Here is a 57,671-nt window from a genome sequence, read left to right on the forward strand (position 1 = left end):
ATCCGATGCCTTCATCCATGCCTTCCGTCTTTCCTTCCCGCACGCCTGTCCGACTCGCCGCATTGGCCGCGGCCCTGACCGCCGCCTGGGCCGCCCAGGCCCAGAACGCCCCGGCCAGCGCCGCTCCCATGCTGGCCCCGATCACCGTCATCGACCGCTCCAACCAGGCCTCGACGCGGCCCGGCGCGCTGCGCGACGAACTCGTCAAGACCGAATCCATCAGCGAACGCGCCATCGAGAAAGCGGGCGCCACCAACGTCAACGAAGCGCTCGACAAGAATCCCGGCATCGCCGTCCAGGTCGAATGCTCGATCTGCAACGTCCGCAACATCCTGCTCAACAACCTGCCCGGCCGCTACACCACATTGATGATCGACGGCGTGCCGATCTTTTCCTCGGTTTCCTCGGCCTACGGGCTGGACAGCGTCAGCGTCTACGGGGTCGAGCGCATTGACGTGGCGCGCGGCGCCGGCGCCAGCCTGATCGCGCCCGAAGCCCTGTCCGGCTCGGTCAACATCGTCACCAAGCGCCCCACCGAGGCCGAGAACCGCGCCCGGCTGCAGATCGGCAGCTATGGCTCGCGCCAGGGCGATGCCTACCTGGCGCGGCCATTCGCGGGCGGCGCCATCACCGCGACGCTCAACTACAACACGCACGATTCCGTCGATGCCGACCACAACGGCATCTCCGAGTACACCGGCTACGACCGCCGCCTGGGCGGCATCGGCTTCTTCCTGGACGACGCCGGCGGCTTCAAGGTGCGCGGCCGGCTCGACGTGGTCAACGAAAAGCGCGGCGGCGGCGCCCTCGGCACGGATTATTCGGCCATCAAGCACAGCACCACGGGCAATCCCTTCGACTGGCGCGGCGGGGTGCATGGCTCGCCCGACCGCGACGGCTGGGTCAATCCCGCCGACGGCAGCATCCAGGCCTACGACAAAGGTCCCGGCGGCGATCGCGGCGGCCGTGGCGGCATGTCCGAGATCATTTTCACCGACCGCGTGCAGTTCCTCTCCACCGGTGAAAAGCGCTTCGGCGACAGCCTGCTGCGGCTGGCCGTGGGCGCGGCCGAGCACAAGCAGGACAGCTTCTACGAGCTGGCCACCTACATCGCCCGCCAGAAGCAGTACTATGCCGAGGCCAGCTGGCAGACGCCGATCGCGGGCTGGCTGACCACCCTGGGCGCCAACTTCCGCTATGAAGACCTGCGCAGCCACGGCAGCATGGAAGACGGCACCCCAGTAAGCGGCGTCGACGACTACACCTACCGCACCCCGGCCCTGTTCTTGCAGGCCTACCGCGCGCTGCTGGACGACGCGCTCGAGATCAACGGGTCCGTGCGCTACGACCGCCACAACGTCTTCGGCGGCATCACCTCGCCGCGCCTGAACGCGCTCTACCACCATAGCGACCGGCTCTCGAGCCGCTTGAGCGTCGGCAAGGGGTTCCGCGCGCCCACCAGCTTCTTCGAGCAGGAACACGGCATCCTCAACACCATCCGCATCGACCGCCAGATCACCAAGCCCGAAGAATCGCTCAACGCCAGCTACGCGCTCAACTACGCCGACGACCGCCTCGCGGTGACCGGCTCGTACAACTACAACCGCATCAAGAACTTCGCCATGCTCGACCCCGACCAGCACGACGCGGACGGCAACGACATCACGCTGTTCTCCAGCTCCGGCCAGCCGGTCATCGTGCAGGGCGTGGACCTGACGATGTCCTACCTGCTGACGCCGGCCCTGAGCGTGATGGCGGCGGCCGAGGCGTTCAACTACCGCTTCCCCGCCAAGACGCTGACCTTCGCGCGTCCCAACGCCAAGGCCTACCTGGGCCTGGACTACGATCGCGGCAACTTCGACTTCAACGCCAAGCTGGTCTGGACCGGCCCGATGAACCTGCGCAAGTTCCACGACGACGGCTCGGGCCAGCAGAACCGCTACAACCTGGACGGCACGCCCAAGCGCGAGAAAAGCCCCGGCTTCTTCACCCTCGACCTGCGGGGCGAGTACGCCGTCAACAAGCACTTCACGCTCTACGCCGGGGTCGACAACCTGTTCGACTACAAGCAGTCCGACAAGGAAAGCGCCCTGTTCGTCAACGGTGACGGCGACCTCGACGTCATCCAGTTGTGGGGTCCCAGCCGCGGACGCTACCTGTACGCCGGCACCAAGCTGAGCTTCTGATGCGCCGCATTCTCCCGAGGGCCTGCCTGGCGCTGTGCGCGGCGCCCCTGATCGCCGGCGCCGAGTCCTGGCCGGCGGGGCCGGCGTGGGACTTTTCGCTGCCCGCGCTGGACGGCGGCCGCTTCGTGCGGCTGGCAGCCCTGCCCGGGCCGGTGCTGGTCAACTTCTGGAGCCGCGATTGCCCGCCGTGCGTCACCGAACTGCCGCGGCTGCAACGCTTCGCCGACGCCCATCCGGCGTGGACGGTGCTGCTCGTCAGCACCGACAGCCCGGCCGCCGCCACCGAATTCGTGCAACGCCAAGGCGTGCGCCTGCCGGTGCTGCGCCCAGGCGCCAACGTCGCGGCCCTGATGCGCGCCGCCGGCAACCGCGGCGGCGCCCTGCCCTTCACCGTGGCAACCCGGATCGGGCGCATCTGCGCGGGGCAACTCGGCGCCCTGTCCGGCGCGGACCTGCAACGCATCGCCCGCGGCTGTGAGGCGGCGCCGGCCAAGCCGGCCGCGACAACGCGCTGAACCGCCCCGGCGCGCCGCGCACTCACGCGTCGCGCGTCACCCGCAGGATCTCTTCCGGCGACGTTTCCCCGCTTTGCACCCAGCGCGCACCATCCTCGCGCATGCTCAGCATGCCCGCGGCGCTGGCAGCGCGGCGTAGCTCGCGTTCGTCGCTGCCCTCGTGGATCAGGCGGCGCGCCGCGTCATCGACCGTGAACAGTTCATGGATGCCGGAACGGCCCGCATAGCCCGTATGGTTGCAGGCCTCGCAGCCAACCGGCTGGAATACCCGCGCGCCATCCTGCATCGCCGGCCTCTTGCAGGCCGGGCACAGCTTTCGCACCAGGCGCTGGGCCAGCACGCCCAGCAGCGACGACGACAACAGAAAGGGCTCCACGCCCATGTCGGTCAGGCGCGTCACCGCCGACACCGCGTCGTTGGTGTGCAGCGTGGCCAGCACCAGGTGGCCGGTGAGCGAGGCCTGCACAGCGATCTGGGCGGTCTCCAGGTCGCGGATTTCACCGATCATGATGACGTCCGGGTCCTGCCGCAGGATGGCCCGCAGCGCCAGCGCGAAACTCATGTCGATCTTGGCGTTGACCTGGGTCTGGCTGATGCCGGGCAGGTCGTACTCGATCGGATCTTCCACGGTCAGAATATTGCTGGTGGAGGCATCCAGCCGGCTCAACGCCGCATACAGCGTGGTGGTCTTGCCGCTGCCGGTGGGCCCGGTCACCAGCACAATGCCGTGCGGCTGGCGGATCAGGCGGTCGAGCTGGCGCAGCACGCCGGGCGCCATGCCCAGCTTCTCCAGCTGCAGCCGGCCGGCTTCCTTGTCCAGCAGGCGCAGCACCGCGCGCTCGCCGTGGCCGGTGGGCAGAGTCGATACGCGCACGTCGATCGGCCTGCCGCCCACCCGCAGCGCGATGCGGCCATCCTGCGGCAGGCGCTTTTCGGCGATGTCCAGGTGCGCCATGATCTTGATGCGCGAGATCAGCGCCGCGTGCAGCGCCTTGCGCGGCGAGACCACGTCGCGCAGCGTGCCGTCGACGCGATAGCGCACCACCGAGTGGGTCTCGAACGGCTCGATGTGGATATCGCTGGCGCCATCGCGCGCCGCCTGCGCGAACAGCGCGTTGATCATGCGGATCACCGGCGCGTCGTCCTGCGCATCCAGCAGGTCGGCCACCTCGGGCATATCCTGCAACAGGCGGTCCAGGTCGATCTCGTTTTCGGCCACGCCCATCACCGAGGCAGCGTCCTCGGCGTGGCTGTAGGCCGCCGCCAGCAGGGTTTCCAGCGCCTCGTCGTCGACCTGCGCGACGGCGATATCGCCATGGCAGCGGCGGATCTCGCGCACCGCCCAGTCCGGGGTGCGCGGGCTGACGGTCAACTGCGCGTGGCCGGCGCGCAGCGACAGTACCGCCCGCTGCGTCCGCGCCCACGCATAGGGCAAGGGATGCGCGCTCATAGATGCGAGACCAGTTCGCCCTTGAAGCCCAGTTCCTTGAGCAGCGCGGTGGCGGTCGAAATGGTGCCGGGGTCGCGCGACACCTGGCTGCGCACCACGTAGCCCATGCCGCCGGGCCCGGGCTGCACGTAGGCCTGCAGGCCGCTGGCCTGGACCCGCCGGGCGATGCCGTCGGCCTCGCCGCGCGTCTTGACCGAAGCGAACTGCAAGGTCGCGCTGCTGGTATCGACCTCGCCATACAGCGAAGCGGGATCGCGCGCCACGCTCACGCCCAGCGGCAGATTGGCGCGGATCGGCAGCGACGGATCGCTGGTCTGGCGCGCGGCCGGATACTGGCGCACCGCGAACGACTCGACCGTGACCGGCGGCGGCCGCCGCATGGTCTCGGCCAGGTGCTCGGGCCGCATGTCATAAGCATTGTTCGACACCGACGGCGCCGCCCCCGGCGGCGGCAGCATCGGCGCCTGCATGTCCGGCAACAGCCAGTGCCCGCCCGGCTGCGCAATGCCCTGGGCACGGCGCATGTAGTCGTAGCGGTCCATCGTCACGCCCGCGCTCTGGCGCGCATCGCGCACCACGTATGGCCGCAGGAACACCATCAGGTTGGTCTTGGTGCGCTTGCGGCTGTCGTACTTGAACAGCGAGCCCAATACCGGAATCGAACTCAGGCCCGGCACATTGTTGGAGGTCAGCGTCACGTTGTCTTCCAGCAGGCCGCCCAGCACGATGATCTGGCCGTCGTCGATCAGCACGCTGGTGTCGATGGCGCGCTTGTTGGTGACGATGCCGGTAGTGGCCGTCGAACGGCTCTCGTCGATGCTGCTGACTTCCTGGTAGATGTCCAGCTTGACCGCGCCACCTTCGGAAATCTGCGGCCGGATGTTCAGCTTCAGGCCGACGTCCTCGCGCTGGATGGTCTGGAACGGGTTGTTGTTGTTGCCGCCGCTGGTGACATACTGCCCGGTCACGAACGGCACCGTCTTGCCCACCAGGATGCTGGCTGACTGGTTGTCCAGCGTCAACAGGTTCGGCGTGGACAGGATGTTGGCCTCGCCGCTGTTCTGCATGGCGCGGGCCAGCACGCCCAGGTTGATGACCTTGTTGCCCAGTACGTCGACCGTGCCCTTGACCAGGCCCAGGCTCAGCCCGCTGCCCAGCGCGTCGATCGAGGTCGGGCCGCTGCCCGACAGGCCGCTGCCGCCCAGGTTGGTGCCGCCGATGAAGCTGGTGCCGCCGCTGTTGATGTTGCCGGCGCCCGTCATCCACTGGATGCCGAACTCGGCCGCCGCCTGTTCGCTGACCTCGACGATCAGGCTCTCGACCAGCACCTGCGCGCGGCGCTGGTCGAGCTGGTCGATCACTTCGCGCAGGCTGCGGTACAGCGGTTCGGGCGCCGCGATGATCAACGAATTGGTGGCCGGATCCGCCTGGATCGTCGCGCCACCGGCGGAATACGACACCGCCTGGTTGCCGGAATCGTCGCGCGCGATGCGGTCCTGATCGCCCGACAGGCCGCCCTTGGCGCTGCCGGATGCGTTCGAGTTGGAAGACATGCCCAACCCGGAACTGGCGTTGCCGCCGGACCCTTGCGCCGGCCGGTTGCCGCCGCCCTGGCCGACGGCGCCGCCGCTGCCGCCCGCCGGGTTCGCGCCCGGCGCCGAGTTGGCCTGCCCGGTCAACAGCCCGCCCAGCACTTCGGCGATGCGCGTGGCCTGGGCATTGCGCATGTAGACCACGTGCAGATTGCCGGAGCGGTTCTGCTGCGCGTCCAGCTTCATGATCAGGTCGCGCGCCAGGCGCGTGCGCGCCGGGCTGCCCGCGCGGATCAGCACGCTATTGCTGCGCGGATCGGCCACCACGGCGATGCGCTGCGTCGGGTCGCTGCTCTGCGTATCCAGCAATTGCGACGCCAGGATGGCGATGTCCGACGCAATGCCCGAGCGCACCGGCACCACATCGGTGTCGATCGAACTGGGCACGTCGATGCGCGCGATCACGGCCGCGATACGCTCGAGGTTGTCGGCATAATCGGTCACCACCAGCGTGTTGTTGCCGGGGTATGCATTGATGGGATTGTTGGGCGGCACCATCGGGCGCAGCACCGGCACCAGGTTGGCCGCGTTCTCGTACTTCAACGGGAATACGCGCGTCAGCATCTCGCCGCTATTGCCGGAACCGCCACGCGCGAAGGCCGCGACCGGCACCGGTCCCTTGGCCGCGCCGCCCGAGGCGGGCGCGGGCCGCGTATCGCCCACCACCGCGCTGCCCTGCAGCTTGGCATCGGCCTCGGGCACCACGCGCGTCACGCCATCCACATCGACAATGGCGAAACCCTGCAGCCGCAGCGCGCCGGTCAGCATCGACAGCGCCTGGGCGCTGTCGACCGGCCGGTCCGACACCAGCGTGAGCTTGCCCTTCACCCGGGGATCCACCAGGAAATTGCGCTTGGTGAACAGCGACAGCGCACGCAACACGGCGGGGATATCCGTGTCGACGAAGTTCAGGCTGACGCGATTGTCCGCCTGTTGAGCATGGGCCTTGCCGGCCATGGGTCCGAGTTGGCTTGCCGCGAGCAAGACCGCAAGGCTGAGTTGCGCGATGTGACGCATGACGAGATGTGCCTGAGACGTGAAGTCGTGTGAAAAAACGTGAAAGCGCGTCGGAGTATACGGGGTGACACTGCAACACTACGGTCATAATCGAAAGGCAAGGTGACGGGCTGCAAAGCCTTTATTTATGCGCCTTTGCGCCAACCGGCGCAGGCCCGCCGACCCCTCTCACCATGCCATCCTTTCGTTACGAAGCGACTGACGCGCTCGGCAAAATCGTGCAAGGCACGATCGATGCCGACAGCGAGCGCGGCGCCCGCAACCAGCTGCGCGGCCGCGGCCTGCTGCCGCTTTCCACCTCGCCCGCGGCGCGCGCCGAGGGGCTCGGCGCGGCGTTGCGCACGCGCCTGTCGGACGCCGACCTGGCCTGGCTCACGCGCCAGCTCGCCAGCCTGCTTGCCGCGCGCCTGCCACTGGACGCGGCCCTCGGCGCCACGCTGGAACAAGCGGAAAAAAAACACATCGCCACCACGCTCGAAGGCGTGCGCGACGATGTACGCGCGGGCCATCGCCTGTCCGCCGCGCTGGCCTCGCGTCCGCGCGACTTCCCCGAGATCTACCGCGCCTTGATCGGCGCCGGCGAAGAATCCGGCGATCTGGCGCAGGTGATGGAAAAACTGGCGGACTACATCGAAGAGCGCAACACCCTGCGCAGCAAGGTCATGACGGCATTCATCTACCCCGCCGTGGTCGCCTGCGTCTCGGTCATCATCGTGATCTTCCTGCTGGGCTACGTGGTGCCGCAGGTGGTGTCCGCCTTCAACCACGCCAAGCAGCAGCTGCCGCTGCTGACCCGCATCATGCTGGCCCTGTCGGACTACGTGCGCGACTGGGGCCTGGCCACCGGCGCCGCCATCGCGCTGGCCATCATGTTGTGGCGCTACTCCCTGCGCGTGCCCGCCGCGCGCCGCGCCTGGCATGCCCGCGTGCTGCGCCTGCCGCTGGCCGGCCGCTTCGTGCTCGGCGTCAACGCCGCCCGCTTCGCTTCGACCCTGGCCATCCTCTGCGGCAGCGGCGTCGCCCTGCTCACCGCCCTGGACGCCGCCCGCCGCACCCTCGGCAACGACGTGCTGCGCGGCGCCGTCGACGAGGCGGCGGCGCGCGTGCGCGAAGGCGCCTCGCTGTCGGCCTCGCTGGCGGCGCAGAAAGCCTTCCCGTCGCTGCTGATCCACCTGATCGCCAGCGGCGAAAAAACCGGCCAGTTGCCCGAACTGCTGGAGCGGGGCGCCCAGAACCTGTCACGCGACCTGGAACGCCGCGCCATGGCCATGACCGCCCTGCTCGAACCCGCGCTGATCCTGCTGATGGGCGGCTTCGTGCTGTTGATCGTGCTGGCCGTGATGATGCCGATCCTGGAGATGAACCAGTTGATCCGGTAGGCGCGCAAAGAAGGCGCCAACGCGACTGTCCCGGGCGCGCGCCGCGCGCGGCCAAACGCAGGCGGCCACCGCGGCAACGCGTCAATTCTCAAAGGTGGCTGCCCGGCGGGCGGCCCAGGAACGCACCGGCCAACGCAAAAAAACTTCGGGGGGCCATTGCAGCCCCCCGAACGTCAAGCAAGCGATTTCAGGCGCGGATCAAAGCGCCTCTTCGTCGCTCTCCCCGGTCCGAATCCGGATGGCCTGCTCGACCGGCGTCACGAAGATCTTGCCGTCGCCAATCTTGCCGGTGCGGGCGGCCTTCACCACCGCCTCGATCGCCGCCTCGACCTGGTCATCCGGCAGCACCACCTCGACACGGATCTTCGGCAGGAAATCCACCACATACTCCGCCCCGCGGTACAGCTCGGTATGCCCTTTCTGGCGCCCGAACCCCTTCACTTCGGTCACGGTCAGGCCGCTGACGCCGACCTCGGCCAGCGCCTCGCGGACTTCGTCGAGCTTGAAGGGTTTGATGATGGCGGTGACTTGTTTCACGTTGGTCGTCCTGATTGTTCGATCTGTTGCGGCGCCCGGGATGAATTGTCGGACCAGGGCGCGATGATTGAGAGAATACCACCGGCGCCCGGCCCGCCAAGCCCGGCCTTGCCCGTGCCGGGAAAACCCGCAGGCCCGCCGCGCCGTTCAGCCTGGCGGCGCTTGGTCCGGAATCCGGTCGGCATCGCGCATCCACACCACCGACTCGGAATCGCTCGGGGCGCGCCAGTCGCCGCGCGGCGACAGCGACCCGCCCGACCCCACCTTGGGCGCGTTCGGCACGCAGGTACGCTTGAACTGGCTGAGGCGGAAGAACCGGTCCAGAAATATCTTGAGATTGCGCTTGATCGCTGCCAGGTCGTATTGGTTGCGCGCCACATGGCCGCCTTCCGGCCAGGCGCCGGCATCACGGTCGCGCCAGGCCGCCAGCGCCAGGAACGCCACCTTGGTCGGCGCGAAGCCGTAGCGCAGCGTGTAGTACAGGTTGAAATCCTGCAACTCGTAGGGGCCGATGGTGTCTTCGCTTTTCTGGGTCGGCTTGCCGTCGTCGCCGCCCGGCACCAGTTCGGGGCTGACATCCGTGCCCAGCACGTCCAGCAGCACGGCCGCGCCGGCCTCGCCCAGACGGCCGGATTCGGCCACCCAGCGCACCAGATGCGTGATCAGCGTCTTGGGCACGCTGGCGTTGACGCTGTAGTGCGACATGTGGTCGCCCACGCCGTAGGTGCACCAGCCCAGCGCCAGCTCGCTCAGGTCGCCCGTGCCGATGACGATGGCGTTGTTGAAATTGGCGATACGGAACAGGTGGTTGGTACGCTCGCCGGCCTGCACGTTCTCGAAGGTGATGTCGTACACCGGCTTGCCGTCGGCATAGGGATGGCCGAGATCCTTGAGCATCTGCAGGCAACTGGGGCGGATGTCGACCTCGGAGGCCGTGCAACCCACCACCGCCATCAGCTGGCGCGCCTGATGCAGCGTGCGCGTGCTGGTGGCAAAACCCGGCATGGTCACGGCCAGGATATTGGCGCGCGGCAGCCCCAGCGTATCCATGGCCTGGGCGCAGACCAGCAGCGCATGGGTCGAGTCCAGCCCGCCCGAGATGCCGATGACCACCTTGGACATGCCACTGGCCGACAGCCGCTGCGCCAGCGCCTGCACCTGGATGTTGTAGACCTCCTTGCAGCGCGCGTCCCGGCGCCGGGCGTCGGCCGGCACGTAGGGAAAGCGCGCCACGCGCCGCTCCAGCGGCAGCTCGGTGTCCTCCAGCGGCGCCGCCACCGGCACCCGCACCGGGCGGAACTTGCGCACTTCGTCGCGATGGCGCCGCGCCGAGTGACCGAAGGTGGTCTGGTGCATGCGCTCGCGCGACAGGCGCTCCAGGTCCACATCGGAGAACAACAGGTGCGATTCGTTCAGGAAGCGTTCGGACTCGCCCAGCAGCTCGCCGTTTTCGTAGATCAGGGCCTGGCCGTCCCAGGCCAGGTCGGTGGACGATTCGCCCCGGCCGGCTGAGGTATACATGTAGGCCGCCAGGCAGCGCGCCGACTGCTGCGCCACCAGTTGGTGGCGGTAGGCCGACTTGCCGACCACGATGTTCGAGGCCGACAGGTTCACCAGCACCGTGGCGCCGGCCAGCGCCGCGAACGAGGACGGCGGGATCGGGACCCAGACGTCTTCGCAGATTTCGACGTGGAACTGGAACAACGGCAGCTTTTCCATCTGGAACAGCAGCTCGGCGCCGAACGGCACGGTCTGCTCCAGCAGGCGGATCTCGGTGGCGACGGCGCAATCGGCCGCGCTGAACTGGCGCGCTTCGTAGAACTCGCTGTAGTTGGGCAGGTAGCTCTTGGGCACCACGCCCAGGATGCGGCCCCCGGCGATCACCACGGCGCAGTTATACAGCTGGTGCGCCACCCGCAGCGGCGCGCCGACGATGACGGCGATGTCCAGTTCGGCCGTGGCCCGCGCCACCTGGTCCAGCGCCGCCTCGCAGGCATCCAGCAGGGCCTTCTGGTGGAACAGGTCGTCGCAGGTGTAGGCCGACAGGCCAAGTTCGGGAAACGCCACCAGCACGGCGCCGCCCTGGGCCGCCTGCTGCGCCAGCGCGATGGTCTGCGCGGCGTTGAAGGCGGGATCCGCCACCCGGCATTCGGGCACGCCCACGGCGACCCGGGCGAAGCCGTGGGAATACAGATTGAAAAACGGGTTCGACATCGGATCTATCGCCTGGGGCGCCTTGATACGGAACGGGCCTGCTTCAGGCCCGGGGAATCCAACCGGGCCATTATCTCACGGCGTCAGGCGCCGGACGGCGGCGCCTGGCGCGCCGCATCGGACGGGTGTTGTGCCTGTTCGGCGGCCAGCGCGGCCTGGATGGCGCCGTCGCGCAGGGACCTGCCCATGGCGCCGATATCCGCGCCCGACGGTTGCTGGTACAGCCGCAGCCCCAATTCCGGCAGGATCGCCAGCAGATGGTCGAAGATATCGCCCTGGATGCGCTCGTACTCGACCCAGGCGGTAATCGCGGTAAAGCAATAGACCTCGACCGGGATGCCATCGGCGGTGGGTTCCATCATGCGCACCATCATCGCCATGTCCTGGCGCACCTCGTCGTTCTGCTTCAGGTAGGCCAAGGCATAGGCGCGGAAGGTGCCGATATTGGTCAGCCGGCGGCGATTGGCCGGCACGCTGGCCAGCTCGCCCATGGTCTGGTTGGCCTGGGCAATGTCCTGGGTCTTGACCCGCAGGTAGTCGTGCAACAGCCGGAAGCGCATCAGGCGCTGGGCCTCTTCGTCGCTCAGGAAGCGCACGCTGCCGGCGTCGATGCGCAGGGTGCGCTTGATGCGCCGGCCGCCGGACTCGAACATCTGGCGGTAGTTGCGGTAACTCTCGGAAAACAGCTTGTAGGTCGGCACCGTGGTGACAGTGTTGTCCCAGTTCTGCACCTTGACCGTGTGCAGGGCGATGTCCTTGACGAAACCGTCGGCATTGGACTGCGGCATCTCGATCCAGTCGCCGATGCGCAGCATATCGTTGCTGGTGAGCTGGGTGCTGGCCACCAGCGACAGCAGCGTGTCCTTGAACACCAGCAACAGCACCGCCGACAGCGCGCCCAGACCGGAGATCATCCACAGCGGCGAGCGGTCGATCAGAATCGACAGCACCAGCACCGTGCATACCGCCATCAGGATCAGCTTGCTGATCTGGATGTAGCCCTTGATCGAGCGGGTCTGCGCCCGCGTGGTGGCCGAATAGGTGTCCTGCCAGGCGCTCAATACCCCGGAAAACGCCACGAACACGCAGATCCAGGCGCCAGCGTGCGCCAGCCGCCCGACCAGGGAGGCGGCCTTCTCGACGTGCGGCACCAGGTCGATGCCCACCGACACCACCGCGAACGGCACCGCGTACCAGAAGTTCTGGTACGCGCGGCGGCGCTGCAGGGCCGTGTCCCAGGCTTCGTGGCCGCTGACCACCAGCAGCCGGTGCGCCAGCAGCAGCACCACCCGCGCGACCACCCACTGGACGAACAGCGCGATCAGGATCAGCACGCCGATGCCGACCAGCGTTTGCGCCCACGGCTGGTGTGGCATGTAGGTATCGAGTTCGGTGGCCAGCTGTTCCCATTCCATGGGCATAGGTCGTGTGCTCTCTTCTGATGTGCGGATGAGGTCGGGCGGCGCGCGGCCCGGCTTGCAGGGGCCCCGGCCGCTGGATATGACCCTGAATTATCCGACAACTCGGGCCGGCGCAGGTTTCCAGCGGCAACAGCGCGCGCCGGGCGCGCGGCCCCGGCCCGCCGCGATTCGTCAGCCGCCCGGGGCAGGCCCTATAATCCCCGCCATCATGGCAAACACTCCCTCCCCCGATCAAGACCAGTTCGCCAACAAGGCGCAGGCCTGGTCCGCCCGGTTCTCGGAACCGGTTTCCGAACTCGTCAAACGCTACACGGCGTCCGTGGACTTCGACAAGCGCCTGGCGCGCGTCGACATCCAGGGTTCGCTGGCGCACGCCGACATGCTGGCGGCCCAGGGCATCATCGGCGCCCAGGACCTGGCCGACATCCAGCGCGGCATGGCCCAGATCCTGGCCGAAATCGACGCCGGCAGCTTCCAGTGGCTGCTCGACCTCGAAGACGTGCACCTGAACATCGAAAAGCGCCTGGTCGAGCTGGTCGGCGATGCCGGCAAGCGCCTGCACACCGGCCGCTCGCGCAACGACCAGGTGGCCACCGACATCCGCCTGTGGCTGCGCGGTGAAATCGACACCCTGATCGACCTGCTGCGCCAGTTGCGCCACGCCCTGGCCACGGTGGCGCTGGACAACGCCGCCACCATCATGCCCGGCTTCACCCACCTGCAGGTGGCCCAGCCCGTCACTTTCGGTCACCATCTGCTGGCGTATGCCGAGATGTTCGGCCGCGACGCCGAGCGCCTGGCCGACTGCCGCCGCCGCGTCAACCGCCTGCCGCTGGGCGCCGCCGCCCTGGCCGGCACCTCGTTCCCGATCGACCGCGAACGCGTCGCCAAGACCCTGGGCTTTGACGGCGTCTGCCGCAACTCGCTCGACGCCGTCTCCGACCGCGACTTCGCCATCGAGTTCTGCGCCGCCGGCGCGCTCATCATGACGCACGTCTCGCGCCTGTCCGAAGAACTGGTGCTGTGGATGAGCCCGCGCGTCGGCTTCATCGACCTGGCCGACCGTTTCTGCACCGGCAGCTCGATCATGCCGCAGAAGAAGAACCCCGACGTGCCCGAGCTGGCGCGCGGCAAGACCGGCCGTGTCAACGGCAACCTGGTCGCCCTGCTGACCCTGATGAAGGGCCAGCCCCTGGCCTACAACAAGGACAACCAGGAAGACAAGGAAGGCCTGTTCGACACCGTCGACACCGTGCGCGATACCCTGACCATCTTCGCCGACATGGCCGCCGGCATCCAGGTCAAGGCCGATAACATGCGCGCCGCCGCGCTGCAGGGCTTTGCCACCGCCACCGACCTGGCCGACTACCTGGTCAAGCGCGGCGTGCCGTTCCGCGATGCCCACGAAGTGGTGGCCCATGCCGTGCGCGACTGCGAACAGCGCGGTTGCGACCTGGCCGACTTGTCGCTGGACGAGCTCAAGGCCTATCACGCGACCATCGGCGATGACGTGCACCAGGTGCTGACGCTGGAAGGCTCGGTCGCCGCGCGCAAGCACGTGGGCGGCACCGCCCCCGAGCGCGTGGCCGAGGAAGCCCGCCGCGTGCTGCAGGAAACGGCGGCGCAGTAAGCCGGCGGCTCCCTGGCAGGAAAGCAGCGGCCCCGGATTACCGGGGCCGTTTTTCATGAATCGCCGCTGTGTGCGACAACGGGGGGAGGCGTCAGACGAGCGAAACCTCCAAACGCCGTCCAAGCTGCTCCAGCGCCGACTCGACCTGCTCGATCCGGGATGCGTGCCGCACATCCAGCAGGCGATCCACTTGCGGCATGTGCACGCCCATGCGGCGAGCCAACTCCGCCTTGCGCACCCCTTGCTGGATCATCTCGTTGGACAGGAACACTTTGCTGGTAACGAGTGCCGGCAAGGTCACCGACGCCTGCCCCGCACGCGCGGAAGACGGCATGGGAATAGGCCGGCGCGCGTCGAAGTAGATTTCGAGCGCCGCCTCGAGCGCTTCGCGGGCGTTGATCCCGGCCTCTCGCTTATCGTCGCCTACTGTGAGGGCTTCCGGGATGTCAGGAAACCGCACGAGCCACGTTCGATTGGAGTCAAGCGTGAGGGTATACGGATAGGTCAGCATTCGAGCCTCCCGGTTACCGAGCTGGGTATAAAGAAGAGAAAGCAGGAGCCGGCCGTCGACCGCATTGAATCCGTCGTTTCATTTCAATCCGAGCTGCTTCTTGATTTCATGTTCAAGGTGCTTACCCATTTCCCTGGAACCAGGGTACGGAAAGATCGTCGTGACACCGTTCAACGTGACCCGGAAATGACTGCTTCCAGAACGATGCGCGACAAAAACCGCGCCTTGCCGCTCGAGCCATTTTTTGAATTCGCTGTATTTCATGGCCCACGCGGCGTACAGACAAGCTTAAACAATAAAGTTGTCTAAGAAAACATAAATGTTGTGCTCGCCAGCTACTGCCATGACGGACTTCCGAAGCGTATCCGCTGGCAAGCCATGCCAGTGGATTAGGCGACGTTTAGCGGAACAAATTACCTGTCACCGCGTGTCATTCCTCGTTGCGGATCTCGCACAAGCGGCGGGGACAGGTTCGCTATGATGGGCGCTTTTCCACTCAGCCCCTCCCCCATGCCAGCCCTGCGCGCGTCCTGGGTCCCGTCGCCCCTGTCCCGTCCGGCCATCCTGGCGGCCGCCTGCCTGCTGGCGCTTGCCGCCCAGCCCACCGCCCAGGCACAGACGGCGCGCAAGCCGTCGCCGTACGAAAACGTGATCGAACCCGTCAAGGCCCGCCCGCTGACGCCCGCCGAGATCGCGGCGCGCAAGGCCGAGGATGCGCGCCGCGGCGGCGCGGCCTTCATGGCCCGGGTCGAGAACGAAGCCGCCTTCCGCCAGTTGGCCCGGGTCTACAACGCCGGCACGCCGCTGGAAATCCCGCACGTGCTGTTCGTGATCGACCGCCAGCGCGATAACCGCATCTATTACCTGGACACGCCGCGCTACGGGCTGCACGAGACGTTCGCGCGCGAGCGGCGCCTGCTGCCGGGCAAGGACCGGGCGGCGCTGACCGCGCAATACAAGGATCCCCACCGCCGCCTGCTGTTCGGCACCCTGAGCTGGCAGCGCGACCTGCCGGGCTACACCTACGAGTTCTGGGAAGGCGACCGCCTCACGCCGGCGCTGCTGAAACTTGCTGACGAGACCGTGGCCCAGAGCTTCTACGCCCCGGTGCGCTTCAAGACCAACTCGACCCTGCACGAGCAGGCCGCCGCCCGCGCGGGGCTGGCGTTCGTGACGCAAGAGGCGCTGCTGCGCGAACAGACCTTCCTGCCGCTGAACCCCGGCAGCGCGCAGGGCCGGCTGCGCATCGTCGCCTCGGTCGAGGCCACGCCCGACCTCAAGCGCGACGACATCGTGGTGCTGGACGAACTGCCGATCGCCATCCCGCCCGTGGCCGGCCTGATCACGCAGCGCCCGTCCACGCTGCTGTCGCACGTCAACCTGCTGGCCAAGGGCTGGGGCATTCCCAACGCCTACGTGCGCGACGCCGCCAGCGCCCTGCGCCAGTACGACGGCCAGTGGGTCACGTTGACGGTCAGCGGCAACGACTACCAGGTGCGTCCCACCGACAGGCCCGCCACCCAACCGCCGGCGACGCCGCCCACGCCGCGCGCGCGGCTGCCCAAGCCGGACCTGACCGTGCGGGCGCTCCAGCCGCTGGATGCCCTGGCCGTGCGCGACAGCCGCCATTGCGGCGTCAAGGCCGCCAACCTGGGCGCGCTGCGGTCGGCCCTGCCGCCGGCCGCCAGCGTGCCGGACGGCTTCTGTATCCCGTTCGCGCAATACGCCGCCTTCATGCAGCGGCTGAACGTGGCGCAACGCCTGGCCGCGCTGGAGCGGCGCCCCGACTTCATCGCCGACGCCGACGTGCGCCGCAAGGAACTGGCGGCGCTGCGCCAGGACATCATGCAGGCCGCGCCCGACGCGGCGCAGGCCCATTCCTGGCGCGCGCTGTGGCAATCGCGCCTGCAAGGCCGCGGCGTATTCGTGCGCAGTTCGTCCAATTCCGAGGACCTGCCCGGCTTCAGCGGCGCCGGGCTGTACACCACGGTGCCCAACGTCACCCAGCCCGAGGCGCTGGCCAAGGCCGTACAGACGGTGTGGGCCTCGGTCTACAACTTCGACGCCTACGAGGCGCGGCGCGCGGCCGGCATCGGCCACGACGCGGTGGTGATGGCGGTGCTGGTGCAACTGGCGGCGCCGTCCGACAGTTCCGGCGTCATGATCACGCGCGACCCGTTCGACGCCAGCCGCCGCCATGTCACCTACCTCTCGGCCAAGCGCGGCCTGGGCATCAAGGTGGTGGAAGGCAAGCGCCAGGCCGAACAGGTGATGTATTCCAGCTGGTCCAAGGCGGTGCAGGTGCTGAGCCGCTCGGCCGAGGACACGCAACTGGTGGCGGACGCCAGCGGCGGCGTGCGCGAGGTGCCGATCGCGCCCGACGCGCGCCAGGTGCTGAACGACGCGCTGGTCGCGCGCCTGGCCGCCGTGGGCCGGCAGGTCAAACAGCGCCTGGGCAAGGTCGACCAGGACATCGAATGGGCGGTGGTCGGCGACCGGATCATCATCCTGCAGGCGCGGCCCTACATCGACGCGCGCCGCTAGCGGACGCACAGGAAAAAGCCGCGGCGGCGGGCAAGACGCCCGCCCACCGCGGCCTCGGATTCACCGCCCCGGCTCAGACGTGCAGCGCGTGCCCCAGCGCCTTGAGCGCGGCTTCCTGCACCGCCTCGCCCAGGGTCGGGTGGGCATGTATCGTGCCCGCCACATCCTCCAGCGTCGCGCCCATTTCGAGCGACTGGCCGAAGGCCGTCGACAACTCCGACACGCCCCGGCCCACCGCCTGCCAGCCCACGACCAGGTGGTTGTCGCGGCGCGCCACCACCCGCACGAAGCCGTCGGTGGATTCCAGCGTCATGGCGCGGCCGTTGGCGGCGAACGGGAACGACGCCGCCAGGCAGTCCAGCCCGGCCGCCTCGGCCTCGGCCGGCGACAGGCCGGCCACCACCACTTCGGGATCGGTGAAGCACACCGCCGGGATCGCGGCCGGCTGGAAGTGGCGGCGCTTGCCCGCCACCAGCTCGGCCACCATCTCGCCTTGCGCCATGGCGCGGTGCGCCAGCATCGGCTCGCCGGCGATGTCGCCAATGGCCCAGACGTCGCGCATGGAAGTGCGGCACTGGTCATCGATGCGCAGCGCGTTGCCCTTGCGGTCCAGCTGCAGGTTTTCCAGGCCCCAGCCTTGCGTGCGCGGACGCCGGCCAACGGCGATCAGCACCCGGTCGGCGGGCAGCGCGGTTTCGGCGCCGCTGGCGTCCTGGATCCGCACCGCCGTGCCGGCGCCATTGAGCCCCAGCACCTTGCGGCCCAGGTGCAGCTCGACGCCCAGCCGGGCCAGCGCGGCCGCCACCGGCTTGGTGAGCTCGGCGTCGTAGGTCGGCAGGATGCGGTCCTGCGCCTCGACCACGGCCACCTCGGCGCCCAGCTTGCGGTACACCGTCCCCAGCTCCAGGCCGATGTAGCCGCCGCCCACCACCACCAGCTTCTTCGGAATGTCGGCCGGCGACAGCGCCTCGGTCGAGGACACCACCATGCCGCCGAACGGCACCGACGGCAACGGCGTCGGCTCGGAACCGGCCGCCAGCAGCAGATGCTCGCACTGGATGCGCAGGCGGCTGCCGTCGGCGCTTTCGACCTCGGCGGTCTTGCCGTCCAGCAGGCTGGCCCAGCCGTGCACGACCTGCACGCCGTTCTTCTTGAGCAGCGCGCCCACGCCGCCGGTCAGCTTGCCGACGATGCCGTCCTTCCAGGCCACGGTGCGGCCGATGTCGATGGCGGGCGCCGACACCGAGATGCCCAGCGCCGACTGGCCGGCGTAATGGCGCGCCTTGTCGAATTCCTCGGCCGCGTGGATCAGCGCCTTGGACGGGATGCAGCCGATGTTCAGGCAGGTGCCGCCCAGGCGGTCGCCTTCGACCAGGATGGTGGGCACGCCCAGTTGCCCGGCGCGGATCGCGGCCACATAGCCGCCAGGTCCGCCGCCGATCACCAGCAGGGTTGTCGTCTTGGTAGTCTGGCTCATGCTTACTCCACGAAAAGCAGCGCGGGTTGTTCCAGCAGCGCGCGCACGGCCTGGATGAAGCGGGCCGCGTCCATGCCGTCGACCACGCGGTGGTCGAACGAGGACGACAGGTTCATCAGCTTGCGCGCCACCACGGCGCCATTGCGGAAGGCGGGCCGCTCGACGATGCGGTTCACGCCCACGATGCCGACCTCGGGATGGTTGATGACCGGCGTGGTGACGATACCGCCCAGCGGTCCCAGGCTGGTGATGGTGATGGTCGAGCCCGACAATTCATCGCGCCCGGCGCTGCCGGCGCGCACCGCCTGCGCCAGCCGGCCGATCTCGGCCGCCATCGACCACAGGTCGCGGGTTTCGGCGTGGCGCATCACCGGCACCATCAGGCCGCCGTCGCTCTGCGTGGCGATGCCGATGTGCACTGCGCCGTAACGCGTCACCTGGCCGGCCTCGTCGTCATAGCGGGCGTTGATCTGCGGAAAGTCGCGCAGCGCGATCACCATGGCCCGGGCCAAGAGCGGCAGCAGCGTCAGCTTGCCGCGCGACTCGCCGAACTTCGCGTTCAGGCTGACGCGCAGGTCTTCGAGGTCGGTGACGTCGATTTCCTCCACGTAGCTGAAGTGCGGAATGCGGCGCTTGGATTCGGCCATCTTCTGCGCGATCTTGCGGCGCAGGCCGATCACCGGCACCTGCTCCTCGTCGTTGCGCTCGGCGTAGGCCGGGCCGCGCGCGGCCGTGGCCGCGCCCTGCCCTTGCAGGTAGGCGTCCAGGTCTTCGTGCAGAACGCGGCCGGCCGGGCCGCTGCCATGCACGAAACGCAGCTCGATGCCCAGGTCCCAGGCGCGCTTGCGCACCGCCGGCGAAGCCAGCGGTTTCTCGCCCGGCTGGCGCGCCGCGGCGGGGGCCTGGCGCGTGGCAGCCGCGGGGCGGGATGGCGCGGATGGCGCAGCGGCGGGCGACTGGAGCGACGCGGCGATCTGGCCGGCGACGCCGCCAGCCGGCGCCTTGTCGGCCTTGGCCGGCGCGGGCGCGGCGGCCGGCGCGCTTGCCGCTGGCGCCAGAGCCGGCGCTGCGGCCTGCGGCTTCTGCGGCGCCGCGTCGCCCTTGACGTTGCCCTCGCCCTCGACTTCCAGGCGGATCAGTTCGCCGCCCACGGCCATGACCTGGCCGACTTCGCCGCCCAGCGCGACCACGCGGCCGACCACGGGCGACGGGATCTCGACCGTGGCCTTGTCGGTCATGACGTCGGCCAGCGGCTGGTCCTCGGCGACGGTGTCGCCCACCTTGACGTGCCAGCCCACCAGTTCGACCTCGGCGATGCCTTCGCCGATGTCGGGCATCTTGATGACATGAATACCCATCTCACACCTCCATCGCGCGTTTGAACGCTTCGCCGACCCGGCGCGGGCCGGGGAAGTACGCCCATTCCTGTGCGTGCGGATAGGGAGTGTCCCAGCCGGTCACGCGCTCGACGGGCGCTTCGAGGTGATGAAAACAGTGTTCCTGCACCAGCGCGATCAGTTCCGCGCCAAAGCCGCAGGTGCGCGTGGCTTCGTGCACCACCACGCAGCGGCCGGTCTTCTTGACCGAGTTGACGATGGTTTCCAGGTCCAGGGGCCACAGGCTGCGCAGGTCGATGACCTCGGCGTCGATGCCGGTTTCCTCGGCCGCGGTCAGCGACACGTGCACCGTGGTGCCGTAGGTCAGCACCGTCAGCGCGTTGCCGGGCCGCACGATGGCGGCGGTGTCCAGCGGCACCGTGTAGTAGCCGGTCGGCACCACGCTGCCCGGGCGTCCGGTCCACGGCGTCACGGGACGGTCGTGGTGGCCGTCGAACGGCCCGTTGTACAGCCGCTTGGGCTCCAGGAAGATGACCGGATCGTCGTTCTCGATGGACGCGATCAGCAGGCCCTTGGCGTCGTACGGGTTGGACGGCATCACCGTGCGCAGCCCGCAGACCTGGGTGAACATCGCCTCAGGGCTCTGGCTGTGCGTCTGGCCGCCGTAGATGCCGCCGCCGCAGGGCATGCGGATGGTCATGGGCGCGATGAACTCGCCCACCGAGCGGTAGCGCAGGCGCGCCGCTTCCGACACGATCTGATCGGAGGCCGGGTAGAAGTAATCGGCGAACTGGATCTCGCACACCGGCCGCAGGCCGTAGGCGCCCATGCCCACCGCCACGCCGACGATGCCGCCTTCGGAGATCGGCGTGTCGAACACGCGCGAGGTGCCGTATTTGGCCTGCAGGCCCTCGGTGCAGCGGAACACGCCGCCGAAATAGCCCACGTCCTGGCCGAACACCACCACGTTGCCGTCACGCTCCAGCATCACATCCATGGCCGAGCGCAAAGCCTGGATCATGGTCATCGGCGCGGACGCCGGACCCCCATTGTTATCGATAGCCATGACTCACACTCCGAGCTGCTGACGTTGCCGGCGCAGATGCTCCGGCATGTCCTTGTAGACGTCTTCAAAGATGCTGGCGGCGCTGGGGACGTGGCCGTCCACCAGGGTGCCGTAGCTTTCCGCTTCCTTCTGCGCCGCCTGGATCTCGGCGTCGAGCTCGGCGCGCACCGCGTCGTGCTCGGCATCGGACCAGAGGCCACGCTGGATCAGGTGCTTCTTGAAGCGCTCGATCGGGTCGCCCAGCGGGAAGTGGCTCCAGTCGTCGCCGGGGCGGTACTTGGAGGGGTCGTCGGAGGTGGAGTGCGGGCCCGCGCGGTAGGTCACCCATTCGATCAGGGTGGGGCCGAGATTGCGGCGGGCGCGCTCGGCGGCCCAGCGCGAGGCGGAATACACCGCCAGGAAATCGTTGCCGTCCACCCGCAGCGAGGCGATGCCGCAGCCCACGCCGCGGCCGGCGAAGGTGGCGCCCTCGCCGCCGGCGATGGCCTGGAAGGTGGAGATGGCCCACTGGTTGTTGACCACGTTCAGGATCACCGGCGCGCGGTACACGTGGGCGAAGGTCAGCGCCGTATGGAAGTCCGCCTCGGCGGTGGCGCCGTCGCCGATCCAGCCGGACGCGATACGGGTGTCGCCCTTGATGGCCGAGGCCATGCCCCAGCCCACCGCCTGGATGAACTGCGTGGCCAGGTTGCCCGAGATGGTGAAAAAGCCGTTCTCGCGATCGGAATACATCACCGGCAGCTGGCGCCCCTTGAGCGGGTCGCGCTCGTTGGACATCAGCTGGCACATCATGGTCACCAGCGACACGTCGCGCGCCAGCAGGATGCTCTGCTGGCGGTAGGTCGGGAAACACATGTCGCCCTGCTCCAGCGCCAGCGCATGGGCCGAGCCGATGGCCTCTTCGCCCAGACTCTGCATGTAGAAGGAGATCTTCTTCTTGCGTTGGGCGGTCAGCATGCGGCCGTCGAAGATGCGCGTCTTGAGCATGGTGCGCATGCCAAGACGCAGCAGCTCGTCGCTGATCTCCGGCGCCCACGGGCCGACCGCGCGGCCGTCATCGTCGATGACCCGCACCAGGCTGTAGGCCAGGCTGCCGGTATCGATCGCGGCGACATCAATGGGGGGTTTGGGCACCTCGCCGGGGGGCGACAGGCGCAGGTAGGAAAAGTCGGTCTTGCAACCCGGACGCCCGGTAGGCTCGGGGACGTGCAACTTCAGCGGCCCGTATTGGCTCATGAATTGTCTCCACGCTTGATCGTGTCATGCGCATTCTTCTTACCAAGACACTGCCCGGGGGGGTGACCTCGGACATTGCCATCGTCGGCCTGTGCAAAGGGATAAACATGCACGGCCGGAAGCCAGAGTAGCACAGGTATCACATACCCCGACCGCAGGCTCAACGCCAATCGGTTAAGGTCTTGCACCACGGCGAACCATGCAAAAAGGAGCGCACTTCGCGCTCCTTTTTTGCATCCTTGGCAGCCTGGATGGCTATCGCTCAACGCTTAACCGACTGGCATCAGCCGCTGACCGACGTTATGCCATCATTTAGAATGAGTATTCCAAACTGCCGATTATCTGGCGCCCCGGCCCATAATTCGCAAAACTGGGATACAAACTGCTGTAATGCCTCGCATCAAAAATATTGTTCAAATTTACTTGAACCATCGATCGATTGTTAATTCGATACTTTGCCATGGCATTCATCGTAACATACCCAGGGACCGACGCAGAGTTTTTCGTATTCGTATAAGTTTTCCCTGTATACGCGGCCCCAGCGCCAACATATAACTTTTCCGTGAGTTTATATTTTGTCCACAATGTCGCGGCCTTTTCAGGAGCCAAAGGAATTCTATTTCCGATTTCCGAGGATCGAGTACTACGGGTGATTTTCGAATCAAGCCAGGAATACCCGCCAAATATGGACCACCTGTCGGTAATATTTCCTTCCACATTGAATTCGATGCCTTTCACCCCCTGCTCGCCAATTGGTTCCGACACGTTCGGCTCAACCGCAAAGTGGCCGTTCTTTTGCTTGGTATCGAACCACGAAAGGCCAAGCAGCATTTGTTCGGACAACGGAGACCACTTAACGCCGATCTCGAGGTTAGTAAACTTCTCTGGCTTGAAGTTTTCTTTATTTTTATCGGCGATACCACCCTGAATGGCGTCCGAGTTGGCGGGATTGCTGGAAGTGCTCCAAGAACCGTACAGGCTTACTGCCTGAACAGGATTCCACACCATGCCCGCGTGGTAATTAAACAGCCAGTTACTGGTGTTCACGTTATCCGATGGCTTGCCGATCGCATCCACATGCGTCTTATAATAGTCATAACGCCCACCAACGGAGACGGTAATATCATCCGTCAGATTCACGCTATCGAATAAATAACCTGAAACGGTTTTGTTTTTTGTGCTCGTGGCGGGATAGGCTCCCTCCTGCTCCCAGGTTTTTTGCCCGAGCCATGGACTGTACGGATTCCATACGCCGACCGGAGTGCACGTATAGGTTGGCATTCCTTGCGCAGCGCACGAGAATCCTCTGGGCTGGGAACGAATGTTCCATGCCTTGCCCGAAGGATCTTTTACCGTCAACATCATGCTTTTGCGCTTGTTTTCTTCCACGGTATATTCGAAACCCGCCGAGATCTTATGAAGCATGGATGCGATGCGGAACTGTTTAGTGAAATCCGTCAAGTTACTGAACGTCCTGGTTCTGAAATCGCCACTTTTCCCCTGAAGGAACAGCATATTGGATTCACCCGCCTCTTTCGATATGGCAGGGCTTGTGGCAATGAATTGCTGTACCGTCCTGGAATACAATGTTGTATTCCTCACTGTCGCGCCATTGCCGAACTCGTGACTGAACACCATCTCCGGTGTATCCACGCGATTAATGATGTAATCCCGATTTTTAGCGCCGTAGAATAAGTCCCTGGGCGTATCAAGAATTTCGCCTGTTTTTTTATCGAAAGGAGTGGAATAATCAGGCGTATCGTTCGAATACAAATGATAATAACTCAACAGCAACGATGTTTTCTCATCTATTGAAATGAGAACGGATGGCGCCGCACCCCATCTCGAATAATTCACAAGATTTCTCTTGGGCTTGTCACTCTCGTGCCACATCAGGTTCACACGAGCTGCGACATTTTCTCTCAAGTCAATATTGGAATCTATTGTCGCACGCCTATAATTATCGGAACCCAATCCCGCTGACGTCTTGGTGATTGATTTACCCAAAAAGGGCTTCTTGGCTACGATATTAATGCTCCCGCCAGCGTTCCCTCGTCCGTTATATATGGCCGCGGGGCCTTTTATGACTTCAACACTTTCAATATCAAAGGATTCCCTGGACTGAGAAGCTGTATTCCGAACGCCATCAAGCGTGATGGCATCTGTAGCATCAAAGCCACGAAGCGTGGGATGATCGCCCCCAGGTCTGGCAAGGGCATCGCCGCTTTTAAAAGACATTCCTGGAACGTATTTGAGCGCTTCATTAAGTGAAGACGAACTCGTGTCCTGAATCAATTGCTGAGGAACCACTGTAATGGATCGAGGCGTATCTTTAATGGAATCCACGAACTTGGCGGAATTGTCCATATATTTATTGACATATCCCCCAGTCGACTCCGCCGCGCCGGTCACGCGCACCGGCTCCAGCAGGGTCGCCCCGCCCGCCTGCGGCAGGGGCCGTGCGCTGAAAGTGCCATTGGCGGTGATGCGCAATTCCAGGCCGCTGCCCGCCAGCGCCTCTCGCAAAGCCTGCTCGGGGGTGTAGGTGCCGGCGACCGCCAGGGCCTGGCGGCCGGCCACCAGCGCCGGATCGACCGACACCGCGTGGCCGCTCTGGCGCGCGATACGGGTCAGGGTCTCGGCCAGCGGCGCGGCGGGCAGATCGTAGCGTTGCGGCATGGCCGCGCCCGATTGGGCGCCGGTCTGGGCCTGGGCGATACCAGCCGGCGCGGCCAGGGCAATGAGAAACGCGGCCGCCAGCTGCGGCGCGGGACGAACGGGAAACATGGAATCTCCTGCGACAAAGGGGTGCTTCAGGAGGTATGTCCAGCGAGCCCACCGCAAGCGATCATTTTTTTTGGACGGCATCGGCGCGCAGGTCGATGCTGACGAGCCAGCCGCCCAGCCCGCCGACCTCGATCGGCAGGGTCTGGCGCAGGGATTCCAGAACGCGATCGGTATCGTCCAGCGGGAAGGCGCCCAGCACCCGCAAGCGCGCGGCCTCGGGGGAAATGCGCAGGAAGCCGCGCCGATAGGGCCGCAACGCCGCCACCACCGCGCCCAGCGGCTGGTCGCGCACCACCAGCATGCCATCGTGCCAGGCCGCGGTCTCGGCCAGCGCGGCATCCGGCGCGTCGATCCCGCCGGCGCCGAAGCGCGCGCCCTCGCCCGCCACCAGGACGCGCCGCTGGCCCGCCGCCCGGACTTCGACGCTGTGCTCGATCACACAGGCGACGCTGCCCTGCTCGTCGCGCGCCACGCCGAACACCGTGCCCAGCGCCTGCACGTCGCCATCGGGACTGGCGACGATGAAGGGCCGCGCGGCGTCGGCCGCGACCCGCACGTACACCGCGCCCGCGCGCAGCCGCAGCACGCGGGCGCGGCCGTCGAACGCCAGGTCGACGGCGGAACGCGCGTTCAGGGTGACCTCGCTGCCGTCCGGCAGCGGATAGGTGTGGCGTTCGCCCGTCCCGGTGCGCAGGTCGGCGGCCAGGGTCCGCAACGGCGTCTGGCGGTCGGCCAGCGCGGCCAGCCCGCCGGCCGCCAGCGCCAGCATCAGGGCATTGCGCAGCGCGCGGCGGCGCGAGACAGGCGCCAGCAGCGCCGCGCCCGCGGCCTGGACCGAGGCGCCGTCGCTCAGCGGCGCGAACGTGGTTTTGACGGCGCCGGCAACCATCTCCCAGGCGGCGGCGTGGCGGGAATCGGCCCGGAACCAGGCCTCGAAGCGGGCGCGATCGGCCTCGGCCGCCTCGCCCGACGACAGCAGCACCATCCAGTCGACCGCGGCCTCGATGGCCGCCGGCAGCGCGGGCGCGCTCATGCGGCCAGGCGCGCCGCCACGCACAGCGTGATGGCCTGTTTCATGCTGCGCCTGACGGTGATGGCGGAGACGCCAAGGCGTTCGGCGATCTGCGGATAGGTCAGCTCGTGCAACTGGCTCAGGAGGAAGACCTGGCGAACGCGCGCCGGCAGGCACTGCAAGGCCCGGTCAATCTGCATCAGGGCCTCGACCACCAGCGCGCGCTGCTCTTCACTGGGAACGCAGGCATGCGGCAGGGCCTCGAGGCTGTCGAGATAGGCGCGCTCGAGTTCGCGGCGGCGCCAGAACGTATACAGCGTACGCTGCGCCAGCGTGGTCAGGAACGCGCGAGGTTCGTGGATCGGCTCGGTCGGGCGGCCGGCCAGTACCCGCACAAAGGTGTCGTGCGCCAGGTCGGCGGCATCCTGGCGGCAACCCAGCCGGCGGCGCAGCCATTCCAGCAGCCACGGATGATGGGCCTCGTACAGCTGGGCGGCGGTGTGCGGCGTCGGCTGCGCAGGATGGGACATGGCGGGGAATGGGAGGGCGGGCTAATCAACAATAAGAATTATTGTCATTTATTGATCGCCGCGCAAGCCTGCCCCGTGAAGCCGGACGGCAAGCAACGTCGGCGTGCCTCGGTGGACCGCAGCAGGGCGACCTCTATACTTGCGTCATCCGATTCTCCTGGAAACCAACGTGCCTGGATTGACCGCCTCGAAAGGGTTCAGCTGGACCGGCATCGTGTTTGCCGCGCTTTACCTTGCCATCGCCGTCCTCTGCATCGCCGGCGCGCTGTCCGCCGACGGCGACGACAAGGGGCGCTTCGTGCTGCTGCAATTGCCATTGGCCTTGCAGCTCGCGCTGCTGCACGAACTGAACCTGGACCGGCTGCTCGGTCAGCTGTCGTGGGTCGGCGGGTACCTGTTGATCGGGCTGCCGACGCTGGCCCTCTTCTATTTCGCGGGCTGGGGCCTGGAGAAACTCGTGCGCGCGGCCTTCCGGCCCATCGGGGCGCAACGGTAAGGCGACGCGCGCCGCAAGAAAAAACCGGCCAGCGGCCGGTTTTCGCATGGCGGACGGCGCCCCCGCCTCAGACCGGACCGGTCCACTCGGTGACGAACTCGCGGTAGTCCGGGCGGTTGGCCGGCGGCACCGCGCACGCCGGCGTGCCGATCGCCAGGAAGCCGAGGAAGCGGTAGTCCAGCGAATCCAGGCCCAGCGCCGCCTGCACGTCCTCGACGTAGGTGCCGATGCCGGTGCTCCAGAACGCGCCATAGCCCAGCATGTGGGCGGCGTTCAGGATGTTCATGGTGGCGCAGCCGGTGGCCAGCAATTGCTCGGTCTCGGGGATCTTGGTGTTGTCGTGGGCGATCTTCTGCGCCACGGCGATGAACAGCGGCACGCCCGCCATCCACTCGCGCACCGACTTTTCCTTTTCCGGCGTCATGCGCGGATCGCCGCTGCGCTTGACGGCTTCCAGCGCCACGTCGGCCAGCTTGCCGATGGCCTCGCCCTGGATCACCACGAAACGCCACGGACGCAGCGCGCCGTGGTCGGGCGCCGACATCGCGGCCTGCAGGATCTGTTCCAGTTCGGCGGGTTTGGGCGCCGGACCCCGCAGGAACTTCATGGAACGGCGCGAGGTGATGGCGTGCAGCGGGGTGATGGTATTGGTCTGGGTCATGGGGGCAAGGCGTGAATGGGATACCGGGATGGGCGGGCTTCCCAAATAGGAAAGAGAAGGGTTCTCATATTACGCCATGGCCGCCGGGGGAACGGCTATCCCCCTGCCCGGCGCATGGCGACTGGCGGATTCAACCCAGGTGGGTATGGCGCTCCGGGCGTTCCTCGACCTGCATTTCCGACAGGCCGTGCAGGATGCCGCAGTCTTCCGCGTCGGGCCGCGCCGATAGGCAGCGCTGGCGCAAGTCGGTCAATTGCGTCTTCAACTGGGTCAGCTCGGCAATGCGTTCATTCACGTGGGAAATGTGCTCGTCGAACAATTCATTGATGGGGCCGCATCCGGCCCGATGATTGTCGGCCAGCGACAGGATGGCGCGGATCTCGTCCTGCGTCATGTCCAGCGCGCGGCAGTTGCGGATCAGCCGCAAGCGCTCCAGATGGGGCTGGCCATAGCTGCGGTAGTTGTTCAGTCCCCGTTCCGGGGCGGGCAGCAGCCCTTCTTTCTCGTAATACCTGACGGTTTCGACCGTGGTGCCGGCCGCCGTGGCCAATTCGCCGATACGCATCGTGCCTCCCGGACGCATCCGATGGATTTGGGGGTTGACCCTATAGTAACTCCAAGGTGTGAAATGCGCTCAATGGCTTACGAAAAGGCAATGAGAATGTCTTGCGCATCGACCCGACACCCCGAACACCCCACCCGCGACGCCCAGGCCGGTGGCTGCTGCGGCGGCCACCCACCGGCTGCGGTCGGCCAGGACGGCGGCCATGACCATGCCCACGGCGATGATCACAAGCACGACCACGACCACGACCACGACCACAACCACGAGCATGATCACGCCGGCACCGCCTGCTGCGGCCATGCTTCCGGCGACATCCGCATGTCCGCGGGTGGCGCGGCCATGCTGCAGGCCGGTCCTGGCCAGTTGCTGGCCCGCCTGCGCATCGGCCAGATGGACTGCCCCACCGAAGAAACGCTGATCCGCAAGAAGCTCGACAGCGTCGACGGCGTGCACGCGCTGGACTTCAACCTGATGCAGCGCATCCTGACGGTCGTGCATGCCGAGGGCGCGCTGGAGCGCATCACGGCGGCCATCACGTCGCTGGGCATGACGCCCGAACCCCTGGCCGAGGATGCGCCGCGCGCGCCGGCCCCGGCCGCCGCGCCCGTGAACTGGTGGGCCATCGGCGGCGCCGGCGTGCTCGCCGGGCTGTCCGAGGCCGCGCACTTCGCCGGCATGCACTGGGGCGTCACCGCCGCGCTGGCGCTGGCCGCCATTTTGGCCTGCGGCATCAGCACTTACCGCAAGGGCTGGATCGCCGTGCGCAACGGCAACCTGAACATCAACGCACTGATGAGCATCGCCGTCACCGGTGCGGTGCTGATCGGCCAGTGGCCGGAAGCGGCCATGGTGATGTTCCTGTTCAACGTGGCCGAATTGATCGAGGCGCGTTCGCTGGACCGCGCCCGCAACGCCATCCGCGGCCTGCTCGACCTGGCGCCCGAAACCGCCACCGTGCGCCAGGCCGATGGCAGCTGGCAGGCGCTGCCGGCGGCGCAATTGCAGGTCGACGACGTGGTCCGCGTGCGGCCAGGCGAGCGCATCGCCGCCGATGGCGTCATCGTCAGAGGCCGCTCGACGGTCGACCAGGCCCCCATCACCGGCGAAAGCCTGCCGGTCGAAAAGGCCGAGGGCGACCCGGTGTACGCGGCCACCGTCAACGCGGCCGGCTCGTTCGACTACCGCGTCACCGCGGCGGCCGGCAACACCACGCTGGCGCGCATCATCCACGCCGTCGAACAGGCCCAGGGCGCGCGCGCCCCGACCCAGCGCTTCATCGACCGCTTCTCGCGCATCTACACGCCCGCCGTGGTCGGCGTGGCCGTGCTGGTGGCGGTGGTGCCGCCGCTGCTGTGGGGCCAGCCCTGGTTCGATGCGATCTACCGCGCGCTGGCGCTGCTGATCATCGCCTGCCCCTGCGCCCTGGTGATCTCCACGCCGGTCAGCATCGTCAGCGGCCTGACGGCGGCCTCGCGCCGCGGCATTCTGGTCAAGGGCGGCGTGTACCTGGAAGAAGGTCGCAACCTGAAGTGGCTGGCGCTGGACAAGACCGGCACCCTGACCCACGGCAAGCCGGTGCAGACTGACCTGCAGGACTGGGACGTCTCCGACCTGACGCGCCAGCCCGCGGCGCTGCTGGCCGCCAGCCTGGCGGGCCGCTCCGACCACCCAGTGTCGCTGGCCGTGGCCAACGCCGCGCGCGATGCCGGCCAGACGCTGCTGGAGGTGGACGACTTCACCGCCCTGCCCGGCCGCGGCGTCAGCGGCAGGATCGACGGCACGGTGCTGCAGCTCGGCAACCGCCGCCTGATGCGAGAGCTGGGCGTCTCCAGCCCCAGGCTGGAAGCCCGTTTCGACGAACTGGAACAACAGGGCAAGAGCGCCATCGCGCTCAGCGACGGCCAGCGCGTGCTGGCGCTGGCGGCGGTGGCCGACACGGTCAAGCCCACCAGCGCGGCCGCCATCGCCGACCTGCACGCGCTGGGCGTGCGCACCCTGATGCTGACCGGCGACAACACGCCCACCGCGCAGGCCATCGCGCGTCAGGTCGGCATCGACGAAGCGCGCGGCGACCAACTGCCGGAAGACAAGCTGGCCGCCATCGAAAGCAAGCTGGCGCCCTCGGACATGGTCGGCATGGTCGGCGACGGCATCAACGACGCCCCGGCCCTGGCCCGCGCCGACATCGGCTTCGCCATGGGCGCGGCCGGCACCGGCACCGCCATCGAGACGGCCGACGTGGCGCTGATGGACGACGACCTGCGCAAGATCGGCACCTTCCTGCGCCTGTCGCGCGCCACCCACCGCGTGCTGGTGCAGAACATCGCGCTGGCGCTCGGCATCAAGGTGGTGTTCCTGGCGCTGGCCATGACCGGCCACGCCACGCTATGGATGGCGGTGTTCGCCGACGTCGGCGCCAGTCTGCTGGTGGTGGCCAATGGCTTGCGCCTGCTGCGGGCCGCGCCGCAGGCCGCCTGAACCCGGCGCCATCATGAGAAACGCCCCGCGGGGAACTTCCCCGCGGGGCGTTGCCGTTTGCGCGCCGGCCAGTCGCCATGCCGATGGGCAAGGCCGATGCGGCCTCGCGCGGGCAACGGCGGTGCATCGCGCAGTTGTCAGCCGGTCTGTTCTTCCTGCGGCCAGTCGCGCAGCACCGGCGCGTCCGGCGCGCCCGGGCCGACGTCGCGCAGGTGGTCGTGCTGCAGCAGCGCCATGCGGTAGGCGTCGCGATAAGTGCCGTTGGAAAAGAACTCTTCCTTGAGCAGCCCTTCGATCTGGAAACCACAGCGCTCGTAGACGTGCACGGCGGCGCGGTTGTCCTTGTCCACCACCAGGTAGACCTTGTGCAGGTTCAACACGCGAAAGGCGTAGCCCACCGCGATGCGCGTGGCGGCCTTGGCGTAGCCGCGCCCCTGGTAGCTGGGCGCGATGATGATCTGGAATTCGGCGCGACGGTGGATGTAGTCGATTTCCACCAGTTCCACCAGGCCGGCCGGCTGGCCGGTATCGTGCTCGATGATGAAACGCCGCTCGTTCTGGTCGTGCAGGTGGCGGTCATAGAGGGCGACCAGTTCGTCGTAGGCCTCGTAAGGCTCTTCGAACCAATAACGCATGATGACGTCGTTATTGTTGATCTTGTGCACGAAGTGCAGGTCGCCGCGCTCCAGGGGGCGTATTTTGATATCGGATATTACCGACATAGAAACCTCCGAAAGTGCGCCCATTGTAGCTGTAACCGCCCCGAAGCGCCCGTTACACGGCGGTTTCAAATAAAGAATGGCTTGCACATTGGCTCCAGAACAGAAAATGCCTGAAAAAGCGCATGAATGCTGGATTCAAAACGCCAAGCCCTTCCGTATCGGTAACGAAATGCGCCGGCGCCGCGCCTCGCCACGATCCCCCCGCCGGCGCGCGCTCGCCCCGCCCCGGACATGACGCCGTCACGGCGCCGCGAACGCCGGCAGGCGCTGCTCGATGCGCCGTACCACCTCGTTGGCGGCCGATGACAGCGGCCGCCCGAGCCGCAGCAGCACCTGGCATTCGGGCGAACTCAGGATCGGATGCGCGATCGGCAGCGCCACCAATTCACCGCTGGCCAATTCATGGTGCACGCCCAGGTTCGGCATCAGCGTCACCCCGGCGCCGCTGATCGCGTACTGCTTGAGCACGCGCAGCGAGTTGGTGGTCAGGCTGGGCGTGAGATGGATGCGCTCGGTGAATTCGAGCAGATCGACCGCCTGGCGCAAGCCATAAGGCGCGGACATCAGCGCGAACGGATACGGCAGAATGTCGGCGATCGTCAGCGGCGCGCGGCGCCGCGCCAGTGCATGGCCCGGCACCGCCAGCAGGCAGACCGGATGCTTGCGGCTGACGCGGCAGCGCAGGCGCGGATCCACGGGCGGGTTGTAGGCCAGGCCAATGTGCGCCGCATCCGTGGCCACGGCCTCGACCACTTCATTGACCGAACCGACATTGACGCTCAGGTCGATGCACGGATGCTCGATGCAGAATGGCCCGACCACGCGCTCCATCAGGCTGTCGATGAAGCCTTCGCTGATCATCAGGCGGACGTTGCCGCGCCGCATGCCTCGCAATTCCTGCAGGCGCGTGTTCAGGTGTTCCTGCTGGGCGCGGCAGGCGCGGTGATACTCCAGCAGCATGTCGGCGGCCTCGGTCGGCGTCAGGCCGCGCGCGCGGCGCTCGAACAGCGCCACGCCCAGTTCCTTTTCCAGCAATTGAATCTGGCGGCTGATGACCGACGGCGCGGTGCCGAGCTTGTCGGCCGCGCCGCGGATCGAGCCGCAGGCCACCACCTCGTTGAAGTACTTCAGCCGCGCCTGGCTGATTTCCGCCATGGTTTCCCCCTGTGTTTTGTGCTGCTCTTTTCGTTGCCCTGAAGGCAACGATAATTTATCACTTAGGTCATTGTTTCGAACACTGCGTGCTCGCAATATGGACGCCGCGCGGACCCCCCCCGGTTCCGCCGCCACCCCAACCACCGCGGCGGGCGCAGACTCGCCCGCGAGGAGACACGCAATGCCCCATCAGGCCACGCCAGGCGCCGACCCGCGCCTGGCTCCGCTCTACCGCAAGATCACCTGGCGCCTGCTGCCGTTCCTGCTGCTCTGTTATGTGTTCGCCTACCTGGACCGCATCAACATCGGCTTCGCCAAGCTGCAGATGCAGCAGGACATCGGCATCTCGGATGCCGTCTATGGCCTGGGCGCGGGCATCTTCTTTCTCGGCTACGTGATGTTCGAGGTGCCCAGCAACCTGCTGCTGACGCGCATCGGCGCGCGCCGCACCATCAGCCGCATCATGGTGCTGTGGGGCCTGACCTCGGCCTCGATGCTGTTCGTGCAGGGCGAATGGAGCTTCTACGTCCTGCGCTTCATGCTGGGCGTATTCGAGGCCGGTTTCGCCCCCGGCATGATCTTCTACCTGACCTACTGGTACTCGCAGTCGCGCATGGCCGGCGTGATGGCGGTGGTGATGCTGGCCGGCCCCATCGGCGGCATCGTCGGCGGCCCGGTGTCGGCCTGGATCATGACGGCCTTCTCCGGCGCGCACGGCCTGGACGGCTGGCAATGGATGTTCCTGCTGGAAGGCCTGCCGTGTGTGCTGCTGGGCGTCATCGCCTTCCGCTACCTGGACGACAAGCCGGCCGAGGCGCGCTGGCTGACCGCCGAGGAAAAGGCGCTGCTGGCCGCCGACCTGGACAGCCGCGGCGCGCACAAGAAACACGCCTTCGCCCAGGTGCTGCGCGATCCGGCCATCTACGGCATGGCGCTGACCTACTTCTGCCTGATCTGCGGCATCTACGCCGTCAGCTTCTGGCTGCCGACGCTGCTCAAGCTGGCGGGGGTCCAGGACACCATGCAGATCGGCCTGTACTCGGCCATCCCTTACCTGGCCGCGGCGGTCTTCATGCTGTGGTTCGCGCGCAGTTCCGACCGCCTGCAGGAACGCCGCTGGCACACGCTGGTGCCCGCGCTGCTGGCCGGCGTGGCACTGTGCATCGCCACCGCGGCGCCCACGCAATTCGCGCTATCCCTGACGGCCATTACCTTGGCCACCGGCTTCATGTGGGCCGCCTACACGGTATTCTGGGCGATTCCGTCGCAGTACCTGCAAGGAGAAGCCGCGGCGGGCGGCATCGCGCTGATCAACAGCATCGGCTTGCTGGGCGGCTTTCTCAGCCCGTCCATCATCGGCTGGGTCAAGCAATCGACCGGCAGCCTGGCCGGCGGCCTGTACGCGATCTCCGCCCTGCTGGTGGCCGGCGCCCTGCTGCTGCTGGTGAATCGTCCTGCCCAATCCGCGCCCGCGCGCGCCTGACGCTCCAAGGAATCGATCATGCATATTCTGGTGGCTGGCTTCCAGCACGAGACCAATACCTTCGCGCCGTCCAAGGCGGCTTATGAGAACTTCGTGCGCGGCGAGGGCTTTCCCGCCATGGTGCGCGGCGAAGACATGCTGGCGCTGCGCGAGGTCAACATCCCCGCCGGCGGCTTCATCAACGCCGCGCTGGCGCAGGGCCACACCGTGCGCACGGTGATCTGGGCCGGCGCCAGCCCCTCGGCCCACGTCACCCGCGACGCCTACGAGCGCATCGCCGGCGAGATCGTCGACGCGGCGCGCGCCGGCGGCTTCGACGCCATCTACCTGGACCTGCACGGCGCCATGGTGGCCGAGCACCTGGACGACGGCGAAGGCGAACTGCTGGCGCGGGTGCGCGCGCTGGTCGGCCCGGCCGTGCCGGTGGTCGGCAGCCTCGATCTGCACGCCAACGTCACCGCGCGGATGCTGCGCGAGGCCGACGGCCTGGCCGCCTTCCGCACCTATCCGCACGTGGACATGGCGGTGACCGGCGAGCACGCCGCGCGCCTGCTGGCCGCGCGCGTGGCGGCCGGCGACCAGTGGGTGCGCGCCGAACGCCGCCTGCCCTTCCTGATCCCGATCAACGGCATGTGCACCATGCTGCAGCCGTCGCAGGGCGTGTATGAAGAACTGGCGCGCCTGGAGCAGACGCCTGGCGTGGCCTCGATCTCATTCGCGCCGGGCTTTCCGGCGGCCGACTTCCCCGAATGCGGGCCGGTGGTGTGGGCCTACGGCACCGACGCCGCCGCGGTCGAACGCGTGACCGAGGCGCTATATCAGCGCGTACTGGCACTCGAACCGCAATGGTCGCCCGACTTCCTGACGCCGGCCGACGCCGTCGAGCGCGCCCAGGCGCTGGCGGTGGGCGCCGCGCGCCCCGTAGTCATCGCCGACACCCAGGACAATCCGGGCGCGGGCGGGGACGCCAACACCACCGGCATGCTGCGCGCGCTGGTCGAGGCCGACGCGCAGAACGCCGCGCTGGGCCTGTTCTACGACCCCGATGCAGTGCGCCAGGCCACCGCTGCTGGCGTGGGCAACAAGGTGCGGCTGCGCCTGGGCGGCCAGTCCGGCGTGGCCGGCGACGCGCCGTTCGAAGGCGAATTCCTGGTCGAGACACTGTCGCCCGGCAGGCTGCGTTTCGACGGCCCGATGATGCACGGCATGGAGGTGGACCTGGAGGCGGTGGCCGGCCTGCGGCTGGGCGGCGTGCGGGTGGTGGTCAGCGCCACCAAGTCGCAGATGCTGGACCGCAACCTGTTCCGCGTCGGCGGCGTGCAGCCCGAGGAGATGGCGATCCTGGTGGTGAAAAGCTCGGTGCATTTCCGCGCCGACTTCCAGCCCATCGCGCATGAGGTCCTGGTGGCCAAGGCGCCCGGCCCGATGCAGGCCGATCCCGCCGACCTGCCCTGGACCCGCCTGCAGGCGGGCATGCGCATCAAGCCGCTGGGGCCTGCATTCTCATCCTGACGCAAACGCGCCGGCCACGCGAATGCGTGGCCGGCGCAGGCGCAAAGAAAAGCCGACTGATGCGCCGGCGCCGCTGGCGCGGTGGGTCCAGGTCGCGAACGGACCCGGCTTACTTGAGCTTGTCCTGCGGGCTGACGAAATCCTCCAGCGTCAGCCCTTTTTCCTTGAGGATGGCTTCCAGCAGCGGTTGCAGCTTGCCCAGGCTTTCCTGGACGGTCTCGCGCACCGTGTCCACCACCACCTGGGTGCTGCGCTCGATCTCGATATTGACGCGGTCGCCCACCTGCTTGTCCTCGAACACTGTCATGCGGCGGGTCTCGGGAATCAGCCAGACTTCGAACCAGCCGTCGGCGCGGTTCACTTCGGACACGGTCAGGCTGGCGCCATTGATGGCGATGTAGCCCTTGGCGAACACATACTTGCGGAACGCCTCGGGGATGCTGAAGCGCATCAGGCGATTGGTGTCCGACGACTTCACCAGAATCACTTCCGAGGTGAAGTCGACGTGGCCGGACAGCGGATGGCCGCCGATCTCGGCGCCATCCTTGGCGGCGCGCTCGACGTTGGCGCGGTCGCCTTCCTGGTAGTTGCCCAGCGTGGTGATGGCCAGGCTTTGCAGCATGACATCGAAGGTGGCGTGGTTGGGGTCGAGGATTTCGGTGACCGTCAGGCAGACGCCATCGGTCGAGACGCTGGCGCCGATCGCCAGGTCCTGGCAGAAGCCCTCGGGAAACGCCAGCGTAAACGTGCGCAGGCCTTCGCGGTCCGCGATTTTCGCGATCTTCGCGGTGCCTTGAACAATACCGGTGAACATGCTGATCCTGGATACGGGGCGTGGCGCCCCTGGCAAAACGTCAAAGGTAACCGATATTTTGCCACCGGGCGCCCGCCCCCATCGGGGGTGGGCGCCCGGCCGCCGCCGGATCAGTGGCGGATGGCGATGGTCTTCAGGGTGGTGAAGCCGTACAGCGCCTCGAAGCCCTTTTCACGGCCATAGCCCGACTGGCGCGAACCGCCGAACGGCAGTTCCACGCCGCCGCCGGCGCCGTAGTTGTTGACGAACACCTGGCCGGCGCGCAGCTTGCGCGCCAGGCGCAGCTGGCGGCCGCCATCGCGGGTCCAGACGCCGGCCACCAGGCCGTAGAGCGTGCCGTTGGCGATTTCCAGCGCGTCTTCCTCGGTGTCGAACACCATGGCGGCCAGCACCGGGCCGAACACTTCTTCCTGCGCCAGGCGGCTCTTGGGCGGCACGTCGCGGAACAGCACGGGAGGCTGGTAGAAGCCGGCCTCGGGCGCGCCGTCCTTGAGCTTGCCGCGCGCGGCGACCTTCAGGCCCTCGGCTTCGGCCTCGGCCAGGAACGCGCGCACGCGGTCGTGCTGGCGGGCGCTGATCAGCGGCCCCACATCCAGGTCCTGCGCGGCCGGGCCGGTGACGGTGGCCGAGAATGCCTCGCCCAGGCGCGCCAGCACTTGTTCGTAGACGCCGCGCTGGATCAGCACGCGGCTGCCGGCCGAGCAGGTCTGCCCCGCGTTCTGGATGATGGCGGCCAGCAGCACCGGCATGGCGGCGTCCAGGTCGGCGTCGTCGAACACGATCTGCGGCGACTTGCCGCCCAGTTCCAGCGTCACGGGCACGTGGTTCTCGGCGGCGGCGTGCGCCACCATCTTGCCGGTCTGCGGCGAGCCGGTGAACGAAATGTGGTCGATGCCGGGATGCGCCGACAGCGCCGCGCCGGCCTCATGGCCATAGCCGGTGCAGATGTTCAGCGCGCCGGCCGGCAGGCCGACTTCGGCGGCGATCTCGGCCAGCTTGAGCAGCGACAGGCAGGCATCCTCGGCCGGCTTGACCACGCAGGCGTTGCCCGCGGCCAGCGCCGCGCCGACGCTGCGGCCGAAGATCTGCAGCGGATAGTTCCACGGCACGATGTGGCCAGTCACCCCATGCGCCTCGCGCACGGTCAGCACGGTGAAGCCGGGGGTATAGGGAATGGTCTCGCCGTGCAGCTTGTCGACCGCGCCGGCGTAGAACTCGAAATAACGCGCCACGGCGGCGGCATCGGCGCGCGCCTGCTTGATCGGCTTGCCGGTGTCCGCGGATTCCAGTTGCGCCAGTTCCTCCTGGCGCTCGAGCAGCGCGAAGGCGATGCGCATCAACAGGCGGCTGCGGGCAGCCGGGGCCATCTGGCCCCACTCGCCCTCGAAGGCCGCGCGCGCGGCGGCCACGGCGCGGTCCACGTCCTCCTCGCCCGAGCGCGCAATGGCGTCGAACGCCTTGCCATCGGACGGGTTCAGGACGGGGATGGTCTCGCCGCTGGCGGCGGGCACCCATTGATTGGCGATAAAGTTCTTCTGAGTCACGATGTGCGGAGTAAAGTAGCGGCCGGTCGGCCGGTTGCGGAACGCGCGGATGCGGGGGTCTCCTGGCGCGCCCCGGGCAACCGGATCGCGCCACCCGGGCGTCGATGGCGCGCGGTGTGGTTATAGGGTGTAGCGAATCCGCTCAAGGTAAGGGAGCGGCGCATAATTTGTCAATTGGATTGACAGCTTTCGTCCCAAGCTTCAGGAAATCTTTCATCCGACTCGGGTTATCCCTAGGAAGTCGCGCCCATCCGGCGCATTGCCTCGCACGGGACGCCCGGTTGCATTTGTCATGACACAGAACAAACCCGGCGCAAGCGCCACAGGAGCAAGGCCATGAGCAAACTGCGCGACCCGCAACTGGACAAGCTGCTGACCGCGGCCAGCCGGCCGCGGCCGGAACTGGACGTGCTGGCCGAGGTGGCCTCGGGCCTGGGCTACGTGCGCGCCGAACGCTTCGCCGAGCGCGTCTACGAAAGCCTGTTCTACGCCATCGCCACCGGCAAGATCGCGCCGGGCGCCAAGCTGCCGACCGAACTGGAGCTGGCCGCGCTGTTCGAGGTGTCGCGGCCGGTGGTGCGCCAGGCGCTGGACCGGCTGCGCGAAGACCAGTTGGTCGAGTCGGTGCGCGGCTCGGGCAGCTACGTGCGCGCCAAGCCCGACCTGATGGGCGGCATGCCCGCGGTCGATCCGGCGCGCCGCGTCGGCCATATCCTGGAGGGCCTGGAACTGCGCAGGGTGATCGAACCGGAATGCGCCTACCTGGCCGCCCTGCGCCGCACCGACGACGACCTGCGCGAGATGGACCGCATGCTGGCCGGCTACGAGGCCGCCGATGCCGCCGGCGCCATCGCCCACCATCACGACTACGGATTCCACCGCGCGATTGCCGCCGCCACCGGCAACCAGCGCTTCGTGCAGGTCCTCAAATCACTGGAGTACGACGTCAGCCATGCCGTCAACATGATGCGCCATCTGGTCCACAGCGAACCCTGGAAGCGCACCCGCGCCGCCATCGACGAGCACCGCCAGATCTACCGCCTGATCCGCGACCAGGACGCCGAGGGCGCCCGCCACATCATGTGCGCCCATATCGAAAAAGCTCGCAGCCGCATGCTCAACAGCGGCTCGGAACAGTGACCCCGGCATTGCCCCCCGCTGCGGCTCATGCCGCCCGCCCGGCGCCGCCGCATTTTTTTGACTCGATTCACTGCCTGATTTCCCGCCTGATTCACCAACATGCCTAGTCACCCCCTCCCGCTGGACCAGCAACTCGTCATCGTCACCGGCGCCAGCCGCGGCCTGGGCGCGGCCATCGCCCGCGCCTTCCTGCGCGAAGGCGCGCGGGTCGTCATCAACTACCTGAACAGCGAAACCGCAGCGCGCGGACTGGCCGCCACCACCCCGGACCGCGCGCTGGCCGTGCAAGCGGACGTGCGCGATGCCGAGGCCGTGGCCGCCCTGGTGGCCTACGCCAGCGAGCACTTCGGCCTGCCGGTGAGCACGGTGGTCAACAACGCCCTGCCCGCCTTCCAGTTCGACGGCGATGCCCGCCCCCACGCCGATACGCTCGACTGGGCGCGCATGCATGCGCAACTCGAAGGCAGCGTGCGCGCCGCCCTCAACACCACCCAGGCCGCGCTGCCATCGATGCGCGCGGCCGGCGGCGGCCGCATCATCAACGTTGGCACCAACCTGGTCCAGAACCCGGTGGTGCCCTATCACGACTACACCGCCGCCAAGGCCGCGCTGCTGGCGTTCACGCGCACGCTGTCGCATGAACTGGGCGCCGATGGCATCACTGTCAATATGGTGTCGGGCGGCCTGCTGCGCACCACCGATGCCTCGGCCGCCACGCCCGCGGCGGTGTTCGACCTGATCGCCGCCAGCACGCCGCTGCGCGAAGTGACCACGCCCGAACAGTTCGCCGACGCCGTGCTGTTCTTCGCCAGCCCGTGGGCGCGCGCGGTGACGGGGCAGAACTTGATCGTGGATGGCGGGTTGGTGAAGGGGTGAGGCGGCGCCGTCGCGCCGGCCGATGCGGTCAATGCGAGCACGCCTCGCCGCCAACACCAAGGCGCTGGTCGAGAACGCGGAAATAAGGGCGTTGGCCCCAAGCGGCACGATCGCCGATCACATACAGCCGGGCCTTGGCCCGGCTGACCGCCACATTGAGCAGGTTGGGGCTTTGCGCAGCCCAATCCTTGGCCCCCGGGCGCTGCGGATTGCCGCCCAGCACCAAGATAACGACTTCGGCCTCCTTGCCCTGGGTCGTGTGCACCGTCCCGGTCTTGGCGGGATCGAGCCCAAGCATCCTGGCCATCGCGCGCAGTTGCGTTGCCGCATCCTTGAACGGTGAGATCAGGAAAATGTCCTTGGGCGCGACCTGATGCTCAGCCTGTAACGATCGCAACAGCTTCCTGGCAGCCTCCCCTTCCTCGGGCACCCAATTGCCCGCACTGGTTTGCGCGCGTACGTCGATCCAATGGCAATGCGGCCACGAATGGGCGGACGGCGATTTCCCTTGCACCATCAGCCCGTCATAAGCAATCTCGTTGCTGATGGAGAACATCGGATCATCGCAGCGGCGATGTACACGCAGAGGCGAGCCGACCCAGACTTTCCCGTTTTCCTTGCCCGGCAGCCAGGTCCCCATCGACATGCTCTGATCCGACAGGCACTGCGCCGATGTGAAGCTGGGCCACCAATCCCGAGGTACATCATAGTGCCGAGCCAGTGCGCCCTCGACCGCTGCCGGCATGCCCAGTACGGGTTCAAGCTGGTTGGGATCGCCCACCACGACGGTGCGCGCCGCACGCCAGATGGCACCGGCGGCCTGTTGAGGCAATGCCTGGCCAGCTTCGTCGATCAAAAGCCAGCCGATCGACTCCCGCCCAAGCGAATGGAACATGCGAGGAATCGAGGCGAAGGTCGTGGAAATCACCGGCACCACGAGTGCGAGGCTACCGAGCGCCACGCGCGCCATGTCTTCGGGCATGCCCTTACCTTGGAGCCAGTTCGAGGCCAAGCCAAGGTTGTCGATGATCTCCTGGGGATGGGACTCGATGAAGGCACGATGCACATCCAATCCGGCCAGAAACAGATCTTGCCGCGCGCGGCGCCAAGCCGGCGTGGACCAGGGCGAAGACAATTCGCGGACGGCGTCATCGGCGCTCGTTTGCGGCCAGTACGCCCCCAAGCGTTGCATTGCCTGCCGGCACGCGTGTCCGGCCGCTTCGAGCCTGTCCAATGCCTGCTGATGAGCGACCTGCTTTTGCCGCAAGGCTGTCCTGAGCTTCTCGTCCCCACCGGCCGCCTCCTGATGAGCAGCCTTGGCCTTCTTGCACTCTGCGGCCAGAGTATCGTGATCCGCCCTGGATTGCCTGACTTGGGCATCGATCTGGTTGCGCCGGTTCCACCATTCCCGGTGTGAGCGTCCCCAAGTCGAAAGCCAGATCAGCAATCCTGGCCTGGCCCGATCGTGGCCGGCCAATTCGTCTTGCGCCGCAGCACACTGTTTGAGCGCACCGGCCATCCGCGCTTGCAGGTTGTCGACGCGCTCCTGTAGCGTCGGCAGCGCGACTTGTCGCGCCGCGAGTTCGACCTGGATAGCGTGCATGCCACGTTCTAGTTCCTCGGCCTGGGCGCGCGCCTTGAGGACAGCCTCCGGAAGTTTCGCACTCGCCTCCAAGACGCTTCGGCATTGACGTTCGGCCTCCTGCGCCTGTTCGAACCGGGCCACGGCCTGTGTCCAACTCATCTCTGGTTTGCGCCCGCCCTCGATGATCCGGCTCAGGTGATAGCGTAGCCCTTCCCCACTTTCGGCAAAGGGATTGGCGTCCCACCGAGCCAGAAGCGCCGCGTGGGTGGGATCGTCTTGCGCGTCCGGCTGATTTTTCCTGGAATGGACGCCAGGTGGATTCTTCCACCAGAAGCTGTTCATGAACGCGCCACGGTTGGCCTTCGATCCCATGCGCGCCGCCAGGAGCCCCCAGGCGGCATTGCCCAGAACGTTGCCGGCCAGGCATTTGTAGTAACCATCCGGATGCGCACTGCGCTCGACCGCATCGGCAGGGACGGCCTTGACGCCCGGCAGTTCCAGCGAAATGTTCTCCACCGCGCCGTTGTTGGCGGACGCCACAACGATGGCGAACCCGCTCAGGTCAGCGTGCAACGGTCGATAGTTGCACCAGAATTCACCCAGTTTCTTCTTCGTCCGCCCGGCAAAGGCCTGCCCTCCCAACCGCGCCAGGTGTGCCGCGCGCGCAGTGACAACCGCCGCCACCACATCGCGTAGCAAGGTGGTCTTGCCCGTGCCCGGGGGGCCATTGATGGCAAAAATTCCAGGTTTGGCTTCGAGCTGGCGCCACAGTTCATTGACGGCCAGTTGCTGGCTGAACGCAAGCGGATGATCCGAGGGCCAACTTCCCGCAGGAAAAGCCGCGGGGTTTAACGCCGCGAAGGCAGTCGCCACCCCATGTTCCTCGCGCAGATCCACGCGCGCACGATCCGACCTTGCCACAGCCTGGATATATTCGGCCAGCCCTTTCCCGACATTGCCATTGACCCAGGCACGGCTCAGCGCGTTGAGATCGCCAACAAAGAAACTATTCAGCAGATCATCCCCAGGCTGGGGATCGGAGACACCCTGATCGCCCGCCGCTTCGGCTCTCTTGACCTGGACGCATTTGGCGGCGTGGGTCGAGGAGATCATCCCCTCGGGCAGCAGACACAGGGCGGCAATGCGCCCGCTCAACGCATCGAGCCAGGCACGGGTGGGCGGCGCTTTTTCCTGTCTGGCCGCAGCCGTGGCGTCAACGAGCCACTGCATAAGCCGGCGAACCAGCATGTCGAAGCCCGCATAGCCGCTGTTCGGACTCGGTATCTCCGGATTGGCTTCCGGCAAGCCGGTCGTGACGATCCTGCCGCCGTCTTCCAGCACCGCGATGCCGTCAGAGTAATGCAGGATCTGCCCCGCCGCCCAACACGCCAGGGACAGAACGAAACTCTGCGGCAGAGGATAGCCGTCTTCGTCGAAAGCCAGGTCAAAGAGGCGGGCTTGGCCGCTGGGGCGGCGCTCGTCGTACACATCCTCGTGCGCCCCCAGCTTGACTTCCAGCAATGCCGCAAACCGCTCAATATCGTAAAGCCCCGCCTGCAGCGTGTAGCGCCAGGCAAGGCGCGGCGCAATGCGTTTGGACTGGTGTTTCGGATCGAACCAGGGCAAGGACTCGTCCGCGCGTAACCGGTAGACAGGCTCGGCGGGGTGGGCGGGGTTGGCTTTCTCGGCTTTTTGCGGAACGCACGCCTCGACGGCGCGCCAGAACCCTAATATGCGCGGTGCTTGAGATGTTGCAGGCTGCCGGCCCTGCTGTTGTTCTGCCATTGTTTTATTCTCTTTCAGGACTGCGAAACTTCCGATCAGGGACGGATATTGGCGTTTGGAAAATTATACAAATTGATAATAATTTATACGAATGCAATGACTTTCCGATTCGGATTGAACGCACTTTTGGTTCACACAAATTGCAGAAAGCAGTGAACCATTCGTGAAGCGCTACGCCTCGACGTTTCCTGCAGTTTCGGACACAAGGAAGGGTCGACTCGCCAAGCCCTCCTGCCCCCCTTGCTAGATTGCTGAGAAACGACGAGGAAGACCAATCATGAGCAAGAAGACGATCAAGGTTTCCGAACTGCCCACCTTCGACCCTGCGCGTTATCTGCGCGACGACAAGGGCATCGCCGCCTACTTGACACAGGTGATCGAGGACGGAGACTTCGGTGAGCTTGCCCAGGCGTTGGGAGTTGCCGCGCGCGCTCGCGGCATGACGCAAATTGCCGAGACCGCCGGTATTGGCCGGGAATCCCTGTACAAGGCGTTGCGCGCAGGCGCGAGTCCGCGCTTCGACACCATCGCCAAGGTATGCAAGGCACTGGGCGTACGCCTTGTCGTCCAGGCCGAACATCCGGCCTAGGCCCGCATGACGATCATCGCGGCCAAATCGAAAACCCAAGCCGCGCAGGAACCCAGCCGTCCCGGCGGAGTCGGCGGGAGAGGAACTGAAGAACATGTCGATGAAATTTGGCCGTGCCTATTGTGAAGAACTTGGAGCGCTCTTGTCTCCATATCGAGCACGCGAACTCTACACCGACGAAGAGGGCGAGCACTGTGGCAAGCAGTTTACGTTCGGCTGCGAAGACCCTGACTGTCGAACTCGTTTGACGCCTGTCGGCATCTACATGGTGCGCAAGTCAAAGCGCGCGATGCACTTTCGCACGAAAGAAGACCACAAGGCGGGATGCGCCTTCCTGACACCCGTTGACGGCAGCAAGGTACGAAAGCCGTCCGAACGCGAGGACGACTACAAGCCGACCGACTTCCCGACAGAACTGGATCTGACCCCGCGCAAGCGCAAGGGAAATGGCGGCCTCGGCCCTGGCGAGGGCGCCGACGACGAGAGGACGGGTGGTGGTAGCAGTCGTGGCCATGGCGGCGCAGGAGCCAAGCGAAAGACAAATAGTTGTACGCGCTATCTCGACCTTGTGGTGGACTGCTTTCTCTGCGGGGATGAAGGTGGCATGAATGGAAACCTCACCATCGCGGGAAAGACAAAGCCATTCGGTCGATTCTTCAAGAAGGTTCGGTACTTTGGAGACGAAATCGGGCTGATCTACTACGGTCCGATTGACGGCCTCAAGATATACAACGGCAAGGGCGTCGGACTGCGCTTCGCCGATTCCGTTTGGGTTGAAAGACGGCCCTATCGGATCTGGGTTCATGTCTCCCAAGAAGTCATCGACGACTCCCGGAGAAAGAAGTCGTTCATGACAGAAATGGCAGAACTCAAGAAGGCCGTCGATGCCAAGGAGGAAGTTGTCGCATTCTTTGTCGGCGCCTATCCGGCCAGGACGACCGTCGAAATAAAGGGCGGCGCCACATTCGACCTGTACCGCGCAGAGCTATCGAGCATCAATCATCTGTCACTGGCATTCGCCAAGTCGTAGAGGATGGCAGTTACCGTAGCATTGATGCGCAGCGGCTCCAAATCGAGCCAAGCCAGTAGCCGGAAGCCAGGATTTCCTAGAGAATCCCTCCCAACCCTCTGAAACCATAAACAGCATTCTCCCCATGAAATTAGCCACCTGGAACGTCAACTCCCTCAACGTGCGCCTGCCCCAGGTGCTGGACTGGCTGGCCGCCAATCCCGTCGACGTGCTGTGCATCCAGGAACTGAAGCTGACCGACGACAAGTTTCCCGAGGACGCGTTCAAGGAAGCCGGTTATCACGCCGCCTGGGCCGGCCAGAAGACCTACAACGGCGTCGCCATCGTATCGCGCGCGCCGGGCACGTCCATGGTGCGTAACCTGCCAACCTACGAGGATCCGCAGCAGCGCGTGCTGGCGCTGACCTTCCCGAGCGCGGACGGCGACGTGCGCGTGGTCTGCGCCTATTGCCCCAACGGCCAGGCGGTCGGTTCCGACAAGTATGCCTACAAGCTCGAATGGTTCGCCGCCATGCGCGCCTGGCTGGCCGACGAGATCAAGCAGTACCCGCGCCTGGCGGTGCTGGGCGACTACAACGTCGCGCCGGCCGACGAGGACGTGCACAACCCCGAAAAATGGGAAGGCCAGGTGCTGGTGTCCGAACCCGAGCGCCAGGCGCTGCGCGACCTGGTCGACCTGGGGCTGGCCGATTCCTTCCGGCTGTTTGAACAGCCCGAAAAGTCGTTTTCGTGGTGGGATTACCGCCAGTTCGCGTTCCGCCGCAATGCCGGCCTGCGCATCGACCATATCCTGCTGTCGGCGCCGCTGGTCAAACGCTGCACCGCCTGCGTGATCGACAAGGAACCGCGCCGCAACGAGCAGCCCTCCGACCATGCGCCGGTGGTGGCCACGCTGACATTCGATTGAGCAAAAAATCCAGCGCGCCAGCTTGCACGGCACGCGGAAATTCCTGTATAGTTGCGCTCTTGCTTGATTTGGGGCGGTAGCTCAGCTGGGAGAGCGTCGCGTTCGCAATGCGAAGGTCGGGAGTTCGATCCTCCTCCGCTCCACCAAATTCCAGACGGAAAAGCCTTGGAAACACAATGTGTTCCAAGGCTTTTTTGTTTCTACAGGCCCGGTCTTGAAGATCCGCTTCCGTATCCCCGATACCAACCTCAGCGGCGTCCGTGCCACGGCTTGAGCGTGTGCAAGTCGAGCAGCGTGAACTTGCCGCTGTCCTGCCATCCACCCGTGTCGATGTAGAAGACATTGCCCAGTTGCGCCGGCTTGCGCAGCGTCATGTGCCCATGGACAACCGCCCGCACATTGCGGACAGGCCGGGCATATTGCAGTCGATAACGGTCTATGGACCACAGGCATGCATCCTCGTCCTGCGCGCTGAAGGTGTCATCATGGATCGCTTGCCAGTCGTCATACGGGAAGTCGGCATGCACCAGGCCGACGACACCGCCCGGCGTTTCCACCTCGATTGCCAACGGCAAGGCGTGCAGGCATGCCCCGATGCGGGCCTGGGTATCGCCATCGCATGCGTCCAGCCATGCGCCGCCGTGGACACGATGATCGACGTGGGGGATGGGGTTGTTCAATGCCCGCCGCCACGTCATGAGATCGTGATTCCCGCAAATCGCATGAAACCACGGGCGCTCCAGCCAAGCCAGAACATCGGCGGACTCCGGCCCGCGATCGACGAGGTCGCCTACCGCAAATAATCGGTCATTCTCGGGCGAGAACCTGGCAGCGGCCAGCGCGGCATCGAGCCGGCCGAAATGGCCGTGGATGTCGCCCACCGCCAAATCGCGGCCCGTGGCGTTCAAGCCGAAGCGCTGCACCCGCGAATTTCCGGGCCTCATGCCTGATTCCATGCCGTGTCCTGCCGCTTATCCCGAGCAATCCGTCATGATACGCGGTGACATCCCCGCGCGAGCCCCGTGCCCCCTGGCGCTGCTGCCCCGCCCCTACCCCGACTGACGCGCATGATTCGCGCGCCGCGCCAAGGTCTGGCCCTGGCGGCGCGGATCGCCCGCCGCCTGCCCGGCCTGCCGGCCGCGCAGGCGGTGGGCGATGACGTCATAGAGCCACACGCCCGGCGTACGCAGCGCCAGGAACACCAGCACGGCCAACAACAGCGCCAGCAATACGGCGCGCAACGGGATCATGGCGCGCCTCCCGACGGCTCGGCGCGCAGGTGGCGCCGGATCGTCCGCGAGAAACCGATGGAGTCTTCCCCCAGAATCGGCGGAATGCCGACGAAGCCGCGTTCGCGCAAGGCCTGCAAGGGCACCTGGGTATCGAGCCCCCCCTGCTCATAGAGGTATTCGGGCAGATATCCCGACAGCAGGATACGGTAGTCCAGTGGCAGGCCGGGCACGATGGCCCGCACCATGCGGTACACCAGCGTGGTGCAGTTGGCGGTGACGGTGTGATAGAAGCGCGGCGTGTCGGCCAGCGCGTTTGCGGTACTGACATACGACAGGAACAGCTCGCGCATGGCGTCGGCGGGCATCCGCACCGGATAGATATAGACGTTCTCGGCGCGCGGCCCGGCGCGCACATAGAGGATGTCGCGCTCATCGGCGGCCACCACGCTCAGCTCGAATTTCTTGAAGAATCCGCCCAGCTCGGAGAACTGCTCGCCGCGTTCCTTGCGGATCTCGACCGAGAACACCACATGGCGGCCATCGGCGAAACCGAACGAGACCAGCGTGTGGGCAATGGCCGGACCGTCCCAGTACGACAGCACCATGTCGACCGAACGCAGGTCGTTCAGGTCATAGACCCGGGTCTCCCAGCGCGCCGTGTAGTCACTGTCCGAGCGCCATTTGAAGTCGCGCACATTGTCCAGCGTGACGATGCTGCCGCTGACGCTGCCGCGCAGCGTACGGGCGACGTCGTCGGCCCAGACCCGGTCATTGGAAGGCGCGATGCCCTGCCACCAGACCGCCAGCGCGATCACCGCCAGCAGATAGGCCCATAAGGCCGGGCGGCGCCGCCAGCGGCCGGCGCCATGCCACAGGCGCAGCAGGGCATACAACCCCAGCGCGACCCAGGCCAGCATCAGCACGCCCTTGCCCCAGGCCGCCGCCGGCCCCTGGTACCAGAACGCCAGGCAGGCCCAGGCGATGGAGAACAACATCAGCAGGCTGAGCACGACCCGGCCCAGTCCCCGCAGGCAGCGCACGGCCAGGCCGGCCGGCCTGGCGTCAGAGAACGCCGCCATGTTGGCTCACGATTTCCAGCACGCCGTTGATGACGAACTGCACGCCCATGCAGACCAGCAGAAAGCCCATGATGCGCGAAATGGCCTCGACCCCGCCGTTGCCGATGAGGGCGACGATGCGGCCGGCCGAGCGCAGGCAAACCCAGAACAACACCCCCAGCAGCACGAAAACGATGAGCGGCGCGACGGCGATGGTCCAGGCGGGATAATGGCTCGCGGTCTCGCCCCCGGCCGTCGAAGCCGCGCTGATGATCATGGCGATGGTGCCGGGGCCCGCCGTCCCCGGCAGCGCCAGCGGCACGAAAGCGATGTTCGGCACCTGCCGGTGCAGCGCCACGTCGGCGGCGACGTCGGCCTCGCGCTCGTCGCTGGCTGCATTGGCGGCCGCCGGAAACAGCATGCTGAAGCCGATGCTGACCACGATCATGCCGCCGGCGATGCGCAGTCCCGGGATCGAGATACCGAACGTGGCCATGATCCAGGCGCCGGCGTAGTACGTCACCAGCATGATGCCCACGACGTAACACGCGGCCTGCTGGATCTGGCGGTCGCGCTCCTTGTAGGGAATATGCTGTCCGAGGGACAACAGCATGGTCATGGACGTCAAGGGATTGGCCAGCGGCAGCATCAGCGCCAGGCCCAGGCTGACCAGCTTGCCCAGTTGAACCAGATCATCAATCATCGGCGGCGGAGGAAATAGCGGCGAAACGGAACGGAAGCACAACGCCCTCGTCCGGGAACGTCGATTGAGGTACACCGCAGAGTGTAATGTAAGCGAAGGCGAATCCCCGTCTTTACCCGGTTTCGCCCTGCCGGCCCCTGCTGTCGGGGCGGCCGCCCCGAGGATGAATGGGCGGCCGGGCCGGCGTCTTATCTGCAATCGGATGCTGGGGCTTGCGCCTAGCCGGCCAGCCTGGCCCCGGGCCGGCGCCAATGGAGCGCCGCCAGCGCCAGCAGGCGCGCGTCGGCGCCTTCGGCCGCCACCAGTTGCAGCGCCACGGGCAGGCCGTCGACGAAGCCGGCCGGCAAGGCGATAGCCGGCAACCCCAGCAGGTTCCAGGGATTGGTCAGGCCCAGCAGCGTCTCGCGCACGGCGGCGCTGCCGGGACCGGCCACGCTGCGCTGCTGCAGCGCCGGCGCGGGAATCGCCACCGCCGGCAACGCCAGCACATCGACCTGCTCGAAGAGTCCCGCGAACACGCCGCGCAAGTGCTCGCGGACGTTGCGCGCGCGGACATATTCCCAGCCCTGCACCGGGCGCGAGGCGCGCAGGCGCTCCAGCACTTCGGGATCAAACTTGGCGGGCTCGTCCTCGACGCGCTCGGCATGCACCGCATAGGCCTCCGAACGCTGGATGGCGCCCAGCGCCGTCTGCAGCGCGCGGGCGTGGCGGGTGACCTCGGCGCCGTCGACCAGCACGCCACCGAAGCCTTCGGCGGCGGCCCGCACGCAAGCCGTGACGGCCGCAACGTCGATGGCGAACGGCGCGTTCGGCACCCACATCATGCGCGGCGCGGCCAGGCCGGGATCGGCGGCGTCGGCGTAGGGGCCGATGGCGCCGCCGGACAGCGCCTGCATGAAGACCTGCGCGTCCTCGACGCTGTTGGCCAGCACGCCGGCATCCTCGATGCTGGGCGCCAGCGGGAACACGCCGCGCGCCGATACGCGGCCATGGGTCGGCTTGAAGCCGACCACGCCGCACAACGCCGCCGGCACGCGCACTGACCCGCCGGTGTCGGTGCCCAGCGCCAGCGGCACCATGCCGGCGGCCACCGCGGCGCCGCTGCCGGCGCTGGAGCCCCCCGTGATCTGGCTGGTGCGCCAGGGATTGCGCGCCGCGCCCTGCGCGCTACGGTCGCCGGTGGGGCCGTAGGCGAATTCGTGGGTGAGGGTCTTGCCGATGACGATGGCGCCGGCCGCGCGCAACAGCGCCACGCAGTCGGCGTCCGCCGCCGGCCGATGTCCCAGGAAATGCGCCGCGCCCATGGTGGTGGGCATGTCGCCGGTATCGACGTTGTCCTTGATGGCGACCGGGATGCCATGCAGCGGCCCGCGCACCTGGCCACGGGCCCGCTCGGCATCCAGCGCGCGGGCGGCGGCCAGGGCGGCGTCGACGTCCACGTGCACGAAGGCGTTCAATTGCGGGTTCAGGCGCTCGATAGCCGCCGCCGCGTGGCGCACCAGCGCCTCGGCGTCGAGCGCGCCCTGGCGCATGGCATCCTGCAGCCCGGCGACGGAGCGGCCGGCGAAAAAGCCGGGTTCGACGGCCAGCGCCGGGGTGGGGATCGATTGCGGATTCATGGTGTAGCTCCCTGGTATTTGGCGGGCAGGCGTGGGCCGACGCCCGGACGCACCTGCAGCATGGCGATCATGCCAACCGCGGTGGCGACCGAGGCGGCCACGAACATGACCGAATAGCCGTGGCGCGCCGCCAGGTAGCCGGTCAGGGTCGGCGCCAGGATCGAGGCGATATTGGCAAAGAAGTGCATCAGGCCGCTGAAGGTGCCGACGCGGCTGGCGGGCGCGGTATCGATCACCACCGCCCAGTAGACCGAGTTGGGCAGCGCATTGAGCGCGTTGGCCAGGGTCATCAGCGCGATCACGGCGACCACCGATTGCGCCTGCGATACCAGCAGGAAGCACAGGGTGGTGGCCAGCAGGCAGGCCGCGGCCAGCCAGCTGCGCGCGATCTTCAGACTGCCGGTACGCTTGAACAGCAAGTCGGATATGCGGCCGCCCAGCAGCACCGTGACGCAGGCGCCGGTCCAGGGAATCATGCCCATGTACCAGAGCGACGACAGGCTGTAGCCGAAGGTGTCCTGCAGGTATTTGGGCGTCCAGGTCAGCAGCAGGAAGTTGACGTAGTTGAACGAGAAATAGCCCAGCGTGTTCAGCAGCAGGGTCTTGCTGCGAAAGAAGCTCCACCACGGCAGCGCCGGCCCGTCGCCGCCCTGCCCGGCGGCCGCCTGCTCGGCGCGCGCCGCCTGAATTTCGCTCAACTCCGCGGGGGACACGCGCGGATTGGTGTCGGGCCGGTCGGTGAAGATGCGCATGAACAGCACCAGCACCAGCAGGCCAGCCGCGCCCAGAATGTAGAACATGGCGCGCCAGCTGCCGGTCAGGCTCAGCAGGCCCACCGCCACCGGCGCCGTCAGCAGGGCGCCCAGCGGCGTGCTGAGCAGTCCGAAGCCGACCACGAAGCCGCGCTCGCGCGGCGTGGCCCAGTTGGCGATGGTCTTGTTGATGATGGAGTACGCAGGCCCCTCGGCCGCGCCGAACAGGATGCGGATGGTGGCAAAGCCCGCCAGCGCCGAGCCGCCCAGGAAGGCCAGGCCGAAGTCGCCGGCCCAGGCGGTGGCGATCTCGAAGATCGACCAGGTCACGCCGGCCACGATCCAGACCTTGCGCGGGCCGAACCGGTCGGCCAGCATCCCGCCGAACAGCGCGCCGACCATGTAGCCGTAACCGAAGTAGCCCAGCACGGCGCCCCAGTCGCCGCGGTCCAGGCCGTATTCGCCGGTGATGTGGGCGGCGGCATAGGACATGGCGCCACGGTCGATGTAGTTGATCAGTGCCAGCAGCACGACCATCGAGAAAATTCGGTAACGGAACCGCGAGTTCCGGGATTCAGGTGTCATTGCGATCAATCCAGTCGATATACCCAAACGTTTGGGTCGCGCAATGCTAAGGGCTCGGAAAACAAAAATCGACACCGTGTAAACCCTAGGTTGCCGCCAAAGCCCCTAAGACGGTATTCGTGCGTGTATCCTCCAGCCCCATGAACAAATCCCGCCCTGTCACGCTGCAAAGCCTGGCGCGGCAGCTCGGTCTGAACGTGTCGACCGTGTCCCGCGTCCTCAACGGATCCGACGACGACGCGCGCGCCGCCGCCGCGCCCGACACGGTCAAACGGGTCCGAGCGCTGGCCGCCGAGTTGCAGTATCGGACCAATCCGCACGCCGCCAGCCTTAAGACGCGTCGCAGCCGCACCATCGGCGTGCTGGTGCCGCGCCTGTCGGACATGGTGCTGGCCACCATCTACGAAGGCATCGATGAGGCCGCCGCCGAACACGGCTACCTGACCTTCGTCTCCAACACCCAGGACGTGCCCGACAAGCAGCGCAAGCTGATCGACATGGCGCTGGCCAGGCGGGTGGACGGCCTGATCCTGGGCGATGCCCACAGCTACGCGGACGCGGCGCCCAATGCGCTGCTGGCCGAACTGGCGCAGCGCGACGTGCCCTTCGTGCTGGTCAGCCGCCACGCCGACGACCACTGCGCGGTGACCTGCGACGATGTCGAAGGCGGCCGGCTGGCCGCCGAGCATCTGCTGGCCATGGGCCACCGGCGCATCGCGGTGATGGCGGGCGAACCCTTCACCAGCACCGGCCGCGACCGCTCGGCGGGTTTCTTCGCGGCCTGTGCGCGGCACGGCGTCGACATCCCGCAGGCATGGCGCCTCGAGAGCCCGTTCGACACCGACGCCGGCCGCCAGGTGGGTGCGCGCCTGCTGGCCGGCCCGGACCGACCTACCGCCATCTTCGCGGTCAACGACTTCCTGGCGGTGGGCGTGATGGGCGCGGCGCGCGAGCACGGCCTGGAGGCCGGCCGCGACGTGGCCGTGGTGGGCTACAACGACACGCCGCTGGCGGGCGCCCTGCCCATCGGCCTGACCACGGTCCACTCGCCCATGCATGAAATGGGGCGGTTGGCGCTAGAGCTGCTGCTGCGCAAGATCGCCGGCGGCAACCCGGCCAGCGTGCGGCTGACGCCGTCGCTGGTGGTGCGCGGCAGCAGCGATCGGCCGATCGCGGGCTGAGCGGCCAGCGCGGCTCATCGCCCGGGCCGCGCATGCGCCCGCGTGTCCGGCCGGGCGCAATTTGAATCAGCTATCATGATGATCAGCATCGCTTCGTGCGATGCAAATGTCCGCGCCCGGCAGCCTGCCTAGCATAGCGCGGCACTGAGCCGGCCTTCGCGCCGCGCCTGCCTGACCCGCCTTACCCCCGGAGTTTTTCTTGAGCGACATCTATCACTTCAGCCGCGGCACCGCGCCGCTGCTGATTTCCATTCCCCACCTGGGCAGCCAGTTGCCCGACGCCCAACGTGCCCGCATGACGGAAGTCGGCCTGCAGTCCGGCGACACCGACTGGCACCTGGACACCCTGTACCGATTCGCCGACGCGCTGGGCGCGTCCGTGCTGGGCGCGCGCTACTCGCGCTACGTGGTCGACCTGAACCGCCCGCCCAACGACGAAAGCCTGTACCCCGGCCAGACCAAGACGGGCCTGTGCCCGACCCACACCTTCCGTGGCGAGGCGCTATACCTGAACCACGCGGCGCTGACCGACGACGAACGCGAACACCGCCTGCAGACCTATTGGCTGCCGTACCACGCCAAGCTGCGCGAGGAACTCGACCGCATCCGCGCCGAACATGGCACGGTGCTGCTGTGGGAAGCCCATTCGATCGCCAGCGTGCTGCCGCGCCTGTTCGACGGCAAGCTGCCCGACCTGAACCTGGGAACCGCCGGCGGCGCCAGCTGTGCGCCCGACATCCTGGACGCGGTCACCGCAAACCTGCCCGGCTGCGGCTATACCAGCGCCGTGAACGGCCGCTTCAAGGGCGGCTACATCACGCGCCACTACGGCTCGCCGGCAGAGGACATTCATGCCGTGCAACTGGAAATGTGCCAGTCCACGTACATGGACGAGTCCTACCCCTACGCCTACCAGCCGGACACGGCCGCCAAGGTGATCCCGGTGGTCGAAGGCATGGTGCGCGCCGCGCTGAACCAGACGCTGGCGCGTAAGCGCTGAGCCGGCCAACGTCCGGGACCGCCCGATGAACCGCCTGCCTGGCCGCGATGCCGATGCGTACCCCGAGTGGAGCCTGCTGCTGACCTGGGTCGCGGTGATGCAGGCCGCGTCGGTGTCTGGCGCGGCCCGCCTGCTGGGGTTGTCGCAGGCGGCGGTATCGCAGCGGGTCAAGCAACTGGAGGCGGCGCTGTCGACCGAGCTGCTCGATCGCAGCACGCGCCCGGCACGCGCCACGCCGGCGGGCGACCTGCTGTTCGAGCATGCTTCGCGCCTTCTGGCGCAGGCCGGCGATATGACCGAAAGCGTGCGCAACCTGAGCCGCGCGCGGCGCAACATCGTGCGCTTCGGCTGCGTCGACTCGTTCGCCGGCACGCTGGGACCCACGCTGATCCACGGCCTGTCCGGCGCCTCGCGCCAGATCCGGCTATGGTCCGGCATCACCCCGGTGCTGGACAAGCAGCTGGAAGAACGCCAGCTGGATCTGGTGATCAGCACCAGCGCCGCCGCCGATCCCCCCGCCATCCGCAAGCTCGGCCTGTTCAGCGAACCCTACCTGCTGGTGCTGCCGCGCACGGCGCCCCCGCAGGACGCGCACTCGCTGGCGGACCTGGCGCGCCGCAGCCCGTTCATCCGCTACAGCGCGCGTTCCCACATCGGCGCCGCCATCGACCGGCTGCTCGAATCGCGCGGCCTCTTCATCGAGCGCACCTTCGAATTCGACAACACCGATCCGCTGCTCAGCCTGGTCACGGCCGGCCTGGGATTTGCGATCAGCACGCCGCTGTGCATCTGGCAATCGCGCCATTTCGTCGACCAGTTGCGGGTGCTGCCGCTGGCGCCCTGTCTGGACAAGACCCGCGCCGACGCGCCCGACCTGGCCCGCAGCTTCTACCTGGCGGCGCGGCCGCACGAGGCCGGCAAGCTGCCGGCCGAGGCCCGCAACGTGATCCTGATGGCGGTCGAGCGGCTGATGCAGCACGACATCGCGCCCGCCCTCGGCCTGCCGCCGGCCACGCTGTGGCGCAGCCTGCGGCGCTGAATCCATCGATGTGGCATGGCGGCGCGCGCCTGCCTCATCACGACACCGCGCCGCGCCCGTAGCGTCCCGTCAGCAGCGCGCCGCGCTCGAAGCGCGCCAGCGCGTATGGCGCCAGCGAGACGTCGGGCGCCAGCCCCAGCGCTTCCTGCGCCAGCATCCTTCCCACCGCCGGCGACAGCTTGAAGCCGTGTCCGGAAAAACCGAATCCGGCCACCAGCCCCTCCACCCCCGCGATGCGTCCCAGCACGGGATTCCAGTCGGGGGTGACGTCGTACACGCCCGTCCACGACGCAGCCAGGCCGGCCTCGGCATAGGCCGGAAAGCGCGCGGCCACCTGTTCGCCGACCGCGGCCACGTAGTCCAGCGGCACGTCGCCCTGCTCCGCCTCGCCGGCCGCCAGCCTTTCGCCCTGCGTGCCTTCGCTGACCAGCATCTGGGTGCCGCCATAGCTGCGGCAATAGAGCATGCCGGGCGAGGCCAGGTCCTTGTAGACGGGCATGGTGTAGGCATAGGGCGCGGCGGCGCATTCCAGCGCCAGCACCGCGTGGCGTTCGGGCGCCAGCGGCATCGCCACGCCGGTCCAGGCCGCCAGTTCGGCGGTCCAGATGTTCTGCGTGCTGACGACCACGGCGCTGGCGTAGTCGCCCTCGGCGGTGCGCACGCCGGTCACGCGGCCGTCCCGCATCAACAGACCACGCACGGCGACATGTTCGCGGATTGTCACGCCGCGCCGGCGCGCGGCGCGCGCGAAACTGGTGGCGACCAGGTAGGCGTCCGCGAAGCCCGCCTCGGGCTCGAAGCCGATCAGCGCGGCATCGGCGAAGTCGGCGATCGGCAGCAGTTCGCGCGCCTGGGCCGCGTCCAGCTCTTGCACCGGAATGCCCAGCGCGCGCTGCTGCGCCAGCGCGGCGGCCAGCGGCGCGCGCTTGTCGTCGTCGGCCGCGGCTATCAGGTAGCCGCAGCGGACCAGGCCGCTGGCGGCGTCGTCATCGCCCACATAGGCGGCAAAATCGGTGAAGGCGCCCCACGAACGCCGCGCCAGCTCGACGTTCTCGCGCACCGAATAGTGGGTACGCAGGATGCCCGACGACTGCGCCGTCGTGCCGGCGCCGATGGTGGCGCGGTCCAGCACCAGCACATTGCGGGCGCCCAGGGCGGCCAGATGGAAGGCGACCGAGGCGCCGACCACGCCGGCGCCGATCACGATCACGTCATAACTTTTCACGGCCATGCTCCAGGAGGCAATGGCGGCAGTGTGGCGCGCACCGGTCCAGGCGCGCGTTATATCAGCGCGACGAATATTGAGTAGAAGCAGTTCAGGGAAAGCGAGGGCATGGCAACGGCGCCAGGACAGCGCGCGCATGGCCGCGGCTAGGCATGGATAGGCGCCCGCAGCGCGGATCGCGCTAGGGTTGCGCCGCGCCCGGCGGGCGCCAGGACAGCGTTGCGCCCCGCCCTTCTTCGGCCAGGAATTCCACCAGCGCCGGCAGCGACGCGTCCATCGGCCGGTTGGCATGGACGCGCATCACGTAGCCCCACGACCCCGGCATGCGCAGGCCCGGCGTCAGCGCCACCAGCCGGCCGCTGGCCAGTTCCTCGTCGATCAGCGGCGCGCGTCCCAACGCGATGCCGACGCCGGCCGCGGCCGCCGCCACCACCGTGCTCAGGCCGCTCAGCACCAACGGGTCCTGGCCGGCGCTTTCCGGCAGCCCAAGACGCGGGCGCCAGGTGCGCCAGTCGGTCTCGGGACTGTCGACGTGCTTTTCCTCCAGCCAGCGATGGCGCGTGAAGACGGCCGGATCATCGCGTTCATCGGCCGCGACCAGCGCCGGGCTGCACACCGGCACCACGGTTTCGGTCATCAACGGAATATCGCCCGGCGCCGCCAGGTGCGGACCGAGGTCGCGCACGTGCAGAAAGGCCAGGTCGATGTCCTGCGCCTTCCAGGCAGGTTCCTGGCTGGCGTGCAGGAACACCTGGATGTCGATATCCGGGTGCAGTTCGATGAAGCGGCCGATGCGCGGCGCCAGCCACAGCGCGGCCAGCGACGGGTTGGCCGAGACATTCAGGTTATAGCGCCGCTTGCCGCGCGCGCTGCTGCGGGCATGGCGGCAGGCGGTCTCCAGCAGGGTCAAGGCCTGTTGTACCGACACCAGCAGCGCGGCGCCGGCCTCGGTGGTTTCGGCGCGGCGCACCGTGCCGCCCCGACGCAGCAGGCCCACCCCCAGATCGGTCTCCAGCGCGCGCAGCTGATGGCTGACGGCGCTCTTGGTGACATTGAGCTCGGCCGCGGCGCGGCTGAGGCTGCCCAGGCGGGCGACGGCCTCGAAGGCGCGCAGCGCCGCCAGCGGTGGCGTATGGGTAGGCAGGGGCGACATGGGTTGAGTTTATCTCAACCCATGATTGAATAACTATCGCTATCGCGCGGGCGCCGGATGCGTGACCATGCAGGCTCTGGAGGGAGCATTGATATGTATTTCGATTCGAGGCTTTGGCAACTGACCGCGGGACTGCGCGCCGGCATGGCGGGCGGCATTTTCCTGGGCCTGCTGGCGCTGGCGGCGGGCATCGCCCGCTATGTCTTCCTGGGCCAGTTGCTGGCGCGGGTGTTCGACGGCGCGCCGTGGCGGGACTGGCTGGCGCCGGCGCTGTGCGTCGGCGCCATGGTGCTGCTGCGCGCCCTGCTCGACCACCTGCGCACGGTGCAGGCCAACCGCTG

Annotated in this window: 47 protein-coding genes and 1 tRNA gene (1 of these 48 cut by a window edge); 19 read left to right on the forward strand and 29 right to left on the reverse strand. The window is 67.2% G+C overall.

Annotation, left to right across the window (positions count from 1 at the left end):
- Positions 1 to 17 precede the first annotated feature (17 nt).
- Both K2W61_RS25035 and K2W61_RS25040 read left to right on the forward strand, forming a co-directional pair.
- Complete coding sequence (locus K2W61_RS25035) at positions 18 to 2,186, forward strand: TonB-dependent receptor plug domain-containing protein (protein WP_236756764.1); 2,169 nt, start codon at positions 18 to 20, stop codon at positions 2,184 to 2,186.
- The gene (locus K2W61_RS25040; RefSeq protein ID WP_175134559.1) at positions 2,186 to 2,701 is read left to right on the forward strand and encodes a TlpA family protein disulfide reductase; all 516 of its coding nucleotides are present in this window, start codon (positions 2,186 to 2,188) and stop codon (positions 2,699 to 2,701) included. The genes K2W61_RS25035 and K2W61_RS25040 overlap by 1 nt, the downstream gene beginning before the upstream one ends.
- A 22-nt stretch (positions 2,702 to 2,723) precedes the next feature.
- On the opposite strand, the gene gspE is transcribed toward K2W61_RS25040, so the two are convergent.
- Together gspE and gspD are read right to left on the reverse strand one after the other, a co-directional pair.
- Entirely contained in the window at positions 2,724 to 4,151 is a 1,428-nt protein-coding gene (gspE, locus tag K2W61_RS25045; protein ID WP_175134558.1) for a type II secretion system ATPase GspE, read from the reverse strand.
- Entirely contained in the window at positions 4,148 to 6,760 is a 2,613-nt protein-coding gene (gene gspD, locus K2W61_RS25050; protein ID WP_175141179.1) for a type II secretion system secretin GspD, read from the reverse strand. Before gspD ends, gspE begins: the two co-directional genes overlap by 4 nt.
- Positions 6,761 to 6,933: 173 nt before the next feature.
- On the opposite strand from gspD, the gene gspF reads away from it, so the two are divergent.
- Positions 6,934 to 8,139: a type II secretion system inner membrane protein GspF gene (gene gspF, locus K2W61_RS25055; RefSeq protein ID WP_236756765.1), complete on the forward strand. Its 1,206-nt coding sequence runs from the start codon at positions 6,934 to 6,936 to the stop codon at positions 8,137 to 8,139.
- A gap of 198 nt (positions 8,140 to 8,337) precedes the next feature.
- Here the strand turns inward: gspF and K2W61_RS25060 are convergent, their stop codons facing one another.
- The 3 genes from K2W61_RS25060 to K2W61_RS25070 form a co-directional block, all read right to left on the reverse strand.
- Entirely contained in the window at positions 8,338 to 8,676 is a 339-nt protein-coding gene (locus K2W61_RS25060; protein WP_006386376.1) for a P-II family nitrogen regulator, read from the reverse strand.
- A gap of 147 nt (positions 8,677 to 8,823) precedes the next feature.
- Positions 8,824 to 10,890 (reverse strand): NAD(+) synthase, encoded by a 2,067-nt coding sequence (locus K2W61_RS25065; RefSeq protein ID WP_236756766.1) that lies wholly within the window; start codon positions 10,888 to 10,890, stop codon positions 8,824 to 8,826.
- An 83-nt stretch (positions 10,891 to 10,973) separates the two neighbouring features.
- Positions 10,974 to 12,305 carry a mechanosensitive ion channel family protein gene (locus K2W61_RS25070; RefSeq protein ID WP_175134554.1) on the reverse strand — a complete coding sequence of 444 codons (1,332 nt, stop codon included), beginning with the start codon at positions 12,303 to 12,305 and terminating at the stop codon, positions 10,974 to 10,976.
- A 214-nt stretch (positions 12,306 to 12,519) separates the two neighbouring features.
- On the opposite strand from K2W61_RS25070, the gene argH reads away from it, so the two are divergent.
- Positions 12,520 to 13,941 carry an argininosuccinate lyase gene (gene argH, locus K2W61_RS25075; RefSeq protein WP_175134553.1) on the forward strand — a complete coding sequence of 474 codons (1,422 nt, stop codon included), beginning with the start codon at positions 12,520 to 12,522 and terminating at the stop codon, positions 13,939 to 13,941.
- Positions 13,942 to 14,032: 91 nt separating this feature from the next.
- On the opposite strand, the gene K2W61_RS25080 is transcribed toward argH, so the two are convergent.
- Both K2W61_RS25080 and K2W61_RS25085 read right to left on the reverse strand, forming a co-directional pair.
- Positions 14,033 to 14,452, reverse strand: coding sequence for a type II toxin-antitoxin system HicB family antitoxin (locus tag K2W61_RS25080; RefSeq protein WP_006394354.1), 420 nt, complete (start codon positions 14,450 to 14,452; stop codon positions 14,033 to 14,035).
- A 78-nt stretch (positions 14,453 to 14,530) separates the two neighbouring features.
- On the reverse strand, positions 14,531 to 14,716 hold the full coding sequence (locus K2W61_RS25085; protein ID WP_175134552.1) for a type II toxin-antitoxin system HicA family toxin: 186 nt from the start codon (positions 14,714 to 14,716) through the stop codon (positions 14,531 to 14,533).
- Positions 14,717 to 14,962: 246 nt separating this feature from the next.
- Between K2W61_RS25085 and K2W61_RS25090 the strand changes: the two genes are divergently transcribed.
- The gene (locus tag K2W61_RS25090) at positions 14,963 to 16,996 is read left to right on the forward strand and encodes a PEP/pyruvate-binding domain-containing protein (protein ID WP_236756767.1); all 2,034 of its coding nucleotides are present in this window, start codon (positions 14,963 to 14,965) and stop codon (positions 16,994 to 16,996) included.
- A 73-nt stretch (positions 16,997 to 17,069) separates the two neighbouring features.
- Here the strand turns inward: K2W61_RS25090 and lpdA are convergent, their stop codons facing one another.
- The 7 genes from lpdA to K2W61_RS25125 form a co-directional block, all read right to left on the reverse strand.
- Positions 17,070 to 18,473 (reverse strand): dihydrolipoyl dehydrogenase, encoded by a 1,404-nt coding sequence (gene lpdA / locus K2W61_RS25095; protein WP_175134550.1) that lies wholly within the window; start codon positions 18,471 to 18,473, stop codon positions 17,070 to 17,072.
- Positions 18,474 to 18,475: 2 nt separating this feature from the next.
- On the reverse strand, positions 18,476 to 19,831 hold the full coding sequence (locus tag K2W61_RS25100) for a dihydrolipoamide acetyltransferase family protein (RefSeq protein ID WP_236756768.1): 1,356 nt from the start codon (positions 19,829 to 19,831) through the stop codon (positions 18,476 to 18,478).
- Position 19,832: 1 nt separating this feature from the next.
- Positions 19,833 to 20,876 (reverse strand): alpha-ketoacid dehydrogenase subunit beta, encoded by a 1,044-nt coding sequence (locus tag K2W61_RS25105; protein WP_175131850.1) that lies wholly within the window; start codon positions 20,874 to 20,876, stop codon positions 19,833 to 19,835.
- A gap of 3 nt (positions 20,877 to 20,879) precedes the next feature.
- Positions 20,880 to 22,112 (reverse strand): 3-methyl-2-oxobutanoate dehydrogenase (2-methylpropanoyl-transferring) subunit alpha, encoded by a 1,233-nt coding sequence (locus tag K2W61_RS25110; RefSeq protein WP_175131849.1) that lies wholly within the window; start codon positions 22,110 to 22,112, stop codon positions 20,880 to 20,882.
- 312 nt (positions 22,113 to 22,424) lie between these two features.
- Entirely contained in the window at positions 22,425 to 24,899 is a 2,475-nt protein-coding gene (locus K2W61_RS25115) for a TonB-dependent siderophore receptor (RefSeq protein WP_236756769.1), read from the reverse strand.
- Between the two features lie 61 nt (positions 24,900 to 24,960).
- Positions 24,961 to 25,932, reverse strand: a complete 972-nt coding sequence (locus K2W61_RS25120) for a FecR family protein (RefSeq protein WP_236756770.1) — start codon at positions 25,930 to 25,932, stop codon at positions 24,961 to 24,963.
- Positions 25,929 to 26,441: a sigma-70 family RNA polymerase sigma factor gene (locus K2W61_RS25125; RefSeq protein ID WP_175131846.1), complete on the reverse strand. Its 513-nt coding sequence runs from the start codon at positions 26,439 to 26,441 to the stop codon at positions 25,929 to 25,931. The genes K2W61_RS25120 and K2W61_RS25125 overlap by 4 nt, the downstream gene beginning before the upstream one ends.
- Positions 26,442 to 26,610: 169 nt before the next feature.
- On the opposite strand from K2W61_RS25125, the gene K2W61_RS25130 reads away from it, so the two are divergent.
- Positions 26,611 to 26,937, forward strand: a complete 327-nt coding sequence (locus K2W61_RS25130; protein ID WP_175131845.1) for a hypothetical protein — start codon at positions 26,611 to 26,613, stop codon at positions 26,935 to 26,937.
- 67 nt (positions 26,938 to 27,004) lie between these two features.
- Here the strand turns inward: K2W61_RS25130 and K2W61_RS25135 are convergent, their stop codons facing one another.
- Positions 27,005 to 27,598 (reverse strand): nitroreductase family protein, encoded by a 594-nt coding sequence (locus K2W61_RS25135; RefSeq protein ID WP_175131844.1) that lies wholly within the window; start codon positions 27,596 to 27,598, stop codon positions 27,005 to 27,007.
- A 130-nt stretch (positions 27,599 to 27,728) separates the two neighbouring features.
- A complete protein-coding gene (cadR, locus tag K2W61_RS25140) occupies positions 27,729 to 28,163 on the reverse strand; it encodes a Cd(II)/Pb(II)-responsive transcriptional regulator (RefSeq protein WP_236756771.1) in 435 nt (144 codons plus the stop codon).
- A 96-nt stretch (positions 28,164 to 28,259) separates the two neighbouring features.
- On the opposite strand from cadR, the gene K2W61_RS25145 reads away from it, so the two are divergent.
- Positions 28,260 to 30,641 carry a heavy metal translocating P-type ATPase gene (locus tag K2W61_RS25145; protein ID WP_236756772.1) on the forward strand — a complete coding sequence of 794 codons (2,382 nt, stop codon included), beginning with the start codon at positions 28,260 to 28,262 and terminating at the stop codon, positions 30,639 to 30,641.
- A 137-nt stretch (positions 30,642 to 30,778) separates the two neighbouring features.
- Here K2W61_RS25145 and speG read toward each other — a convergent pair whose 3' ends face one another.
- Positions 30,779 to 31,363 (reverse strand): spermidine N1-acetyltransferase, encoded by a 585-nt coding sequence (speG, locus tag K2W61_RS25150; protein ID WP_175131841.1) that lies wholly within the window; start codon positions 31,361 to 31,363, stop codon positions 30,779 to 30,781.
- A gap of 240 nt (positions 31,364 to 31,603) precedes the next feature.
- A complete protein-coding gene (locus tag K2W61_RS25155; protein WP_175131840.1) occupies positions 31,604 to 32,518 on the reverse strand; it encodes a LysR family transcriptional regulator in 915 nt (304 codons plus the stop codon).
- 181 nt (positions 32,519 to 32,699) lie between these two features.
- Between K2W61_RS25155 and K2W61_RS25160 the strand changes: the two genes are divergently transcribed.
- Together K2W61_RS25160 and K2W61_RS25165 are read left to right on the forward strand one after the other, a co-directional pair.
- A complete protein-coding gene (locus tag K2W61_RS25160) occupies positions 32,700 to 34,001 on the forward strand; it encodes an MFS transporter (RefSeq protein ID WP_236756773.1) in 1,302 nt (433 codons plus the stop codon).
- Between the two features lie 18 nt (positions 34,002 to 34,019).
- Positions 34,020 to 35,513 carry a M81 family metallopeptidase gene (locus K2W61_RS25165; protein ID WP_175131838.1) on the forward strand — a complete coding sequence of 498 codons (1,494 nt, stop codon included), beginning with the start codon at positions 34,020 to 34,022 and terminating at the stop codon, positions 35,511 to 35,513.
- Between the two features lie 109 nt (positions 35,514 to 35,622).
- Here the strand turns inward: K2W61_RS25165 and K2W61_RS25170 are convergent, their stop codons facing one another.
- Positions 35,623 to 36,327, reverse strand: a complete 705-nt coding sequence (locus tag K2W61_RS25170; RefSeq protein ID WP_175131837.1) for a riboflavin synthase subunit alpha — start codon at positions 36,325 to 36,327, stop codon at positions 35,623 to 35,625.
- 110 nt (positions 36,328 to 36,437) lie between these two features.
- Positions 36,438 to 37,874 carry an aldehyde dehydrogenase family protein gene (locus K2W61_RS25175; protein WP_236757089.1) on the reverse strand — a complete coding sequence of 479 codons (1,437 nt, stop codon included), beginning with the start codon at positions 37,872 to 37,874 and terminating at the stop codon, positions 36,438 to 36,440.
- A 333-nt stretch (positions 37,875 to 38,207) separates the two neighbouring features.
- Between K2W61_RS25175 and K2W61_RS25180 the strand changes: the two genes are divergently transcribed.
- A complete protein-coding gene (locus tag K2W61_RS25180; RefSeq protein ID WP_175131836.1) occupies positions 38,208 to 39,011 on the forward strand; it encodes a FadR/GntR family transcriptional regulator in 804 nt (267 codons plus the stop codon).
- A 99-nt stretch (positions 39,012 to 39,110) separates the two neighbouring features.
- On the forward strand, positions 39,111 to 39,887 hold the full coding sequence (locus K2W61_RS25185) for a 3-oxoacyl-ACP reductase (protein ID WP_236756774.1): 777 nt from the start codon (positions 39,111 to 39,113) through the stop codon (positions 39,885 to 39,887).
- Between the two features lie 28 nt (positions 39,888 to 39,915).
- On the opposite strand, the gene K2W61_RS25190 is transcribed toward K2W61_RS25185, so the two are convergent.
- A complete protein-coding gene (locus K2W61_RS25190) occupies positions 39,916 to 43,257 on the reverse strand; it encodes a DEAD/DEAH box helicase (RefSeq protein ID WP_236756775.1) in 3,342 nt (1,113 codons plus the stop codon).
- A gap of 277 nt (positions 43,258 to 43,534) precedes the next feature.
- On the opposite strand from K2W61_RS25190, the gene K2W61_RS25195 reads away from it, so the two are divergent.
- The 4 genes from K2W61_RS25195 (at position 43,535) to K2W61_RS25210 (ending at position 45,929) form a co-directional block, all read left to right on the forward strand.
- Positions 43,535 to 43,846 carry an addiction module antidote protein gene (locus tag K2W61_RS25195; protein WP_175131833.1) on the forward strand — a complete coding sequence of 104 codons (312 nt, stop codon included), beginning with the start codon at positions 43,535 to 43,537 and terminating at the stop codon, positions 43,844 to 43,846.
- Between the two features lie 94 nt (positions 43,847 to 43,940).
- A complete protein-coding gene (locus K2W61_RS25200; protein ID WP_236756776.1) occupies positions 43,941 to 44,876 on the forward strand; it encodes a hypothetical protein in 936 nt (311 codons plus the stop codon).
- Between the two features lie 124 nt (positions 44,877 to 45,000).
- Entirely contained in the window at positions 45,001 to 45,783 is a 783-nt protein-coding gene (gene xth / locus K2W61_RS25205; RefSeq protein ID WP_175141164.1) for an exodeoxyribonuclease III, read from the forward strand.
- 70 nt (positions 45,784 to 45,853) lie between these two features.
- A tRNA-Ala gene (locus tag K2W61_RS25210) sits at positions 45,854 to 45,929 on the forward strand.
- A 102-nt stretch (positions 45,930 to 46,031) separates the two neighbouring features.
- Here K2W61_RS25210 and K2W61_RS25215 read toward each other — a convergent pair.
- The 6 genes from K2W61_RS25215 to K2W61_RS25240 form a co-directional block, all read right to left on the reverse strand.
- Complete coding sequence (locus K2W61_RS25215; RefSeq protein WP_236756777.1) at positions 46,032 to 46,739, reverse strand: metallophosphoesterase; 708 nt, start codon at positions 46,737 to 46,739, stop codon at positions 46,032 to 46,034.
- Between the two features lie 93 nt (positions 46,740 to 46,832).
- A complete protein-coding gene (locus tag K2W61_RS25220) occupies positions 46,833 to 47,033 on the reverse strand; it encodes a hypothetical protein (RefSeq protein ID WP_236756778.1) in 201 nt (66 codons plus the stop codon).
- Positions 47,030 to 48,094, reverse strand: a complete 1,065-nt coding sequence (locus K2W61_RS25225) for an Lnb N-terminal periplasmic domain-containing protein (protein WP_236756779.1) — start codon at positions 48,092 to 48,094, stop codon at positions 47,030 to 47,032. Before K2W61_RS25225 ends, K2W61_RS25220 begins: the two co-directional genes overlap by 4 nt.
- Positions 48,078 to 48,776, reverse strand: a complete 699-nt coding sequence (locus K2W61_RS25230) for a MarC family NAAT transporter (protein ID WP_272909348.1) — start codon at positions 48,774 to 48,776, stop codon at positions 48,078 to 48,080. Before K2W61_RS25230 ends, K2W61_RS25225 begins: the two co-directional genes overlap by 17 nt.
- A gap of 218 nt (positions 48,777 to 48,994) precedes the next feature.
- The gene (locus K2W61_RS25235) at positions 48,995 to 50,395 is read right to left on the reverse strand and encodes an amidase (protein ID WP_236756780.1); all 1,401 of its coding nucleotides are present in this window, start codon (positions 50,393 to 50,395) and stop codon (positions 48,995 to 48,997) included.
- Complete coding sequence (locus K2W61_RS25240) at positions 50,392 to 51,732, reverse strand: MFS transporter (protein ID WP_175141160.1); 1,341 nt, start codon at positions 51,730 to 51,732, stop codon at positions 50,392 to 50,394. Before K2W61_RS25240 ends, K2W61_RS25235 begins: the two co-directional genes overlap by 4 nt.
- A 140-nt stretch (positions 51,733 to 51,872) precedes the next feature.
- On the opposite strand from K2W61_RS25240, the gene K2W61_RS25245 reads away from it, so the two are divergent.
- From K2W61_RS25245 to K2W61_RS25255, 3 genes are all read left to right on the forward strand, one after another.
- On the forward strand, positions 51,873 to 52,913 hold the full coding sequence (locus tag K2W61_RS25245; protein WP_175141159.1) for a LacI family DNA-binding transcriptional regulator: 1,041 nt from the start codon (positions 51,873 to 51,875) through the stop codon (positions 52,911 to 52,913).
- A gap of 199 nt (positions 52,914 to 53,112) precedes the next feature.
- Complete coding sequence (gene hutG, locus K2W61_RS25250; RefSeq protein WP_175131825.1) at positions 53,113 to 53,913, forward strand: N-formylglutamate deformylase; 801 nt, start codon at positions 53,113 to 53,115, stop codon at positions 53,911 to 53,913.
- Between the two features lie 25 nt (positions 53,914 to 53,938).
- Positions 53,939 to 54,952, forward strand: a complete 1,014-nt coding sequence (locus tag K2W61_RS25255) for a LysR family transcriptional regulator (RefSeq protein ID WP_175141158.1) — start codon at positions 53,939 to 53,941, stop codon at positions 54,950 to 54,952.
- 37 nt (positions 54,953 to 54,989) lie between these two features.
- Here the strand turns inward: K2W61_RS25255 and K2W61_RS25260 are convergent, their stop codons facing one another.
- Complete coding sequence (locus K2W61_RS25260) at positions 54,990 to 56,177, reverse strand: NAD(P)/FAD-dependent oxidoreductase (RefSeq protein WP_175131823.1); 1,188 nt, start codon at positions 56,175 to 56,177, stop codon at positions 54,990 to 54,992.
- Positions 56,178 to 56,358: 181 nt separating this feature from the next.
- Positions 56,359 to 57,330: a LysR substrate-binding domain-containing protein gene (locus K2W61_RS25265; RefSeq protein WP_236756781.1), complete on the reverse strand. Its 972-nt coding sequence runs from the start codon at positions 57,328 to 57,330 to the stop codon at positions 56,359 to 56,361.
- A gap of 93 nt (positions 57,331 to 57,423) precedes the next feature.
- On the opposite strand from K2W61_RS25265, the gene cydC reads away from it, so the two are divergent.
- A protein-coding gene (cydC, locus tag K2W61_RS25270) for a thiol reductant ABC exporter subunit CydC (RefSeq protein WP_236756782.1) crosses the window boundary here: on the forward strand, positions 57,424 to 57,671 show its start. Its footprint extends 3,367 nt past the window's final position; 248 of the gene's 3,615 nt are visible here — the first part of the coding sequence; the start codon lies at positions 57,424 to 57,426; its stop codon lies off the right edge, out of view.

The sequence above is a fragment of the Achromobacter pulmonis genome (assembly GCF_021733725.1).
GTDB classification, from domain to species: domain Bacteria; phylum Pseudomonadota; class Gammaproteobacteria; order Burkholderiales; family Burkholderiaceae_B; genus Achromobacter; species Achromobacter pulmonis.

Bases quoted from the DNA above. Each gene is read 5' to 3' on its own strand.
- K2W61_RS25035 (WP_236756764.1), top strand. From the start codon at position 18: ATGCCTTCCGTCTTTCCTTCCCGCACGCCTGTCCGACTCGCCGCATTG.
- K2W61_RS25040 (WP_175134559.1), top strand. From the start codon at position 2,186: ATGCGCCGCATTCTCCCGAGGGCCTGCCTGGCGCTGTGCGCGGCGCCC.
- gspE (WP_175134558.1), bottom strand. From the start codon at position 4,151: ATGAGCGCGCATCCCTTGCCCTATGCGTGGGCGCGGACGCAGCGGGCG.
- gspD (WP_175141179.1), bottom strand. From the start codon at position 6,760: ATGCGTCACATCGCGCAACTCAGCCTTGCGGTCTTGCTCGCGGCAAGC.
- gspF (WP_236756765.1), top strand. From the start codon at position 6,934: ATGCCATCCTTTCGTTACGAAGCGACTGACGCGCTCGGCAAAATCGTG.
- K2W61_RS25065 (WP_236756766.1), bottom strand. From the start codon at position 10,890: ATGTCGAACCCGTTTTTCAATCTGTATTCCCACGGCTTCGCCCGGGTC.
- K2W61_RS25070 (WP_175134554.1), bottom strand. From the start codon at position 12,305: ATGGAATGGGAACAGCTGGCCACCGAACTCGATACCTACATGCCACAC.
- argH (WP_175134553.1), top strand. From the start codon at position 12,520: ATGGCAAACACTCCCTCCCCCGATCAAGACCAGTTCGCCAACAAGGCG.
- K2W61_RS25080 (WP_006394354.1), bottom strand. From the start codon at position 14,452: ATGCTGACCTATCCGTATACCCTCACGCTTGACTCCAATCGAACGTGG.
- K2W61_RS25085 (WP_175134552.1), bottom strand. From the start codon at position 14,716: ATGAAATACAGCGAATTCAAAAAATGGCTCGAGCGGCAAGGCGCGGTT.
- K2W61_RS25090 (WP_236756767.1), top strand. From the start codon at position 14,963: ATGCCAGCCCTGCGCGCGTCCTGGGTCCCGTCGCCCCTGTCCCGTCCG.
- lpdA (WP_175134550.1), bottom strand. From the start codon at position 18,473: ATGAGCCAGACTACCAAGACGACAACCCTGCTGGTGATCGGCGGCGGA.
- K2W61_RS25100 (WP_236756768.1), bottom strand. From the start codon at position 19,831: ATGGGTATTCATGTCATCAAGATGCCCGACATCGGCGAAGGCATCGCC.
- K2W61_RS25105 (WP_175131850.1), bottom strand. From the start codon at position 20,876: ATGGCTATCGATAACAATGGGGGTCCGGCGTCCGCGCCGATGACCATG.
- K2W61_RS25110 (WP_175131849.1), bottom strand. From the start codon at position 22,112: ATGAGCCAATACGGGCCGCTGAAGTTGCACGTCCCCGAGCCTACCGGG.
- K2W61_RS25115 (WP_236756769.1), bottom strand. From the start codon at position 24,899: ATGTTTCCCGTTCGTCCCGCGCCGCAGCTGGCGGCCGCGTTTCTCATT.
- K2W61_RS25120 (WP_236756770.1), bottom strand. From the start codon at position 25,932: ATGAGCGCGCCCGCGCTGCCGGCGGCCATCGAGGCCGCGGTCGACTGG.
- K2W61_RS25125 (WP_175131846.1), bottom strand. From the start codon at position 26,441: ATGTCCCATCCTGCGCAGCCGACGCCGCACACCGCCGCCCAGCTGTAC.
- K2W61_RS25135 (WP_175131844.1), bottom strand. From the start codon at position 27,598: ATGACCCAGACCAATACCATCACCCCGCTGCACGCCATCACCTCGCGC.
- cadR (WP_236756771.1), bottom strand. From the start codon at position 28,163: ATGCGTATCGGCGAATTGGCCACGGCGGCCGGCACCACGGTCGAAACC.
- K2W61_RS25145 (WP_236756772.1), top strand. From the start codon at position 28,260: ATGTCTTGCGCATCGACCCGACACCCCGAACACCCCACCCGCGACGCC.
- speG (WP_175131841.1), bottom strand. From the start codon at position 31,363: ATGTCGGTAATATCCGATATCAAAATACGCCCCCTGGAGCGCGGCGAC.
- K2W61_RS25155 (WP_175131840.1), bottom strand. From the start codon at position 32,518: ATGGCGGAAATCAGCCAGGCGCGGCTGAAGTACTTCAACGAGGTGGTG.
- K2W61_RS25160 (WP_236756773.1), top strand. From the start codon at position 32,700: ATGCCCCATCAGGCCACGCCAGGCGCCGACCCGCGCCTGGCTCCGCTC.
- K2W61_RS25165 (WP_175131838.1), top strand. From the start codon at position 34,020: ATGCATATTCTGGTGGCTGGCTTCCAGCACGAGACCAATACCTTCGCG.
- K2W61_RS25170 (WP_175131837.1), bottom strand. From the start codon at position 36,327: ATGTTCACCGGTATTGTTCAAGGCACCGCGAAGATCGCGAAAATCGCG.
- K2W61_RS25180 (WP_175131836.1), top strand. From the start codon at position 38,208: ATGAGCAAACTGCGCGACCCGCAACTGGACAAGCTGCTGACCGCGGCC.
- K2W61_RS25185 (WP_236756774.1), top strand. From the start codon at position 39,111: ATGCCTAGTCACCCCCTCCCGCTGGACCAGCAACTCGTCATCGTCACC.
- K2W61_RS25190 (WP_236756775.1), bottom strand. From the start codon at position 43,257: ATGGCAGAACAACAGCAGGGCCGGCAGCCTGCAACATCTCAAGCACCG.
- K2W61_RS25195 (WP_175131833.1), top strand. From the start codon at position 43,535: ATGAGCAAGAAGACGATCAAGGTTTCCGAACTGCCCACCTTCGACCCT.
- K2W61_RS25200 (WP_236756776.1), top strand. From the start codon at position 43,941: ATGTCGATGAAATTTGGCCGTGCCTATTGTGAAGAACTTGGAGCGCTC.
- xth (WP_175141164.1), top strand. From the start codon at position 45,001: ATGAAATTAGCCACCTGGAACGTCAACTCCCTCAACGTGCGCCTGCCC.
- K2W61_RS25215 (WP_236756777.1), bottom strand. From the start codon at position 46,739: ATGGAATCAGGCATGAGGCCCGGAAATTCGCGGGTGCAGCGCTTCGGC.
- K2W61_RS25220 (WP_236756778.1), bottom strand. From the start codon at position 47,033: ATGATCCCGTTGCGCGCCGTATTGCTGGCGCTGTTGTTGGCCGTGCTG.
- K2W61_RS25225 (WP_236756779.1), bottom strand. From the start codon at position 48,094: ATGGCGGCGTTCTCTGACGCCAGGCCGGCCGGCCTGGCCGTGCGCTGC.
- K2W61_RS25230 (WP_272909348.1), bottom strand. From the start codon at position 48,776: ATGATTGATGATCTGGTTCAACTGGGCAAGCTGGTCAGCCTGGGCCTG.
- K2W61_RS25235 (WP_236756780.1), bottom strand. From the start codon at position 50,395: ATGAATCCGCAATCGATCCCCACCCCGGCGCTGGCCGTCGAACCCGGC.
- K2W61_RS25240 (WP_175141160.1), bottom strand. From the start codon at position 51,732: ATGACACCTGAATCCCGGAACTCGCGGTTCCGTTACCGAATTTTCTCG.
- K2W61_RS25245 (WP_175141159.1), top strand. From the start codon at position 51,873: ATGAACAAATCCCGCCCTGTCACGCTGCAAAGCCTGGCGCGGCAGCTC.
- K2W61_RS25255 (WP_175141158.1), top strand. From the start codon at position 53,939: ATGAACCGCCTGCCTGGCCGCGATGCCGATGCGTACCCCGAGTGGAGC.
- K2W61_RS25265 (WP_236756781.1), bottom strand. From the start codon at position 57,330: ATGTCGCCCCTGCCTACCCATACGCCACCGCTGGCGGCGCTGCGCGCC.